Annotated in this window: 53 protein-coding genes (2 of these 53 cut by a window edge); 39 read left to right on the top strand and 14 right to left on the bottom strand. The window is 46.3% G+C overall.

The window, feature by feature from the left end:
* The 4 genes from nrdB to ubiG all read right to left on the bottom strand — a co-directional run.
* On the bottom strand, positions 1-1,038 hold the 5' portion of the coding sequence (gene nrdB, locus UM402_RS07105; RefSeq protein WP_053953809.1) for a class Ia ribonucleoside-diphosphate reductase subunit beta. The gene continues 96 nt to the left of window position 1, outside the view; 1,038 of the gene's 1,134 nt are visible here — the first part of the coding sequence; the start codon lies at positions 1,036-1,038; the stop codon falls past the left edge of the window.
* 17 nt (positions 1,039-1,055) lie between these two features.
* Positions 1,056-3,386, bottom strand: a complete 2,331-nt coding sequence (nrdA, locus tag UM402_RS07100) for a class 1a ribonucleoside-diphosphate reductase subunit alpha (RefSeq protein WP_053953808.1) — start codon at positions 3,384-3,386, stop codon at positions 1,056-1,058.
* Between the two features lie 270 nt (positions 3,387-3,656).
* Entirely contained in the window at positions 3,657-4,343 is a 687-nt protein-coding gene (locus tag UM402_RS07095) for an HAD family hydrolase (protein WP_058579128.1), read from the bottom strand.
* A 3-nt stretch (positions 4,344-4,346) separates the two neighbouring features.
* A complete protein-coding gene (gene ubiG / locus UM402_RS07090) occupies positions 4,347-5,078 on the bottom strand; it encodes a bifunctional 2-polyprenyl-6-hydroxyphenol methylase/3-demethylubiquinol 3-O-methyltransferase UbiG (RefSeq protein WP_058579129.1) in 732 nt (243 codons plus the stop codon).
* A gap of 149 nt (positions 5,079-5,227) precedes the next feature.
* Here ubiG and gyrA point away from each other — a divergent pair, with 149 nt between their 5' ends.
* The 11 genes from gyrA to UM402_RS07035 all read left to right on the top strand — a co-directional run bounded on the left by gyrA (position 5,228) and on the right by UM402_RS07035 (position 16,910).
* Complete coding sequence (gyrA, locus tag UM402_RS07085) at positions 5,228-7,855, top strand: DNA gyrase subunit A (RefSeq protein WP_058579130.1); 2,628 nt, start codon at positions 5,228-5,230, stop codon at positions 7,853-7,855.
* On the top strand, positions 7,855-8,940 hold the full coding sequence (gene serC / locus UM402_RS07080) for a 3-phosphoserine/phosphohydroxythreonine transaminase (protein ID WP_058579131.1): 1,086 nt from the start codon (positions 7,855-7,857) through the stop codon (positions 8,938-8,940). The genes gyrA and serC overlap by 1 nt, the downstream gene beginning before the upstream one ends.
* A 54-nt stretch (positions 8,941-8,994) precedes the next feature.
* Positions 8,995-10,098: a histidinol-phosphate transaminase gene (gene hisC / locus UM402_RS07075; protein ID WP_058579132.1), complete on the top strand. Its 1,104-nt coding sequence runs from the start codon at positions 8,995-8,997 to the stop codon at positions 10,096-10,098.
* Positions 10,091-11,380 carry a 3-phosphoshikimate 1-carboxyvinyltransferase gene (gene aroA / locus UM402_RS07070; protein WP_058579133.1) on the top strand — a complete coding sequence of 430 codons (1,290 nt, stop codon included), beginning with the start codon at positions 10,091-10,093 and terminating at the stop codon, positions 11,378-11,380. Before hisC ends, aroA begins: the two co-directional genes overlap by 8 nt.
* Positions 11,381-11,490: 110 nt before the next feature.
* Entirely contained in the window at positions 11,491-12,183 is a 693-nt protein-coding gene (cmk, locus tag UM402_RS07065) for a (d)CMP kinase (protein WP_058579134.1), read from the top strand.
* 110 nt (positions 12,184-12,293) lie between these two features.
* Positions 12,294-13,970, top strand: a complete 1,677-nt coding sequence (rpsA, locus tag UM402_RS07060; RefSeq protein WP_053953800.1) for a 30S ribosomal protein S1 — start codon at positions 12,294-12,296, stop codon at positions 13,968-13,970.
* Positions 13,971-14,014: 44 nt separating this feature from the next.
* Complete coding sequence (ihfB, locus tag UM402_RS07055; RefSeq protein ID WP_053953799.1) at positions 14,015-14,290, top strand: integration host factor subunit beta; 276 nt, start codon at positions 14,015-14,017, stop codon at positions 14,288-14,290.
* Positions 14,291-14,370: 80 nt separating this feature from the next.
* On the top strand, positions 14,371-14,628 hold the full coding sequence (locus tag UM402_RS07050; RefSeq protein WP_053953798.1) for a lipopolysaccharide assembly protein LapA domain-containing protein: 258 nt from the start codon (positions 14,371-14,373) through the stop codon (positions 14,626-14,628).
* 11 nt (positions 14,629-14,639) lie between these two features.
* Positions 14,640-15,797 (top strand): lipopolysaccharide assembly protein LapB, encoded by a 1,158-nt coding sequence (gene lapB, locus UM402_RS07045; protein ID WP_058579135.1) that lies wholly within the window; start codon positions 14,640-14,642, stop codon positions 15,795-15,797.
* Positions 15,798-15,801: 4 nt separating this feature from the next.
* Positions 15,802-16,494: an orotidine-5'-phosphate decarboxylase gene (gene pyrF, locus UM402_RS07040; protein ID WP_058579136.1), complete on the top strand. Its 693-nt coding sequence runs from the start codon at positions 15,802-15,804 to the stop codon at positions 16,492-16,494.
* A 110-nt stretch (positions 16,495-16,604) separates the two neighbouring features.
* Entirely contained in the window at positions 16,605-16,910 is a 306-nt protein-coding gene (locus tag UM402_RS07035) for a ComEA family DNA-binding protein (RefSeq protein ID WP_058579137.1), read from the top strand.
* Between the two features lie 58 nt (positions 16,911-16,968).
* Here the strand turns inward: UM402_RS07035 and rne are convergent, their stop codons facing one another.
* Positions 16,969-19,857 (bottom strand): ribonuclease E, encoded by a 2,889-nt coding sequence (gene rne / locus UM402_RS07030; protein ID WP_322295270.1) that lies wholly within the window; start codon positions 19,855-19,857, stop codon positions 16,969-16,971.
* 456 nt (positions 19,858-20,313) lie between these two features.
* Here rne and rluC point away from each other — a divergent pair, with 456 nt between their 5' ends.
* The 17 genes from rluC (at position 20,314) to UM402_RS06945 (ending at position 33,677) form a co-directional block, all read left to right on the top strand.
* The gene (rluC, locus tag UM402_RS07025) at positions 20,314-21,261 is read left to right on the top strand and encodes a 23S rRNA pseudouridine(955/2504/2580) synthase RluC (RefSeq protein ID WP_058579139.1); all 948 of its coding nucleotides are present in this window, start codon (positions 20,314-20,316) and stop codon (positions 21,259-21,261) included.
* 14 nt (positions 21,262-21,275) lie between these two features.
* Positions 21,276-21,935, top strand: a complete 660-nt coding sequence (locus tag UM402_RS07020; protein WP_058579140.1) for an HAD-IA family hydrolase — start codon at positions 21,276-21,278, stop codon at positions 21,933-21,935.
* The gene (locus UM402_RS07015) at positions 21,932-22,525 is read left to right on the top strand and encodes a Maf family protein (protein WP_058579141.1); all 594 of its coding nucleotides are present in this window, start codon (positions 21,932-21,934) and stop codon (positions 22,523-22,525) included. Before UM402_RS07020 ends, UM402_RS07015 begins: the two co-directional genes overlap by 4 nt.
* Before the next feature lie 76 nt (positions 22,526-22,601).
* Positions 22,602-23,129: a 23S rRNA accumulation protein YceD gene (gene yceD, locus UM402_RS07010; protein WP_058579142.1), complete on the top strand. Its 528-nt coding sequence runs from the start codon at positions 22,602-22,604 to the stop codon at positions 23,127-23,129.
* 16 nt (positions 23,130-23,145) lie between these two features.
* Entirely contained in the window at positions 23,146-23,316 is a 171-nt protein-coding gene (gene rpmF / locus UM402_RS07005) for a 50S ribosomal protein L32 (RefSeq protein ID WP_011234590.1), read from the top strand.
* Positions 23,317-23,324: 8 nt separating this feature from the next.
* Positions 23,325-24,350, top strand: a complete 1,026-nt coding sequence (plsX, locus tag UM402_RS07000) for a phosphate acyltransferase PlsX (RefSeq protein WP_058579143.1) — start codon at positions 23,325-23,327, stop codon at positions 24,348-24,350.
* A gap of 14 nt (positions 24,351-24,364) precedes the next feature.
* Positions 24,365-25,324: a beta-ketoacyl-ACP synthase III gene (locus tag UM402_RS06995; protein ID WP_058579144.1), complete on the top strand. Its 960-nt coding sequence runs from the start codon at positions 24,365-24,367 to the stop codon at positions 25,322-25,324.
* 10 nt (positions 25,325-25,334) lie between these two features.
* A complete protein-coding gene (gene fabD / locus UM402_RS06990; protein WP_058579145.1) occupies positions 25,335-26,252 on the top strand; it encodes an ACP S-malonyltransferase in 918 nt (305 codons plus the stop codon).
* Between the two features lie 14 nt (positions 26,253-26,266).
* Positions 26,267-27,001 carry a 3-oxoacyl-ACP reductase FabG gene (gene fabG, locus UM402_RS06985; protein ID WP_058579146.1) on the top strand — a complete coding sequence of 245 codons (735 nt, stop codon included), beginning with the start codon at positions 26,267-26,269 and terminating at the stop codon, positions 26,999-27,001.
* A gap of 117 nt (positions 27,002-27,118) precedes the next feature.
* Positions 27,119-27,358: an acyl carrier protein gene (acpP, locus tag UM402_RS06980; RefSeq protein WP_053953786.1), complete on the top strand. Its 240-nt coding sequence runs from the start codon at positions 27,119-27,121 to the stop codon at positions 27,356-27,358.
* 35 nt (positions 27,359-27,393) lie between these two features.
* The gene (pabC, locus tag UM402_RS06975) at positions 27,394-28,203 is read left to right on the top strand and encodes an aminodeoxychorismate lyase (protein ID WP_322295269.1); all 810 of its coding nucleotides are present in this window, start codon (positions 27,394-27,396) and stop codon (positions 28,201-28,203) included.
* Positions 28,200-29,219, top strand: a complete 1,020-nt coding sequence (mltG, locus tag UM402_RS06970; protein ID WP_058579147.1) for an endolytic transglycosylase MltG — start codon at positions 28,200-28,202, stop codon at positions 29,217-29,219. The genes pabC and mltG overlap by 4 nt, the downstream gene beginning before the upstream one ends.
* 2 nt (positions 29,220-29,221) lie before the next feature.
* Positions 29,222-29,839, top strand: coding sequence for a dTMP kinase (gene tmk / locus UM402_RS06965; protein WP_058579148.1), 618 nt, complete (start codon positions 29,222-29,224; stop codon positions 29,837-29,839).
* The gene (locus UM402_RS06960; RefSeq protein ID WP_058579149.1) at positions 29,839-30,705 is read left to right on the top strand and encodes a DNA polymerase III subunit delta'; all 867 of its coding nucleotides are present in this window, start codon (positions 29,839-29,841) and stop codon (positions 30,703-30,705) included. Before tmk ends, UM402_RS06960 begins: the two co-directional genes overlap by 1 nt.
* A 28-nt stretch (positions 30,706-30,733) precedes the next feature.
* Positions 30,734-31,075 carry a hypothetical protein gene (locus UM402_RS06955; RefSeq protein ID WP_053953782.1) on the top strand — a complete coding sequence of 114 codons (342 nt, stop codon included), beginning with the start codon at positions 30,734-30,736 and terminating at the stop codon, positions 31,073-31,075.
* 17 nt (positions 31,076-31,092) lie between these two features.
* Entirely contained in the window at positions 31,093-31,881 is a 789-nt protein-coding gene (locus tag UM402_RS06950) for a TatD family hydrolase (RefSeq protein WP_053953781.1), read from the top strand.
* A gap of 311 nt (positions 31,882-32,192) precedes the next feature.
* A complete protein-coding gene (locus UM402_RS06945; protein WP_058579150.1) occupies positions 32,193-33,677 on the top strand; it encodes a bifunctional 2-methylcitrate dehydratase/aconitate hydratase in 1,485 nt (494 codons plus the stop codon).
* Positions 33,678-33,735: 58 nt separating this feature from the next.
* On the opposite strand, the gene UM402_RS06940 is transcribed toward UM402_RS06945, so the two are convergent.
* From UM402_RS06940 to sppA, 3 genes are read right to left on the bottom strand one after another with little or no spacing between them, the layout of a single operon-like run.
* The gene (locus tag UM402_RS06940; protein ID WP_058579151.1) at positions 33,736-35,082 is read right to left on the bottom strand and encodes a sodium-dependent transporter; all 1,347 of its coding nucleotides are present in this window, start codon (positions 35,080-35,082) and stop codon (positions 33,736-33,738) included.
* A 40-nt stretch (positions 35,083-35,122) separates the two neighbouring features.
* Entirely contained in the window at positions 35,123-36,142 is a 1,020-nt protein-coding gene (gene ansA / locus UM402_RS06935; RefSeq protein ID WP_058579152.1) for an asparaginase, read from the bottom strand.
* 43 nt (positions 36,143-36,185) lie between these two features.
* Positions 36,186-38,048 carry a signal peptide peptidase SppA gene (gene sppA, locus UM402_RS06930; RefSeq protein ID WP_063744330.1) on the bottom strand — a complete coding sequence of 621 codons (1,863 nt, stop codon included), beginning with the start codon at positions 38,046-38,048 and terminating at the stop codon, positions 36,186-36,188.
* A 108-nt stretch (positions 38,049-38,156) separates the two neighbouring features.
* On the opposite strand from sppA, the gene UM402_RS06925 reads away from it, so the two are divergent.
* Positions 38,157-38,723: a nitroreductase family protein gene (locus UM402_RS06925; protein WP_058579153.1), complete on the top strand. Its 567-nt coding sequence runs from the start codon at positions 38,157-38,159 to the stop codon at positions 38,721-38,723.
* Here UM402_RS06925 and asnS read toward each other — a convergent pair.
* The gene (asnS, locus tag UM402_RS06920) at positions 38,720-40,120 is read right to left on the bottom strand and encodes an asparagine--tRNA ligase (protein WP_053953776.1); all 1,401 of its coding nucleotides are present in this window, start codon (positions 40,118-40,120) and stop codon (positions 38,720-38,722) included. The genes UM402_RS06925 and asnS overlap by 4 nt on opposite strands.
* A gap of 130 nt (positions 40,121-40,250) precedes the next feature.
* Between asnS and UM402_RS06915 the strand changes: the two genes are divergently transcribed.
* The gene (locus UM402_RS06915) at positions 40,251-40,586 is read left to right on the top strand and encodes a hypothetical protein (protein WP_273267425.1); all 336 of its coding nucleotides are present in this window, start codon (positions 40,251-40,253) and stop codon (positions 40,584-40,586) included.
* On the opposite strand, the gene bioA is transcribed toward UM402_RS06915, so the two are convergent.
* Positions 40,583-41,875 (bottom strand): adenosylmethionine--8-amino-7-oxononanoate transaminase, encoded by a 1,293-nt coding sequence (gene bioA, locus UM402_RS06910; protein ID WP_058579155.1) that lies wholly within the window; start codon positions 41,873-41,875, stop codon positions 40,583-40,585. The two genes, UM402_RS06915 and bioA, sit on opposite strands and share 4 nt — an antisense overlap.
* Before the next feature lie 102 nt (positions 41,876-41,977).
* On the opposite strand from bioA, the gene bioB reads away from it, so the two are divergent.
* The 7 genes from bioB (at position 41,978) to UM402_RS06875 (ending at position 48,816) form a co-directional block, all read left to right on the top strand.
* Positions 41,978-43,015 carry a biotin synthase BioB gene (gene bioB / locus UM402_RS06905; RefSeq protein ID WP_058579572.1) on the top strand — a complete coding sequence of 346 codons (1,038 nt, stop codon included), beginning with the start codon at positions 41,978-41,980 and terminating at the stop codon, positions 43,013-43,015.
* An 11-nt stretch (positions 43,016-43,026) separates the two neighbouring features.
* Complete coding sequence (locus UM402_RS06900) at positions 43,027-44,163, top strand: aminotransferase class I/II-fold pyridoxal phosphate-dependent enzyme (RefSeq protein WP_058579156.1); 1,137 nt, start codon at positions 43,027-43,029, stop codon at positions 44,161-44,163.
* Positions 44,160-44,945 carry a methyltransferase domain-containing protein gene (locus UM402_RS06895; RefSeq protein ID WP_058579157.1) on the top strand — a complete coding sequence of 262 codons (786 nt, stop codon included), beginning with the start codon at positions 44,160-44,162 and terminating at the stop codon, positions 44,943-44,945. Before UM402_RS06900 ends, UM402_RS06895 begins: the two co-directional genes overlap by 4 nt.
* A 12-nt stretch (positions 44,946-44,957) precedes the next feature.
* On the top strand, positions 44,958-45,632 hold the full coding sequence (bioD, locus tag UM402_RS06890; RefSeq protein WP_058579158.1) for a dethiobiotin synthase: 675 nt from the start codon (positions 44,958-44,960) through the stop codon (positions 45,630-45,632).
* A 57-nt stretch (positions 45,633-45,689) separates the two neighbouring features.
* A complete protein-coding gene (gene htpX, locus UM402_RS06885; protein WP_058579159.1) occupies positions 45,690-46,547 on the top strand; it encodes a protease HtpX in 858 nt (285 codons plus the stop codon).
* Between the two features lie 72 nt (positions 46,548-46,619).
* Positions 46,620-47,978 (top strand): class II 3-deoxy-7-phosphoheptulonate synthase, encoded by a 1,359-nt coding sequence (locus UM402_RS06880; protein WP_058579160.1) that lies wholly within the window; start codon positions 46,620-46,622, stop codon positions 47,976-47,978.
* A gap of 40 nt (positions 47,979-48,018) precedes the next feature.
* Entirely contained in the window at positions 48,019-48,816 is a 798-nt protein-coding gene (locus UM402_RS06875) for a DUF1338 domain-containing protein (RefSeq protein WP_058579161.1), read from the top strand.
* A 31-nt stretch (positions 48,817-48,847) separates the two neighbouring features.
* Here the strand turns inward: UM402_RS06875 and UM402_RS06870 are convergent, their stop codons facing one another.
* On the bottom strand, positions 48,848-49,657 hold the full coding sequence (locus tag UM402_RS06870; protein ID WP_058579162.1) for a pyruvate, water dikinase regulatory protein: 810 nt from the start codon (positions 49,655-49,657) through the stop codon (positions 48,848-48,850).
* Between the two features lie 108 nt (positions 49,658-49,765).
* On the opposite strand from UM402_RS06870, the gene ppsA reads away from it, so the two are divergent.
* Positions 49,766-52,132, top strand: coding sequence for a phosphoenolpyruvate synthase (gene ppsA / locus UM402_RS06865; protein WP_058579573.1), 2,367 nt, complete (start codon positions 49,766-49,768; stop codon positions 52,130-52,132).
* Between the two features lie 2 nt (positions 52,133-52,134).
* Positions 52,135-55,164, top strand: coding sequence for an FAD-binding and (Fe-S)-binding domain-containing protein (locus tag UM402_RS06860; protein WP_058579163.1), 3,030 nt, complete (start codon positions 52,135-52,137; stop codon positions 55,162-55,164).
* Between the two features lie 25 nt (positions 55,165-55,189).
* Here UM402_RS06860 and UM402_RS06855 read toward each other — a convergent pair whose 3' ends face one another.
* The 3 genes from UM402_RS06855 to purB form a co-directional block, all read right to left on the bottom strand.
* Positions 55,190-56,227, bottom strand: coding sequence for a Glu/Leu/Phe/Val dehydrogenase dimerization domain-containing protein (locus UM402_RS06855; protein ID WP_058579164.1), 1,038 nt, complete (start codon positions 56,225-56,227; stop codon positions 55,190-55,192).
* A 126-nt stretch (positions 56,228-56,353) separates the two neighbouring features.
* Positions 56,354-57,502, bottom strand: coding sequence for a cupin domain-containing protein (locus tag UM402_RS06850; protein WP_058579165.1), 1,149 nt, complete (start codon positions 57,500-57,502; stop codon positions 56,354-56,356).
* Positions 57,499-57,671: the 3' portion of an adenylosuccinate lyase gene (purB, locus tag UM402_RS06845; RefSeq protein WP_058579574.1), read on the bottom strand. Its footprint extends 1,198 nt past the window's final position; only the last 173 of its 1,371 coding nucleotides appear in the window; its start codon lies off the right edge, out of view — the gene reads right to left on this strand; the stop codon is at positions 57,499-57,501. Before purB ends, UM402_RS06850 begins: the two co-directional genes overlap by 4 nt.

The following is a 57,671-nucleotide window of genomic DNA, read 5'->3' as shown; positions in this document are numbered from 1 at the left end:
TACGTTGTCCGAAACTAAGTACTTGTTCATCCACGGTAATGGGTTAGAGCGCATATTTTCGAACGGGGCATCAAAGCCAATAGCCTGCATACGTAAGTTGGCTATGTACTCAACGTACTGGCATAACATACTCTCGTTTAGGCCAATCATTGAACCGTCTTTGAACAGGTAGTGAGCCCACTGCTTTTCCTGTTTCACTGCGGTCATGAAAATTTCATAAGCTTCGTCACGCAGCTCTTCGGCAATTTCTTTCATTTCCGGGTCATCTTCACCGTATTGCCAAAGGTTCAGAATATGCTGAGTTGAGGTTAAATGGACGTTTTCGTCACGCGCAATCAGCTTAATGATTTTGGCGTTACCTTCCATCAGCTCGCGCTCTGCAAAGGCAAATGTACAAGCGAAACTGACGTAGAAGCGAATGGCTTCCAGTGCGTTCACCGAGTTAATGCACAAGAACAGTTTCTTTTTAATTTCGCGCTGAGTCACATTGTATGTTTCACCGTCGACCGTTACTTCACCTTCGCCGTGGGTTTGCCACAGCTGGGTGTAGAAAATAAGGTCGTCGTAGTATTGTGAAATATCGTTCGCACGAATTTTAATTTGCTCGTTAATAACAATGTCTTCAAACACTTCGCTCGGGTCAGTAAACAAGTTACGCAGAATATGCGTGTACGAGCGTGAGTGAATGGTCTCAAAGAATGACCAGGTCTCAATCCAGGTTTCAAGCTCTGGAATGGATACAATGGGCAACAGCGCAATATTCGGTGAGCGGCCCTGAATAGAGTCCAGCAGTGTTTGGTACTTCAGGTTTGAAATAAACACGTGCTTTTCACTGTCAGTGAGTTTATTAAAGTCGACTCGGTCGCGGCTTACGTCAATTTCTTCAGGGCGCCAGAAAAAGCTAATTTGTTTTTCTATAAGCTTTTCAAAAATGCTGTGCTTTTGTTGATCGTATCGAGCCACGTTAACCGAGTTACCTAAAAACATAGGCTCGGTTAACGGATTCGTTTGTTCCTGGTTAAACGTTGAGTACGACATTTCGCAAAATCCTTCTTTTAAATTTTACAAGCGCCGCCGGCACAATCGTCATCTTCTTCGATGATGACTTCAGATGGCTGTGCACCAGGCTTTTCTGATTGTTGACGTGCCGCGATATCAGACTGGTTATCGGCTGCACCGTCGCGCGTGTTGTGATAATAAAGTGTCTTAACGCCCAGCTTGTATGACGTTAGCAGGTCTTGTAAGAGCTGCTTCATAGGCACTTTGCCAGCGTCAAATTTGCTTGGATCGTAGTTGGTGTTGGCAGAAATAGTTTGGTCGACAAACTTCTGCATAATGCCCACCAACTCTAGGTAGCCTTTGTTGCTCGGAATTTGCCACAGTAGCTCGTACTTATCCTTAAGCGTCTCGTAGTCAGGCACTACCTGCTTAGTAACGCCGTCTTTAGACGCTTTTACGCTGACAAAGCCACGCGGTGGCTCGATACCATTGGTCGCATTTGAAATTTGCGACGACGTTTCAGATGGCATTAACGCTGACAGGGTAGAGTTGCGCATACCGTGCTGTTTGATGTCGGCGCGCAGCTGATCCCAATCCAGGTGCAATGGTTCATTACAGACAGCGTCCAGGTCTTTCTTGTAAGTGTCTGTTGGCATAATACCTTGTGAATAGGTGGTCTCGTTAAACTTCGGACATGCACCTTTTTCTTTCGCCAGGTTCATTGAGGCTTTCATCAGGTAAAACTGGATAGCCTCAAAGGTCTTGTGAACCAGACTGTTTGCCGAGCCGTCAGAGTATTTAACACCGTGCTTAGCCAGGTAATAAGCGAAGTTAATGACACCAATACCCAGAGTACGACGATTCATAGTTGCGTTGTAAGCCGCAGGTACCGGATACTCCTGATAGTCGAGTAGGCTATCCAGAGCGCGAACGGCTAAGTCAGCCAGCTCTTCAAACTCGCCCAGGTCGTTAATTTTCCCCAGGTTGAATGCTGACAGGGTACATAGTGCAATTTCACCTTCTTCGTCGTTGACGTGCTGTAACGGCTTAGTTGGCAGAGCAATTTCCAGACACAGATTGCTTTGACGAATAGGCGCAACTTTCGAGTCAAACGGGCTATGCGTATTGCAGTGGTCAACGTTTTGTACGTAAATACGACCGGTGCTGGCACGCTCCTGCATAAACAGGCTGAATAGTTCAATGGCTTTAATGCGTTTTTTACGAATACTTTCGTCTTGCTCGTACTGAACGTACAGCTGCTCGAACTTCTCTTGATCTTCAAAGAAAGCGTCATACAGGCCAGGCACGTCAGACGGACTGAATAGGGTAATGTAGTCGTCTTTAACTAAGCGCTGATACATTAAGCGGTTAAATTGAACACCGTAGTCCAAATGACGAACACGGTTTTCTTCAACACCACGGTTGTTCTTAAGTACCAGCAAGCTTTCTACTTCTAAATGCCACAATGGATAGAAGAGGGTTGCCGCGCCACCACGAACACCGCCTTGCGAACAGCTTTTAACCGCAGTCTGGAAGTATTTGTAGAATGGAATACAACCGGTATGAAACGCTTCACCGTTTCGAATTGGGCTACCAAGCGCACGAATGCGACCGGCATTAATGCCAATACCAGCGCGTTGAGAAACGTATTTCACAATGGCGCTGGCGGTGGCGTTGATAGAGTCCAGGCTGTCGCCAGTTTCAATTAATACACATGAGCTGAACTGACGCGTTGGTGTACGAACGCCGGACATAATTGGCGTTGGTAGTGAAATTTTAAACTCAGACGTCGCATCATAGAAGCGCTTGATGTAATCCATGCGCGTTGCTTTTGGGTAGTTCGCGAACAAGCAGGCTGCAACTAAAATGTACAAGAACTGGGCGCTTTCATAAATATCGCCTGTCACACGGTTTTGAACCAGGTATTTATTCTCAAGCTGCTTGACCGCTGCGTATGAGAAGTTCATGTCGCGCCAGTGGTCGACAATCTCATCCATTTGGTCGAACTCAGCTTCGCTGAAGTCTTCCAGCAAGTGCTCGTCATAACGGTGCTCTGCCACCATTTTCTTGACGTGATCAAATAAACGAGGTGGCTCAAACTTTCCATAAGCGCGTTTGCGTAAATGGAAAATGGCCAAACGGGCTGCCATGTACTGATAGTCCGGAGCGTCTTCAGAGATTAAATCCGCCGCAGCTTTGATGATGGTCTCGTGGATATCTTCGGTTTTAATGCCATCATAAAACTGAATATGAGACTTAATTTCGACTTGAGAAGCGGAAACATTATGCAGACCTTCTGCTGCCCACATGATGACTCGATGGATTTTATCTAAGTTGAGCGGTTCACGTTCGCCGCTACGTTTGGTGACATACAGTTGCTCGTTCATTTTGCGCCGACTCTTAGCTTTTTGTTATAGAGATGTAGCCACAAGATATTGTGGTCATTAGTTATACAGAGTGAAATTCACACAATATCTAGTGTCTTTGGTTTTTCAGTATGCTAGGTCTTAGTCAGACTTTGATCAAGTTAAATTCTCTAGAAATACAAAAGAAAATTAGCGTTTAATTGTTGATTTTTTTCTAGCCTTTAATAGACGTGAGTTTGCGAGGACCTCGGCTTTTTATAACTTTTTTGTCTTTAAAAATGGGTTAATAGATCAAGGTTGCGGTAGCCCAATAATATTCAGCAACTCAAGCGGTGTGCTGATGCCGTAGTCGGCCTTCCAGTCAGCGGGTGAGTCGCTGTCGCTAATATACCCATAATGAGCCAGTACCGTTGTCATTGCAGCATTGCGGCCAGCCTGAATATCACGTTCAGCGTCACCCACGTAGATACAGCTTGTAGGGTTAACTCCCAGCTGTTCTGCTGCCAGCAGTAAAGGTGCAGGGTCGGGTTTTGATACACTCAAAGTGTCCCCGCAGACAACTGATTCAAAGACATCAAACTCGGGAAAGCTAGGCAGCAACTCTTGGGTCAACTGCTTAGGTTTGTTGGTAACAATGGCCACTTTTATTTGTGCTTGAATTAGAGCATTCAGTAGCGGTACAACACCTTCGTAAACATGGGTCTTAGCGGCAATGCTGTTCGAGTAGGCGTCTAAGAAAGCCTTTCTTAACTCATTTTCATGGGTTTCCAGTTCTTTTGAAAAAGCCAGTTTCAATAAGCCTCTGGAGCCATGTGAAGCAACAGGCGTATAGGTGTCTTCATGAACAGGTTCTTTCCCGTATAAAGCGCACACATTGTTGAGTGCGGCTCCAAGATCAGGGGCGGTGTTCAGCAAGGTGCCGTCAAGATCGAACAGCACGCCTTCGGGAAGCTTGGGGGTCTGTGCGAAATTCGTCATGAGCTACTTCAGAGGCTTTTGTAAAACAGTAATGTAATTCACATCGATATCGGTATTCGACAGAGTGAACCCTTTTAATGGATGGAAAATTAATCCATTAATATCAACCTCGTTAAGCCCGGCTTCATCGGTCATGCGGAAGAGCTCTGACGGCTTAATAAAACGCTGATGCTGGTGTGTGCCTTTGGGCACCCAACCAAGTATATGTTCAGCAGCCAAAATGCCCAGCAGCCAGGACTTAACGTTACGGTTTAGGGTTGAGAAAAACACCAAGCCGCCGGGTTTAACCGCTTCTGCGCATGCCTTAACTATAGAGGCAGGGTCGGGCACGTGTTCCAGCATTTCCAAACAGGTAACTGCGTCATACTGACCTTTATGGTCGGCTGCGTGATTTTCTACGGCGACACATTGGTAATCAACAGAGACTTCGCTTTCTAGTGCATGTAGGCGCGCTATTTTTAAAGACTCTTCGGCTAAGTCGATACCGGTAACTTTAGCGCCGCGCTCGGCCATGGCTTCACTTAGCAGACCACCACCACAACCGACATCAAGAATGTTTTTTCCAAATAATCCATTGGCGTGTTGCTCAATAAAAGACAGCCGAACCGGGTTAATTTGGTGCAACGGTTTGAATTCGCCTTCCGGGTCCCACCAACGCGAGGCGAGGGCAGAGAACTTAGCGATCTCTTCTAAATCGACGTTTTTTTGTTCAGTATTTTTGTTTTCTTGTGTCATGGAGTGCACTGTTGTGAGCGATAAATAACGCGGCTAGTCTACCCTAGCTAAAGAATAAGAAAAAGAGGGTGCGAGACTCGTTTCGGATGGGTACAATGACTGCATCAAAATAACAAAGATATGCGGATTTTTATTTTAGGGACTGAACTATGAGCGATCTAGCCAGAGAAGTGTCACCGGTTAATATCGAAGATGAATTAAAAAGCTCTTATCTCGATTATGCGATGAGCGTTATCGTCGGGCGTGCACTGCCTGACGTCAGGGACGGACTAAAACCGGTACACAGACGTGTCTTATTCGCAATGAACGAGTTGCGTAACGACTACAATAAACCCTATAAAAAGTCAGCGCGTGTGGTCGGTGATGTCATCGGTAAATATCACCCACACGGTGACAGCGCGGTTTACGACACTATTGTTCGTATGGCGCAGGACTTTTCATTACGCTACATGTTGGTTGACGGGCAGGGTAACTTTGGCTCGGTCGATGGTGACTCTGCAGCGGCGATGCGTTATACCGAAATTCGCATGGCCAAAATCTCTCACCAGTTACTGGCCGATTTAGACAAAGAAACGGTTGATTTTGTCGATAACTACGACGGTACTGAGCGCATTCCTGATGTACTGCCAACCCGTGTTCCTAACCTGTTAGTCAATGGTTCTTCCGGTATCGCGGTTGGTATGGCAACGAATATTCCGCCGCATAACCTCACCGAAGTCATCAACGGCTCACTGGCGATGATAGACAACCCGGACATCGATGTTGATGGGTTAATGGAATATATCCCGGGTCCGGACTTTCCAACGGCTGCAACAATTTCAGGCCGCAGCGGCATTGTTGAAGCGTACAAAACGGGTCGTGGTCGCATTCACTTACGTGCTAAAGCAGAAGTGGAAGTCGACGAGAAAACAGGCAAAGAGACGATCATTGTTACGGAAATTCCGTACCAGGTGAACAAAGCGCGCTTGATTGAAAAAATTGCTGAATTAGTCAAAGAGAAGCGCGTTGAAGGTATTAGTGCACTGCGCGATGAGTCTGACAAAGACGGTATGCGCATTGTCATTGAAATACGCCGTGGTGACGTTGGCGAGGTTGTACTTAACCACTTATACGCAAACACCCAATTACAAGTGGTGTTTGGTATTAACATGGTGGCACTGGATAAAAATCAGCCACGCCTATTTAATCTGCGTGACATGCTGGACTGCTTTATTCGTCACCGTCGCGAAGTAGTGACTCGCCGCTCGGTTTATGAATTACGTAAGGCGCGCGAGCGTGCTCATATTTTGGAAGGCCTGGCGATATCGCTGGCGAACATAGATGAAGTTATTGAATTAATTCGTCGCTCTCCAACACCTGCGGAAGCGAAAGCCGGTCTTATTTCCCGCGCTTGGAAGCTAGGTGATGTTGCAGCCATGCTGGAAACGGCTGGTGTTGACGCGGCACGCCCGGATCATTTGCCGGAAGAATACGGCATTAAAGGTGATAACTATCATCTGACCGAAGCACAAGCGCAAGCCATTCTTGATTTACGTTTACACAAGCTCACAGGGTTAGAGCACGAGAAAATTCTCGACGAATACAAAGGTCTGTTAGAGCAAATTGCTGAATTGCTACATATTTTGCGTAGCTCAGAGCGCCTAATGGAAGTTATTCGTGAAGAGTTAGTCGAAATTCGCGATAACTTTGGTGACGAGCGTAAGACGGATATTACTGCCGCAGCGCACGACATCAGCATGGAAGACCTTATTAACGAGGAAGATGTTGTACTAACACTGTCTCATGAAGGCTACGTGAAGTATCAACCACTGACTGAATACGAAGCTCAGCGCCGTGGTGGTAAAGGTAAAGCGGCAACGAAAATGAAGGACGAAGACTTCATTGAACGTCTGTGGGTTGCTAACACCCACGACACCATTTTGTGCTTCTCGACTCGTGGCCGTATCTACTGGATGAAAGTGTATCAGCTACCATTAGCCAGCCGTGCGTCACGAGGCAAGCCTATTGTTAATTTGCTGCCGCTTGAAGCGGATGAGCGCATTACCGCTATTCTGCCAACGCGTGACTACCCTGAAGACAAGTTCGTGGTTATGGCAACGAAGAAGGGTACGATTAAGAAAACGCCATTGCCTGAGTATTCCCGCCCACGTAACGGCGGTATTATTGCCCTGAACCTGGTGGAAGGTGACGAGCTTATCGGTGTTGATATTACTGATGGTAATGGTGACATCATGCTGTTCTCTGATGCCGGTAAAGTGGTTCGCTTTGCGGAAGAGCAGGTTCGCTCAATGGGCCGTACTGCAACGGGTGTTCGCGGTATTCGTCTGGAAGAAGATCAGCGTGTTGTATCACTCATAGTGCCGCGTGAGTACGAAGACCAGGAAGCGGCCGTTCTGACAGTTACAGAGAATGGTTATGGTAAACGTACGCCGCTGACTGAATACCCAGCGAAAAGTCGTGCAACCAAGGGTGTCGTTTCTATAAAAGTGAGTGAGCGTAATGGCTCTGTGGTCGGTGCTATGGAAGTTATCGACGGCAACGAAATTATGCTTATTAGCAATAAAGGCACACTGGTTAGAACTCGTGTTAACGAAGTGTCTACTGTTGGCCGTAACACTCAGGGTGTGCGTTTAATTCGCACCGGCGATGACGAAAAAGTCGTAGGCTTGCAGCGCATTGATGAAATTGATGAAGACGAAGAGCTGATTGAAGGTGAAGTTGTTGCCGATAATGGCGAAGAAGACGGAGCCAACGAAGAAGGAGCTTCTGAAGAATAATGAGTGACGTATTTAACTTTTCAGCAGGACCGGCAATGTTGCCGGTCGATGTGTTAAAGCAAGCTCAGGAAGAACTTCTTAACTGGAGTAATCAAGGCGTTTCCGTCATGGAAATGTCGCACCGTGACCCCGCGTATGTACGCATGGCGCGTGAAGCGGAGCAAGACTTACGCGACTTACTGGACGTTCCGGACGACTACGAAGTTTTGTTTTTGCAAGGTGGCGGGCGCGGCCAGTTCGCAGCCGTTCCGCAAAATATCGCAGCGCCTTACGCAACGGTCGACTACCTCGACACCGGGATTTGGTCTGGTTTTGCTATACGCGAAGCCGAGAAGTTCGTCGCTAAAGTAAATGTAGCCGGACAGGTAAAAGAGGGCGTTAAAGGCAAGGAGATTCAGTCTCCGGATGACTGGCAGTTGTCTGACAATGCCGCGTATTTTCATTACTGCCCCAATGAAACTGTGGATGGTATTGCACTTCACGATATTCCTAATGTCGGTGCGCCTATTGTGGCGGACATGTCGTCAAATATTTTGTCAGAACCACTGGATGTGTCTAAGTTCGGTGTTATCTACGCCGGTGCGCAAAAGAATATAGGTCCGTCAGGCTTTGCTATTGCCATCGTTAAGCGAGACTTGCTGGGGTCACCACAGAAGCAGGTTTCATCGATTATGGACTATCAGTTACAGGCTAAGGACGGGTCTATGTATAACACCCCCAATACCTTTGCCTGGTATTTAGCTGGGTTGGTGTTCAAATGGCTTAAGGTACAAGGTGGTTTGTCCGAAATGGGTCGAATTAACCATGAAAAAGCGCAGTTATTGTACGACTTTATCGACAAATCTGACTTTTACCGAAATACCGTTAACCCGCAGTATCGTTCTATTATGAATGTGCCTTTCCAGCTTGCCGATGACAAACTGGATGCTGAGTTTTTAGCTCAGGCTGAAGCCGCAGGCTTCAAAGGCTTGAAAGGTCATCGTTTTGTGGGTGGTATGCGAGCAAGTATATATAACGCGATGCCGGTAGCCGGTGTTAAAGCGTTACTCAGCTTTATGGCGGACTTTGAGAGAAGTCAAAGCTAGGCTCAAAATAGAGTTAAGTTCCAAAAATAATAAGACAAAAGGCTTACGAGAATTATGAGTAATTTTGATGCATTGTCATTAGTTAACCCCGGTGTAAAACAGCTCCGTCCTTATCAAGCGGGCAAGCCAGTGTCTGAATTGCAGCGCGAATTAGGTTTGCAGCACGTTGTTAAATTAGCGTCAAACGAAAACCCTCTCGGTTTGAGTGAGAAAGTAAAGACGGCGCTGGAAGCCGAGCTTAACGATCTGGTTCGTTATCCGGACGCAAACGGGTACTACCTGAAAAGTCGCCTAGCTGAGTTGAACTCAGTGACAACGCAACAAATTACTTTGGGTAATGGCTCTAACGATGTGTTGGAAATTTTGGCACGGACGTTCGTGTCAGACCAGGACGAAGTCATTTTCTCACAGCATGCGTTTGTGGTTTATCCGTTAGTCACTCAGGCTATTGGTGCAAAACCTGTTGCAGTACCAGCTATTGACTACGGTCACGATCTTGATGGCATGGCAGCAGCAATAACCGACACGACGAAGATGATTTTCATCGCAAACCCGAATAATCCAACCGGAACCTTTTTGACGACAGAGTCAATTAAAGCGTTCTTGGACAAAGTGCCTCAAAACGTCATTGTCGTATTAGACGAAGCCTATTACGAGTACGTACCTGAAGCGGAGCGAGCGCCATCGGTTGAATGGATTAAAGAGTATCCGAACCTTGTGGTCAGCCGCACGTTTTCAAAAGCCTACGGGTTGGCAGGATTACGCGCAGGTTATGCAGTAAGTCATGAAGGCATTGCCGATGTCCTAAACCGTATTCGTCAGCCATTTAATATGAATTCACTGTCTTTAAAAGCGGCAGAAGTGGTGTTGGATGACCATGCTTACTTGCAAAAAGCGGTTGAAATTAATGCGCATGGCATGAAACAGCTAACTGACTTTTGTGAAGGTGCAGGCTTTAACTACATTCCGTCTTACGGTAACTTTCTGACTATTGAAGTCGGCCCAGATGCAGAGAAGCTTTACGATGAGTTGCTGCACGAAGGGGTTATTGTGCGTCCGGTTACTGGCTATGAACTGCCGAACCACTTACGTGTCAGTATTGGCTTACCTGAAGAAAATGAAGCCTTTATTAAGGCAATGAAAAAACTGCGTGGCTGAATCGATTTTCCTTAAACCTCGGGCGCAGTGTCGAGGAACTATTGTTCTTCCGGGGTCTAAGAGCATTGCTAACCGAGCGCTGCTGATGTCAGCACTTTGCTCTGAGCCTGTTAGCTTGCATAACTTGCTCGACAGTGAAGATACAGAGCATATGCTGGACGCATTGGCGAGCTTAGGCGTCAGCTGTGAAAAGTCGGATAATGTGACACGCGTTACCGGTTGTTCGGGGCAGTGGCAACTGAATGACACCTCGCTGCATTTAGGCAATGCGGGTACCGCCATGCGACCGTTAATTGCGGTTTTGGCGGCAACGTTAAGTGTGGATCAGCAGGTTGAGCTCACCGGCGACTCTCGTATGCAGGAACGGCCTGTTCAGCATTTGGTCGAAGCTTTGCAAGCGCAAGGCGCTGAAATAACCTACGAAAAAACACCAGGGTATCCACCCGTATTAATTAAGTGCGGACTTAAAGCCGGCAATTTTTCAATAGACGGCTCGGTTTCCAGCCAGTTTATTTCGGCGTTGCTCATGGCGCTGCCACTGCTTAAAAGCGACTCTACCTTAACTTTAGTAGGGGACGTGGTTTCTAAGCCATACATCGAGTTAACGCTCAAAATGTTGGCTGACTTTGGAATTGTAATAGAGCGTGTGTCTGAAAGCCGTTTTCATGTAAAAGGCAGCCAGTCTTATGTATCTCCCGGTAATTATCATGTTGAAGGCGATGCTAGCGGCGCTTCGTATTGGATGGCAGCAGCATTGCTCGGTGGTGGGCCGGTAACTATTGAAGGTGTGGGTGCTTCTTCTATTCAAGGTGATAAAGCGTTTACAGAAGTCATTCAGGCAATGGGTGGCAACGTAGATATAGGTGAGCATCAAATGACAGTGACTGGTTCAGGGGTTATAAAAGGACTGGATAAAGATTTTAATGCTATCCCAGACGCAGCTATGACGGTTGCTCCTTTAGCGCTTTTTGCAGACAAGCCGACCATTATTCGTAATGTAGCTAACTGGCGGGTTAAAGAAACGGATCGGTTATCGGCGATGGCGACAGAACTGCGAAAACTGGGCGCCGACGTTGAAGAGGGCGCTGATTTCCTAAAAATATATCCTGTTCAGCGCTGGCAAAATGCTAAAATAGACACCTACAATGACCACCGTATGGCAATGTGCTTTTCCCTGGCCGCATTTTCGCCCGTAGGCGTAACTATTAATGATCCCGACTGTTGTCGTAAAACCTACCCCACTTATTTCCGAGAGTTTTCACGAATTTGTCAAAGTTACTGAGTAAACTCAGCTTTCCCGTTATTTCGTGCTCCTGATTAATGCAATTTTTTCACAAATGCGTATAATTGCGCCGCTAAAAGCTGCAATACGCAGAGCAAATTGAGGATTTTATGGCAACGCATATCCCCGTCATTACAATTGATGGTCCTAGTGGTGCAGGGAAAGGCACTATCAGTCGGTTACTCGCAGAAAAGCTGGGTTGGCACTTGCTTGATAGCGGTGCGATATATCGTGTACTGGCTTTGGCTGCGATTCATCATGACTTCACGCCGGAAGATGAGGAAAGCCTGGTGGCTTTAGCCGCTCATTTGGATGTTAAATTTGAAGCAGACGAAGAAAAGTCACTAACGCATATTATTTTAGAGGGCGAAGACGTCACCATGACGATACGCACTGAAGAAGTGGGTAATATGGCCTCTAAAATTGCGGCTTTACCGCGTGTACGCGAGGCGTTGTTGCGTCGCCAGCGCGGCTTTAAAGACTTACCAGGTCTGGTGGCGGACGGCCGGGATATGGGGACTGTAGTATTTACCGACGCAGACGCTAAAGTGTTTTTAACTGCATCGCCGCAAGAGCGTGCCCAAAGACGTTTTGATCAATTGAAGGAAAAGGGCTTTGATGCTAATATTGATCAATTAGTGAACGAAATTAAAGAACGCGATGATCGCGATATGAATCGCTCTGTGGCGCCATTGAAGCCCGCGGAGGATTCTTTGTATTTAGATTCTACCGACACGCCTATTGATGACGTGTTGGAACAAGTATTGACGTTTGCCCACAGCAAACTCTCAGAAACTAGCTAGGGCCTGGCCCTAATTAGGGGTTCACAGTAAGGATACAGGTGAACATTTTTAATAACCCCGCTGCATACGGAATTTCAGTGGACGTCATTTATTAAGCGAAGTTAATTATTATGTCAGAAAATTTTGCACAGCTGTTTGAAGAAAGCCTGAAAGAAGTCGAAACTCGTCCGGGCTCGATCGTAAAAGGCACAATCGTCTCTATCGCAAAAGACTTGGTATTAGTTGATGCCGGTCTTAAGTCTGAAAGTGCGATTCCTGCAGAACAATTCCGCAACGCTGAAGGTGAGCTGGAAATCAACGTCGGTGACGAAGTTGACGTAGCCCTTGACGCTGTTGAAGACGGCTTCGGTGAAACCGTGCTTTCTCGTGAAAAAGCGAAGCGCTATGAAGCTTGGCTGCAGCTGGAAAAAGCTCACGAAGAAAACGCAACTGTTACTGGTTATATCTCTGGTAAAGTTAAAGGTGGCTTCACAGTTGACCTTGGCGGCGTTCGTGCGTTCTTGCCTGGTTCACTGGTTGACGTACGTCCAGTACGTGAAACAACGCACCTTGAGAACAAAGACTTAGAATTCAAAGTTATCAAGCTTGATCAGAAGCGCAACAACGTTGTTGTTTCTCGCCGTGCTGTTATCGAGAAAGAAAACAGTGCAGAACGCGAAGAGTTGCTTGAGAACTTGCAAGAAGGTCAGGAAGTACAAGGTATCGTTAAGAACCTGACTGACTACGGCGCATTCGTAGATTTAGGCGGCGTAGACGGCCTGTTGCACATCACTGATATGGCTTGGAAACGTGTTAAGCACCCAAGCGAAATCGTGAACGTTGGCGATGAAATCACTGTTAAAGTATTGAAGTTTGACCGTGAGCGCACTCGTGTATCTCTTGGCCTGAAACAATTGGGCGAAGATCCTTGGGCAGATATCGCAAACCGTTACCCAGAAGGTCACCGTTTAACTGGTCGTGTTACGAACTTGACTGATTACGGCTGCTTCGTTGAAATCGAAGAGGGTGTTGAAGGTCTTGTTCACGTTTCAGAAATGGATTGGACTAACAAGAACGTTCATCCTTCTAAAGTGGTTAACCTTGACGATACTGTTGAAGTTATGGTTCTGGAAATTGACGAAGAACGTCGTCGTATTTCTCTTGGCCTTAAACAGTGCAAGCCTAACCCTTGGGAAGAGTTTGCTAAGAACCACAATAAAGGCGAGAAAGTTACTGGTAAGATCAAGTCAATCACTGACTTCGGTATCTTCATTGGCCTGGACGGTGGTATCGACGGTTTGGTTCACTTGTCTGACATCAGCTGGAACACTCCAGGTGAAGAAGCGGTTCGCGACTACAAGAAAGGCGAAGAAGTTACCGCTGTTGTTATGCAAGTTGACGCAGAACGTGAGCGTATCTCTCTAGGTATCAAGCAATTAGAAGAAGATCCGTTTAACAATTACCTGGCAGCTAACAAAAAAGGTGCTATTGTTGAAGGTACAGTAACTGAAGTTGACGCTAAAGGTGCTAAAGTTGAATTAGCAGAAAGCGTTGAAGGTTATGTACGTGCAGCAGACATCGCACGCGACCGCGTTGAAGATGCAAGCACTGAGTTAAGCGTTGGTGATAAAATTGAAGCGCGCTTCATGGGCGTTGACCGCAAAAACCGCACTCTGAGCCTGTCTATCAAAGCGAAAGACGAAGCTGAAGAGAAAGAAGCGGTAGAAAGCGTCAACAAACAGCAAGACAGCTCTGGTATCAACAGTGCTATGGCTGACGCGTTCAAAGCGGCGAAAACTGACGACTAAGGCAGTTTTTCGTCGTAATAAACGGCTTTATCAGGAGGTAAGTTATGACAAAATCAGAGCTAATTGAACGGTTAACTTTGAAACATGAGTTGCCTCCTAAGCAAGTTGAGGCTTCTGTTAAAGAAATTCTTGAACAAATGGTGCAGTCCCTGTCTCAGGGCAAGCGCGTTGAAATTCGAGGTTTTGGAAGCTTCTCTTTGCATTATCGTGCGCCACGTGTTGGTCGTAACCCGAAAACCGGTGACCCGGTTAATTTAGATGGGAAATACGTTCCTCATTTTAAAGCGGGTAAGGAACTGCGCGAGCGCGTCGATTTATAAAGTAGTTTTTTACGCTCGATTGATAAAAACGGCATGCTATACTGGCATGCCGTTTTTTTATAAATAACAGGTAAGCGAACATGCTCAGGAAGTTGCTTATTCTTATTCCCGTTTTGGCTATATTCCTTTTAGCCATGGCGTTTGGAGCCCAAAATACGCAAGTTATTAACGTCAATCTACTGGTTCTGAATGCTGATATGACCGTTGCGTCGCTGTTAGCAATTTTCTTTGGTGGCGGCGTTCTTGTGGGATTATTGGCCATGTTACTTTCTAACCTTTACTGGCGTTATCGCTGCCGAAAACTGTCGAAACTAGTCGCTAAGCAGTCGAACCAATGAGACAGAATTAAATGTTAGAGCTTCTTTTTTTACTTCTGCCAATTGCTGCCGCCTATGGTTGGTTCATGGGTCGCAACAGTGTGCGTTCAGAAGAGAGAAGAGAGCAAAAACGCTTTTCAAAACAGTACGCGACAGGTATTAATTTACTGCTCTCCGATCAGCCCGATAAGGCTGTCGATTTATTCGTAGAGTTGCTTGATGTTGATAGTGAGACTATTGAGACTCACTGGACGTTGGGCAAATTATTTCGCCGCCGAGGTGAAGTAGAGCGGGCAATAAAAATTCATAAGAATCTCACCTCACTCCCTAATTTATCTGAAAGTGATCGCCTAACCGCTATGTACGAGTTAGGCAAAGATTATTTAGCTGCCGGTATTTATGATCGCGCAGAGAAAATGTTTCAGGGTCTGCAAAGTAATAAGCTGTTTAAAGAGCGCAGTCAAAAGCACTTGCTTGAACTTTATGAAGCAACTCATGAATGGGATAAAGCCATTATTGTTGCTTTAAAACTGGTTAAACAGAACGTCTCTATAAAAGTGATTCTGGGACAATTGTATTGCGAAGTTGCTGACACGGCCGATCACTCGTCAGTAAGAGTGAAGTATTTTAATAAGGCATTAAAGCAGGATCCAAACTGCGTAAGGGCGTCTTTGTCCCTGGGACGTATTTATCTGGAGCAGGGCGATTATAACCAGGCAATAGAGTACCTCACGAAAGTAATAGACCAGGACAAAGCCTACGTTTGTGAAACAATTCCGTTACTAGAGCAAGCGTATGAAGCGAAGAGAAACAGTCATGGCTTTATCGACTTTTTACACACTTGTGTAGAACAAGAAGCGGGAATTACTGCGGTTATCAAGCTGTCTGAGAAAATGGCTGAGTCACAGAGCATTGAAGATGCTGAAAGCTTCATGGCAAACGCGTTGGAGAAGCATCCAACCATGCGCGGCTTTCATCACTTAATGGGTCTGCATATAAAAGCAGCCGACGTGGGCAGTGCTCGAGACAGTCTTAAGCGTCTGCAGCGCATGGTACATGAGCATATTGTGCAGAGACCCAATTATAAGTGTTATCACTGTGGTTTTTCAGGACATACCCTTTATTGGCAATGTCCGTCATGTAAGAGCTGGTCAACAACAAAACCGATATTTGGATTAGATGGTGAATAATCGAATGGAATTACCAAAAATTTATGTGGCGCTAGATTATCAAAGTGCTTCGGACGCAGATGCGTTAATTGAACAATTACCGTCAGGGAAAGTAGGTTTAAAGGTAGGAAAAGAATTATTCACCTCAGCCGGACCACAGTGGGTTGCGAGCCTGGTAGAAAAGGGCTTTTCTATTTTTCTGGATTTAAAGTTTCACGACATTCCTAATACCGTCGCTAAAGCCGTCACTGCGGCCGCAAAGCTTGGGGTCGATGTTGTTAACGTTCATGCCAGTGGTGGCAGCCGTATGATGAAAGCAGCTGCAGATGCGCTGAAAGAAACGGATAACCCGCCCTTGCTTATCGGTGTGACGGTGTTGACCAGTATGGATGAAAGCGACCTAAAAGAGCTGGGTATTTCTAAGAGCGTCAATGAGCAGGTTGAGTATTTAGCGAGACTGGCTAAGTCATCGGGCCTTAAAGGTGTTGTTTGTTCTGCTCAGGAAGCAAACATGCTAAAAGCAGCCTGTGGTAACGACTTTAAATTAATGACCCCCGGCATAAGGCCCGAAGGCAGCAGCAAAGATGATCAGCGTCGCACAATGACGCCTGCTGAAGCGGTAACGGTCGGCGTTGATTACATGGTGATAGGACGACCTATTACGCAGTCTCCTAATCCGGCACAAGCTGTCGAGAACATACTGGCAAGTATAGCTTAGTGGCGTATTGAGCTGTCTTATAAATCGTAATTTGAGAGAGCGCCGGCAAAAAGCGTTTATAGTATGGCCACTGCAGTGACGCAGTGGTTATCAAAAAGGATGAACATACTATGACATTTAAAATGCTACCTATTGTTTTGGCGTCATTTATTGGCTTTTCAGCTCATGCAATGCCAACAGCTTCCCCTTCGCCAATTGCATTACAAGCTGAAGCGCAGACGGGTGTAAATATCAATACGGCATCGGCTCAGGAAATAGCATCAGCGTTAGTGGGTATCGGTATTAAGAAAGCAGAAAAACTGATTGAAGTGCGCGAGCAGCTCGGCGGCTTTACTGAAGTAGAACAGTTACTTGATGTAAAAGGTATAGGCCTTAAAACACTTGAAAAAAACCGCTCGAATATTCGTTTGAATTAGCAGTAATGAAGATAAAAAGAAAGCCAGTAAACAGGGATTGTTTACTGGCTTTTTTGTGCTAGTCACACTTCGTCATTTCAGCAAATGAACGGGAACGGGCATTGGCATAGCCTGCCGTTTGTTCATCTCTGACGAACGTTAAACGACTTTCTCCTGACGCAACATTCAGCGCCTGGAAAGGCGTTTGTCTTTCAACTGCAGATGCCTTAGCCATTGGAGAAAAAGCTGAGCCACTGAGATCACGAGCTGGAATTATCGGAGTCTCGTTAGACTCTTTATTTTCCCGGTTTTGCTTACGTTGCTGTCCCGCTGCTCTTTGATGTCTTGGAGAACGGCGTGAACGGTTGCGCGCTTTTTTCTCAGAGACGTCTTCTTGAGCTTGTTCCGCAACTGGCTCCGAAGCTTCACTTTCCACTGAAGGAACTGACTCTGATTCAGTCTTCGTCACTTCAGCAGGTTCTGTCGTATCGCTAGCTTCTGTTGCTGCAACAGTTTCCGGTTGCTCAGGCTGTGATTCCTCGGCACTTGGCTCAGGAGTCTGAACCTGGTTTTCCGGAGCTTGCTCTTCCTGTTTCGGAGCTTCTGAGGCTTCAGGAGCAGGTTCCTCAGCAGACTTTTGCTCGTTAACCGGTAAGTGCTCTTTGTTTTCAACAAGTTCAGCAGCTGCCTGAATGCGAGGATCTAAAGTACGCTGTTGAGTTTGCTCATTGGTATTTTTCTCTACCGGTGCTGATGACTCAGCATTTTGCTCAACTGGCTTTTTCGCTTCAGCTTCTTTAGCGACAGAACTATCTTTCTGAGCCTGAGGAGCTGGCTGTTGTGATGCCTGGTTCTCAACTGAACCATCGCCTTTAACGCGAACGGATTTTTCCATTGGTTTACGTTGGCGGCGAGGCTTAACTTCTTTCGGTTTCTCAGGCGCTGCCTCAGTTTGCGGCGCTTGCTCAGCGCTTTGCTTCACCTGAGCATTAGCACCTTGAGCATTCTGTTGCTGGTTACGGTTACGTCCGCCGCGACGTCTACGATCGTTTCTACCGCGGTTCGGCTTGTTATTTGAACCTTTCGTTTCATCTGCGCTCTTATCCGATTTCGCAGAATCTGCAGCCGCTTTGTCCGCCGTATTATTACGACCTTGCTGCTGACGATTAGCAGGACGACGACCACGGCCACGGCGGTTATTGTTGTTTCGACGCGGGTTTGGTCTACGCTGATTAGAGCTTTGCTTGTTCTTATCGGTTTCTTCTTCACTCTCGAAAAGTTTACCCAGCCAAGTCGATAAGCGTTTTAATAAAGACGGTTTCTCAGGCTGTTTCGGTGTTGGCGCAGGAGCAGGGGTAGGTGCTGCACTTGGCGCTTGTAAACCTTTTAGTGCCGGTTCGTCAAACTTAGCAGACTCTTGAGTTAAGGTTATAGAAACCGATGACTCATGTTGTTCTGGCTTTTGTACCAACTCAAAGCTTGCTGCTTCTGGCACTTCATCATCACGGATACGCAGTACTTCGAAGTGTGGCGTTTCTAAGTGATGGTTTGGAATAATCACGATTTTAACATCATGACGCTTCTCAATATGATTTAGCGACTGACGTTTTTCGTTCAACAAGTACGTTGCTACGTCTACCGGTACTTGTGCATGAACCTGTATGGTGTTGTCTTTCAGCGCTTCTTCTTCAATGAGACGCAGAATAGACAAGGCTAACGAGTCACTAGAGCGAATAGTACCCTGACCATTACAGCGAGGACATACATTGTTTGCCGACTCACCAAGTGACGGACGCAGACGCTGACGAGACATTTCCATTAAGCCAAAACGCGAAATGCGAGCCACCTGAATACGGGCACGGTCTTGTGCAAGACTGTCACGTAGTCGATTTTCAACGTCGCGTTGGTGTCTGGCGGGTGTCATGTCAATAAAGTCGATAACGACTAAGCCACCAACATCACGAAGTCTCAGTTGACGCGCAATTTCTTCAGCCGCTTCCAGGTTTGTTTGCAGCGCTGTTTCTTCAATATCGCCGCCTTTAGTTGCGCGTGACGAGTTGATATCTATTGAAGTCAGAGCTTCGGTCGGATCAATAACAATTGAGCCACCTGAAGGTAGACGAACTTCACGTTGGAACGCTGACTCAATTTGGCTCTCAATTTGGTAATGGCTGAATAATGGAACATCGCCTTCATATTGCTTAACGCGCTGCAAGAAGTCAGGACGAATAATTTGAATATGATTACGTACCTGCTCGTAGACTTTCGGGCTATCGATAAGCACTTCGCCAATGTCACGACGTAAGTAGTCACGAAGGGCGCGGAAAATGACGTTACTTTCCTGGTGAATCAAGAATGGAGCAGGGCGCTCGGTAGCCGCTTTGCTAATAGCTTCCCAATGATGAATAAGAACGTTTAAGTCCCACTCTAATTCTTCTTTTGATTTGCCAACGCCTGCGGTACGGACAATAAGGCCCATTTCTTTCGGCACGTTGATTTCTGACAATGCTTCTTTTAAGGCAGAGCGCTCGTCGCCTTCAATACGGCGAGAAATACCGCCGGCACGAGGGTTATTTGGCATTAATACCAGGTAACTGCCTGCCAAAGAAATAAAGGTTGTTAGTGCCGCGCCTTTCTGACCACGCTCTTCTTTGTCGATTTGAACAATGACTTCCTGACCTTCAGAAACAACGTCTTTAATGTTTGGACGTCCCTGGAAGGTATATCCCTCTGGAAAGTAAGTCTTGGCAATTTCTTTTAAAGGAAGGAAACCATGACGCTCTGCGCCATAATCGACGAAAGCGGCTTCGAGGCTGGGCTCTATACGGGTTATTTTACCCTTGTAGATATTCGCTTTCTTTTGTTCATGTCCTGGACTTTCAATATCCAGATCGTAAAGGCGCTGGCCGTCGACCAACGCAACACGCAACTCTTCTAGCTGCGTGGCGTTTATTAGCATTCTTTTCATTACTGTGACTCAATGTTTCCGGGCCACAATATGACACACACACTCTGGTGCTCGTGCGATTATCGAATTCGTCTGTTGTACAGGCTTAGCGCCTGTGCCACCCGTCATTGAAACGTGTGGTTAAAATGATTTTGACTGTGCCGATAACACCATTACATCCGGTGTCATATTGTCGCTATATGTTACGTCTGCAATCGCTCTTTCTTTTGAGTGAGGTTTCTCTGTTCTTTTTCCGTGCCATCAACATCTCGGATTTTTGCTTATTCTCTTTGATTAAGACTTTTCAACCGTATGCTGATGTGGATAATGCGTCGCTCTGTTGACACGATTGCGCGAATTAGTTTCTTTGTCTGCCATCCACGATGGACTTTGACACTTAATTATTTCACGAAAAACGCCGAAAATACAAGCGCTAATTTCACTGAATATTGCTAGGAAGCGTGCTAAAATACCGCCATGAAGAGCATTCAACAAAAAGTCCGCTGGCATACCGTACTGACCGATGAATCGGGGCAGCGCCTGGACAATTTCCTTATTGCCCAATTAAACAAAGTGCCAAAGTCACTGGTTTATCGAATTATTCGTAAAGGCGAGGTGCGGGTTAATAAAAAACGGGCTAAGCCAGACTATAAAATAAATAGTGGCGACTTAATTCGTATTCCGCCGGTAAAAGTTGCTGAAAAGGCACCTTTACCTTCGGCTAAACTCGATAAAATAGCCCGCCTGGAAGAGCACATTCTATACGAAGATGCGTCTTTTATTGTCGTCAATAAACCTTCGGGTCTTGCCGTGCACGGCGGTTCGGGACTAAACTTCGGGCTAATTGAAGGACTTAGGGCACTAAGGCCTAATGACAAACACTTAGAGCTTGTGCACCGAATAGACAGGGATACCAGTGGCATTCTTTTGGTTGCGAAAAAGCGCTCAGTGCTGAAGTTACTGCATGAACAGTTGCGCAACAAAGAAATGAATAAGCAGTATTTGGCGTTAGTTAGAGGGCAGTGGCAAAAACGGGTGCGTTTGTTAGAAGCGCCGCTACAAAAGAACACGCTTCAATCTGGTGAACGGGTTGTTCGTGTCAGTGCAGAGGGTAAACCGTCGCAAACGCGTTTTCGTATTTATCAGCGCTATGCCGAGGGAACCCTTGTAGAAGCATCGCCGTTGACTGGCCGGACGCACCAAATTCGCGTGCATTGCCTGCATGCAGGACACCCCATCGCTAAAGATCCTAAATATGGTGACACTGACTTTGATGAATTAATGGCGTCTAAAGGACTGACACGACTATTCTTACACGCCTGGAAGCTTTCATTTAAGCACCCAGAAACGGAAAAAGATGTACAGTTCGAAGCGCCCTTAGATGAAAACCTCAGCGCGACCTTGTCGAAGCTAACGAAACAATGATGTAGGTTGCCGTAATGTCGAAATTTCAATTCGTTGTTTTTGACTGGGATGGAACCTTAATGGATTCCATTGGCCGTATCGTTTCGTCAATGCAGCGGACTGCCGAACACGTTGGTTTAGCAGTGCCCTCAGAGCAGGCTACAAAAGATATCATAGGGCTTAGTCTGGAGCCTGCTATTGAAAGGCTTTTTGGTGTTTTGGACTCCCAAAAAAAGCAGACCTTTTTAGAGCGTTACAAAGACGAATACGTCACACTGAACACAGTAGCATCGCCCATGTTTGACGATGCCGTTAACTCGCTTGAAGCGTTGCGCTCAAGCAATGTGCAACTCGGGGTTGCAACTGGCAAAGCTCGAAGAGGCCTGGACAGAGTGTGGCAGGAAACGAATATGACCCAGTTCTTTCCTTATTCCCGTTGCGCCAATGAATCAAAAGGCAAGCCGAACCCAGATATGCTCATAGAATTAATGCATGAGGCAGGCTACTCGCCTGACAATACAGTTATGGTGGGCGACTCAATACATGATATGAAAATGGCCAGTGCCGCTGGTGTTTTTCCTATTGGCGTGACTATGGGCGCGCACCGGGCCGACCAACTAAAAGCGGCAGGCGCTGAATATATTGCGTCATCTCTGACTGAACTTTCGAACTTTATTTTAAAGGAGAGGTTATGACACTCCCCCTTGTGCTTGGCTCTGGTTCAAAATACCGTCGGGCTATAATGGACAAACTGCACTTAATTTATAACGTCGTAAAACCAGACATTGATGAGTCTGCAATTAATGAAGAGCAGCCAGAGCAGCTGGTAGGGCGTTTAGCGGAAGAAAAAGCGCAAGCTGTGGCGAGAAAACTAAATGGTGAACCGTCTATTATTATTGGCTCCGATCAAGTCGCGGTATGCGACGGATTAATTCTTGGCAAGCCGGGTACCGAGGAAAAAGCCATTGAGCAGCTAAAAAGCTTTGTGGGCAAAACGGTGACCTTTTATACCGGGCTTGCTGTATTAAATTCCGAAACTTCTCAGTGCGAAGTACGAATTGAACCGTTCTTCGTAACCTTTCGGGATAATATAACGGCTGATGAAATAGCTCGATATGTTGAATTAGAGCAACCGCTTGATTGTGCCGGCAGTTTTAAAAGTGAAGGCCTGGGCGTCAGTTTGTTCAGTGAAATGAAAGGGAATGACCCTAATACTCTTATTGGACTTCCGACGATTGCGCTACTGGATATGCTAAGATCTCAGGGGATTAATCCGCTGAGTTAATTGATTGTAGATAATTGTCGGTAACGTCCGATTTATCTTGCCACTGAACACCAACTTAAGGTAACATTCGCGCGCTATGCAAAAGGTTCGTATTCCCGTAATGGTAGACCCCGTAAAATGTGCCAATAAAAAGGTCATTTATGAGGGCTTAGTACCAGCAAAAACGTTAACTCGGTTTCAGGAGTTGCTCGTAGAGTCATGTCCTGATCCTGACGTCAAAGTTGAGTTTGGTATTGATGAACAAGGCATAAGCTATTTTGCAGGTGACGCAAAGGTACATGTTCAAGTACGTTGCGAACGCTGCAATACGCCTTTAGCAGTTGATATTTTTGCGCAATTTGCGTATGCTCCTGTCACTAAGCGGCAGGTGGCTGATGACTTCCCTGAAAGCTATGAAGCTATCGAGGCGAATGAATTCGGTGAAATCAATCTGCATGGGCTTATCGAAGATGAATTAATTCTGGCAATGCCTTTAGTACCTAAGCACGACGCTAAGTCTTGTCAGGTAGACCGTGATGCGATGACATGGGGCGAAATCGACGAGTCTGATAAAGACGAATCTGATAACCCATTTGCCGTATTACAAGAATTAAAGCGTAAATAATCAGGAGATAGCGTAAATGGCTGTTCAAAAAAGTAAGAAAAGTCGTTCAAGACGCGACATGCGTCGTTCACACGATGCGATAGACGGCCCAACACTGTCGGTTGACTCAACTACGGGTGAGACGCATCGTCGTCACCACGTAACAGCCGACGGTTATTATAAAGGTCGCAAGGTCGTTAATAAGTAAGACAGGCTATGCCTGAACTTAATATAGCGATTGATGCAATGGGGGGCGATAATGGCCCCTCTATTGTTATTGAAGCTCTGGAACGAGCTGTTTCAACTTATCCCAATACCCACTTCACAGTGTTTGGTCACAAAGACCAAATAAATCCGCTATTAAAGCAATACAACCTCAATGAAAGCAATGCTGTCAGCCTTGTTCATGCTGAGCAGACTATTCTCATGGACGACAAACCTGGTCAGTCGTTACGTAGCAAACCTAATTCTTCTATGCGTCTTGCGCTGCAAGCCCTTGCCAATGAACAATGCCATGCAATGGTCTGCGGTGGTAATACCGGCGCCTTAATGACTAATGCGTATTTTACGGTAAAAACCTTACCCGGAGTTTTAAGGCCTGCGCTGATGACCGCTATTCCTAACCGTGTCGGTGGTAAGTCGTTTTTATTAGATTTAGGCGCAAACGCCAGCTGCGATTCCGATACCTTGTTCCAGTTTGGTGTAATGGGGTCGGTTGCTGCAGAGTACCTACTGGACATAGAAAAGCCGAAAATAAGTTTGCTCAACATGGGCGAAGAAGAAATTAAAGGCAGTGATGTGGTTCGTAATGCTGCAGTCAGACTCTCTCAGTGTGAAGGCTTAAATTACAACGGTTTTATTGAAGGCAACCATTTATTCAGTGGTCGCTCCGACGTTATCGTTTGCGATGGCTTTGTCGGTAACATTGCGTTAAAAAGCTGCGAAGGCTTGGCAACCTTTATTATTGAGCAAATGAGAGACACCCTAAACTCTCATTGGCTGTATCGATTTTTCTTCAAATTCTTACAACGACGTACGCATAAATCGTGGGACAGGCTGAAGCCCGACCACTACAACGGAGCAAGTTTGATAGGATTGCGCCAAGTGGTGATTAAAAGCCACGGAAGTGCCAATGCGGAAGCATTCTACAGCGCTATCCAGCAAGCTGTAGCAGAGGCGCACGAGCAGCTTCCTGACCGAATCAAGAACAGGGTCGAAGCGGTCTTATCTGAACAGCCTTAAAATGCAGAGTTGTTATGACATACTCGAGAATTGTTGGTACCGGTCATTATTTACCGGAGCAACGTCTTACAAATGATGATCTTGCCACCCGTGTTGACACATCAGACGAATGGATTACTGAACGTACCGGCATAAAAGAGCGACGCATTGCAGCCGCGAATGAGTCAGCCGCAACGCTTGGCTATGAAGCTGCGAAACAAGCCTTATTAAGTAGTCAGCTAAAAGCTCAGGATATCGACGTTATCGTTGTGGCGACAACCTCAGCTGAGCATGCGTTTCCAAGTGCTGCCTGCGAAATTCAGCGAATGCTCGATGTCACAAATATTCCCGCATTTGATATTGGTGCGGCTTGTTCAGGCTTTATTTTTGCGCTATCGGTCGCCGATAATTTCATTAAAACCGGTCAATATAAGCGTGCTTTAGTTATTGGCACCGATGTTCTGGCGCGACTGTGTAACCCCAACGACAGAAACACCTTGGTTCTGTTCGGTGACGGGGCCGGTGCGGTCATACTCGAGCAGAGTAAAGAGCCCGGTGTTGTTTCAACGCACTTGTACAGCGCGGGTGAATACAGTCATTTACTGGGGGCGAGACAGGCAAACCGCAAAGCTAGCCCGCAAGACGATGCCTGGATGTACATGAAAGGCAATGAAGTCTTCAAAGTTGCTGTGGCAAAACTGAGTAGCTTGGTTACCGATACATTGTCGGCGAATAAGATGTCACCGGAAGAATTGGATTGGTTGGTACCACACCAGGCGAACCTGCGCATTATTAAAGCGACGGCAAAAAAATTAAACATGTCGATGGAACAAGTGGTTATTACTTTGGACAAAACAGGTAATACATCTGCCGCATCGGTGCCAATTGCGTTAGACTGGGCGATTAAAGATGGTCGCGTTAAACGTGGGCAGAACCTATTATTAGAAGCCTTTGGTGGTGGATTCGCCTGGGGCTCAGCATTAATTCGATATTAAGAGGGTAGTTATGACGACAGCGTTATTTTTCCCGGGGCAAGGCTCGCAGAGCGTTGGTATGCTTGGTGAATTAGCCGACGAGTTTGGGATCATAAAAGAGACGTTCGCACAGGCAAGCGATGCCCTTGGTTATGATGTGTGGGAGCTTGTGCAGCAAGACCCCAATAACCAGCTCAATGAAACACAGTTCACTCAACCTGCGTTACTGACTGCCAGTGTTGCGCTATATCGTGTTGCTAAAGACAAAGGTCTAGGCGATGACCTGGTCATGGCAGGGCACAGCCTGGGAGAATATTCGGCGTTGGTTTGTGCAGGCGCTATCGACTTTAAAGATGCAGTTAAACTCGTTGAAGCACGCGGCAAGTTTATGCAGGAAGCTGTTGCTGATGGTGAAGGGGCAATGGCAGCCGTTATCGGTTTAGATGACGATGTTATTAAGCAAATTTGTGAAGAGCAGGCCCAGGGCGAAGTTGTCACTCCGGTAAATTATAACTCACCGGGGCAAGTCGTTATTGCCGGTCATGCCTCAGCAGTTTCCCGTGCCGGCGAAGCGTTGAAAGAAGCAGGCGCTAAACGTGTTTTACCTCTGCCTGTTAGCGTGCCTTCGCACTGTGCGTTAATGAAGCCAGCAGCCGAAAAATTAAAGCAGGAACTGGAAAGTATTACCGTGAAGTCACCGGTAATTGAGGTTATCAACAATGTTGATGTCATGGTTGAGACAGACCCGGCAGCGATAAAAGACGCATTGGTCCGACAGCTTTATTGTCCGGTGCGTTGGACAGAGTCTGTTGAGAAAGCCGCTAATATGAGCGTGGAAAAAGCATTCGAAGTCGGTCCGGGGAAAGTATTAACGGGCTTGAATAAACGTATAACTAAATCATTTAATTGTTCAGCGTTAAACACCGCTGAAGCATTGAATTCAATTTAAAAGGTGAATAAGTGATGAGCTTGGAGAATAAAGTTGCGTTAGTAACAGGAGCTAGTCGTGGCATTGGCAAAGCAATCGCGCAGCAGCTTGTTCAGCAAGGAGCAACAGTAATAGGCACCGCAACTTCAGAGAAAGGGGCTGCCGCTATTTCCGATTACCTTGGTGATAAAGGCAAAGGTATTGCTTTGAACGTAACTGACGCTGATAGCGTTCAGGAAACAGTAAAGTCGCTTGAAAAAGAGTTCGGTAGTATCGATATTCTGGTCAATAATGCCGGTATTACTCGCGACAACTTAATGATGCGTATGAAAGACGACGAATGGAACTCTGTTATCGACACCAATTTAACGGCTATTTTCCGTGTCTGTAAAGCAGTGGTTCGTGGCATGATGAAACGTCGTAATGGTCGCATTATTAATATCAGTTCAGTGGTTGGTACCACAGGGAACCCTGGGCAGGTTAACTATTGCGCCGCGAAAGCGGGGCTGGTTGGCTTCAGTAAGTCTTTGGCCAAAGAAGTGGCAGCACGAGGTATTACCGTGAACTGCGTGGCACCAGGATTTATTGATACGGATATGACAAAAGCATTAACGGAAGAGCAAAAAGAAAGTATTTTTGCTAATATTCCTGCTGCACGATTAGGCAAGCCAGATGAAATTGCGTCTGCGGTGACATTCTTGGCGTCAGATGGAGCAGCTTATATTACCGGTGAAACCATTCACGTTAATGGCGGAATGGCGATGGTTTAAGCGGTCAGCGGTACGACCTCTTAACTTTATCGGAATTTTTACTTTATTAATGGGGCTGGTTTCACTAAACTACGGCCAACTTTCACTCTCGCGACGACTATTTGAGGGATATTATAAATGAGTACTATCGAAGAACGTGTAAAGAAAATCATTATTGAACAACTGGGTGTTAAAGAAGAAGAAGTTAAGCCTGAAGCGTCATTTGAAAATGACCTGGGTGCTGACTCTTTAGACACAGTTGAATTGGTTATGGCTTTGGAAGAAGAATTCGAAACTGAAATTCCTGATGAAGAAGCTGAAAAAATCAAAACTGTTCAAGCAGCAATTGATTACGTAAATAATCACTCTGACGATTAATTTTTCAGAGAATTATTGAGACAATAGGCGGAACCTTGGTTCCGCCTATTTTCGTTATGACACTGATAAAACAGTTTTTTAATACTCACCCAATTGACCCCGATGCTCTTGACCGAGGGCTTCAGTTTGGCGATGGCCATTTCACCACTCTTCGTATTGTTAATGGTGTTCCAGAGCACTTAGACGCACATATTGCCCGACTGGCTCATGCCAACGACGCTTTACGCATCCATTACCCGGCAATAAGCACTTTACAGGTTCGGTTGAAGACATTGGCAGCAGAGGTTGAGGAAGGGGTGTGTAAGGTGATTATAACTCGGGGAAGTAGTGCCCAGGGTTATGGCTTTGATAGCCGCGCAGAAGCCAATGAATACATTCAGGTAAGCTCATTACCGACACCCCAAAAACCTCTAGATATTGAGTTGGCTGACTTTGTTTTGGCGCAACAGCCTATGCTTGCGGGACTAAAAACATTAAATCGCTTAGAACAAGTGTTGCTCAGTGCTGAAAAGTCGGAAAAAGGCGTTGATGACCTAATTGTTTGTACCAGTGACGGCACTGTTATAGAGGCTATTCAAGGTAATGTATTTTGGCGGATGGGTGACCAGTGGTTTACACCGTCACTGACAACGGCAGGGGTTAATGGCGTTATGCGGCAATACATCATAGAAAGCAATGCGCTCGCTAACCTTAGCGTAAAAGATTGTACAGCGACTGAACTGGCGTGCGCAGAGCAAATTTTCATTTGCAACAGCGTCCGAGGCGCTGTTCCTGTTCACTCATTTAATGGTAAAGTATTCGAAAAGAATCCGTTACCCAAGAAGATACAACGCCTGGCTTTATGACTTTACTTAAACGTTTGTTTTTAATCGCTCTTTTTTTTATTGTCATTGGCGCAGGAGTGCTTGGCTACGGTTACTATTATTTATCTCAGCCTTTTGGAAATGCCAATCAAAGTGAACCACTTGTGCTTGAGTTTCCTAAAGGAAAGCATGCCCGCTACGTTGTTGCACAAGTTACTCAGCATTACTCACTTGATAAATCCGTGCTAAATAATACACAGCTGAGTTATGGTTTTAGCCGCTTACTTGGCGGGGTAAGTCATTTAAGAGCAGGTGTTTACGAGATTAAGCCAACGCATAATTGGTTTGATGTATGGAGAAAACTCGCAAACGGCGACGAACTTCAGTTTTCGGTTACTCTGGTGGAAGGTCACACACTGGAACAGTGGCTATTGAAGTTGAACGAGGCAACTTATTTAACGGGTGACGCGCAAACGGCTGCTGACAGGTTAAGAACTGAGTTAGGAGCTTCTTATGATTCGTTAGAAGGTCTTCTATTGCCCGAAACTTATACTTATCGAGCGTATTCGTCAGCTGAGAGCATTTTAAGAGACGCATACGAGTCAATGCAGCGCACATTAGCTGACGTATGGAATGAACGCTCAGATGATTGTCCGGTTGACTCGCCTTATGAATTATTAGTTTTAGCGTCAATTATTGAGAAAGAGACGGGCATAGCGGGTGAGAGAAGTTTGGTTGCCAGCGTGTTCGCAAACCGACTTGCTATTGGCATGCGCTTGCAGTCCGATCCGACAACAATATACGGTGTTGAAAACTTCGACGGTAATCTAACACGCGCACATTTACGTGAGAAAACGGCTTATAACACCTATAGAATTAATGGGTTACCGCCGACACCTATCGCTATGCCAAGTCGGGCTTCGTTAGAAGCAGCCGCAAACCCTGATGAGTCGCCGTATTATTATTTTGTTGCTGATGACACGGGTGGTCATGTGTTTTCAAAAACGCTGGAAGAACATAATAAAGCTGTACGCCGTTACCAACTAAATAAAGAGTAAATATGAAAGGGAAGTTTGTTGTTATTGAAGGTCTGGAGGGAGCAGGTAAAAGTTCTGCTATCGCCAATGTGATCACGCATTTGCAAGCTAAAGGTATTGAAACTGAAGCCGTGCGCGAACCCGGTGGAACGCCGTTGGCTGAGTCGTTACGCGACTTGGTCAAGAAAAAGTGGGATGAAACCTTAGTCCCGACAACCGAGCTGCTGCTCATGTACGCTAGCCGTGTACAGCTAGTCGAAAATGTCATTAAGCCACACTTAATGAATGGCACTTGGGTTATTGGTGATCGTCATGATTTATCATCGCGGGCGTATCAGGGCGGTGGCAGACAGCTTGGCGATGAACTGTTACAAAAGCTGCGTGAATTAACACTGGACAGCTTTTATCCGGATTTGACCATCTTACTGGATGTTGATGAGGAAGTGGGCCTTGAGCGAGCCAGGGAGCGAGGCGAGCTGGATAGAATAGAAGAAGAGGACTTGGCGTTTTTTAAACGAACACGGCAGGCCTACCTGAACATTGCGGCGAAAGACCCGTCGATTTTTGTGATAGATGCAAATCAACCTATGTTAAAAGTGCATAAAGCCATTCTAAGAACCCTTGAGGAGAATTTGTTTTAATGGCCGCTCCCTGGTTACGCGATGCATGGTTACGTTTAGTGACTGCTTTTGAAAGCAATCGGTTAGCCCATGCGTATTACTTAAAACACTACCCGGACAAAGGCAGTAACAGCTTCATTGAGCAGTTCACCAAGTATTTGCTTTGCCAGTCGAAAGGGAAGAGTGCTTGTAACCAATGTAAATCGTGCTTGCTGTACGCCGCGGGAAACCATCCGGATACCTGGACACTCGATGGCACAGAAGCCAGTCGCATTGGGGTTGATGAGGTTCGAGACCTACAAAAAAACATTGTGAATAAGGCAAACCAGGGCGGTTTTAAAGTTGCCGTTATTTTGCAAGCTGAAAAAATGACTGAGCAGGCGTCTAATGCTTTACTGAAAGTACTTGAAGAGCCGCCTGCTGATACCTGTTGGCTAATATCAACGAAAGAGCCTGAACAATTATTGCCAACATTGCGAAGCCGCATGCAGTGGCTCAGCATTCCTTACCCTGAAGCCGAACAAACTGATGAACAAACTGCGCAAGCTGCGGAGCTATTCGACGCTTTGCATAAGCTGACCCCACTACCTGAGCTAAAAGACAAAGCAGTTGCGGCAGAGTGGTTGAATACGTCTGAGCGCTTAGCATCCGATATGCTCGCTCAGTTAAACCGGCTTCCCGCTGAGCGTTTTTACTTTCCTGGCGTGCGAGAGCGGTATGAACGATTAACGCAATGCTCTTGGTTGACTGCGTCGCATCTCAGTCAATGGGTATCGGAATGCCGACAGTTACGTCAGACATATCAGGGCTCCCCCGGCGTTAATTTGCCGTTATTATTAACCCTTATCTGGAGCCGCTGGTCACACTTTCTGCTGGGTGAAGAATAAGGCTCCTGTTGCAATAAACGGAGCCTTTATGTCCCACGTTATATCTGTTGAGCTTGAGTCTGCTCACGAGTTGGCAACGCGAATGGTGCCACTCTTTAAATACACATCATTTTTAATGCCTGAAACCAGTGAACATTACTATAAGTTGGGAGAAAGACTTGATGTGTCGCTGACATTGCATGATCGGCCGTGTCCTTTTTACTTCAGCACACAAGTGACCTGGCTGTTTGAAAACAGGCAGTTGCCCTGCGTTTTAACCTTGCTCCCCAAAGACCTGGCGACAGGGCATCGATTAAACTATCTGACTCACAAGCATAAGTCTGAATATGGTAAACTGTTCCGTTCATTATTAAATTCTTGCGCAACTTAATTGCAACGGAGCACTGGATGTTTGTTGATTCGCATTGTCATTTAGATCGTATTGACCCAGAGAAAGTCGGTACAGACCTGGCTGGATTAGTAGAGAATGCCCGCAAAAATAACGTGGAGCATATGCTGTGTGTTTGTGTCACGCTCGATGAGTACCCGCAAATGCGCGATACCGTTTCTGCGTATGACAATGTTTCTATATCCTGCGGTGTGCATCCCCTTTACGTCAATGAAGAGAGCATGGGCGCTGATGAAATGGCGGCAAAGTTAACAGAGCTAGCCAGCGAACCAAGGGTTGTTGCCATTGGTGAAACAGGGTTGGATTACTTTTATGATCCGGACTCGAAAGTGAAACAACAAAACAACTTCGAGCAGCACATTGCTGTAGCAGGGCAGTTGAATAAACCTCTTATTATTCATACCCGGGAAGCCCGTGAAGATACCCTGGCTATGTTAAAACAAGGCCACGCGGATAAACCTGGCGGTGTTTTACATTGCTTTACCGAGTCTTACGAAATGGCAAAAGAAGCCATCGACTCATTAGACTTTTATATTTCCATTTCTGGTATTGCGTCTTTTCGAAATGCATCGGAATTAAGAGACACAGTTAAAGCATTGCCTTTAGACAAACTACTTATTGAAACTGACAGCCCCTGGTTAGCACCGGTGCCTCATCGTGGCAAAGTGAATCAGCCGGCCTACGTTACTGATGTCGCAAAATGCGTAGCAGACGTTAAAGGTATTACGCTGGAAGAGGTTGCACGCGTGACCACTGAGAACTTTTATAAGCTGTTTAAAGCATCTTAATGAGCTGTGTATAACTTGTCGATAAAACATTTTTAATTGTTCAAAAACATAAAGTTAAAAGAAACTGTAAAAAAATTAGACATCCTTCGATTATTGTCTAAACTAAAAATTGTTGGATGAATTTTAAGCAGGATAAATGAGACTGTTTTATCATGAGTTAGCGCACGGCTCATCCCATGAGCCATTCCCCTATACCCGGAACAATCTGGATTGGTTCCGGGTTTTTTTTATCCAAAATAAACGAAAAGAGCGATCAATCAACCGATTAGCTCCGTAGCTATTTGAGTCACCCTTTGAATTAAGGAGTCATAATGCCTACGACTGTCGAACAAAATAAACGTCCCGATTACGACGACGTCATTGTCGATATCGCCGACTATGTAATGAATTATAACGTCACAAGCGAAGAAGCCTGGAGTACGGCGAAGTACTGCCTTATGGATACGCTGGGCTGCGGTATGTTGGCATTAGGTTATCCGGAATGTGCCAAACATTTGGGACCACTGGTACAAGGGACACAGGTTCCCAATGGCGCTCGTGTTCCTGGTACACAGTTTTCTTTAGACCCCGTTAAAGCTGCGTGGGATATAGGCTGCATTGTTCGTTGGCTGGATTTCAATGATACCTGGCTGGCGGCAGAATGGGGACACCCGTCTGATAATTTAGGTGGCATTTTAGCGACCGCCGACTTCATTTCTCAGCAGCGACGCAGCCGTGGGCTTAAACCTCTTGTTATTAAAGACGTGCTGGAAGGCATGATAAAAGCCCATGAAATACAGGGTAATCTGGCCATAGAAAACAGCTTTAACCGAGTTGGGCTTGACCATGTTGTACTGGTAAAAGTGGCGTCAACAGCTGTTGTTAGTTGGCTAATGGGTGCCAGCAAAGAGCAAATTATGGCAGCGCTGTCTCAGGCTTGGGTCGATGGTCAGTCATTGAGGACTTATCGCCATGCACCCAATGCGGGCTCCCGTAAATCGTGGGCAGCGGGGGATGCCACCTCTCGGGCAGTGCGTCTGTCAGATATAACGATGCGTGGTGAAATGGGAATCCCCGGCGCTTTGACTGCGCCACAATGGGGTTTTTATGATGTTCTCTTTAGTAAGACAAATAAAGATCAGAAGCTGAAAGACGAAGAAGATCGAAAATTTAAGTTTCAGCGCGATTACAGCAGTTACGTTATGGAAAACATTCTGTTTAAACTGTCTTTCCCGGCAGAGTTTCATGCTCAAACAGCGTGTGAAGCTGCAGTAACGCTTCATTCCGATGTAAAAGGTAAGGTAGACGACATAGAGAAAGTCGTTATTACGACACATGAATCTGCGATTCGTATTATCTCCAAAGAAGGGGAGCTGGCTAACCCCGCAGATAGGGATCATTGCTTACAGTATATGACCGCAGTGCCCTTAATTTGGGGGGAACTGAATGCTGATCACTATGAGGACGGATTTCATCAGGCGCATCCGGAAATCGATGCTCTTCGAGAAAAAATGGTCGTCGAAGAAGACCGTCAGTACAGTGAAGATTATCTGAATCCGGATAAGCGCTCCATTGCCAACGCGGTACAAGTCTTCTTCAAAGATGGCACTAAAACAGAAACGGTGGCAGTGGAGTACCCAATAGGGCATCGCAACCGCCGTGACGAGGGTATTCCTGTACTCAAAGAAAAATTTAAAGCGAGCTTAAGTAAGCGGTTCCCGGCAAGTCAGGCGAATGAGATATTTAAGCTGTGTACTGAAAACGACTCGTTTGACCAAATGCCGGTCGATAGTTTTATGGATAAATGGGTTATTTAATGGCAATAAAGGCTGTCGTCACTTGCGACAGCCTTTATTTCTTTATCCTTAAGTTGATTCAGCCTTTCCAAATAATCAAAAGAATAAGCACCGGGCAAACAAATTTGACGTACCAGGGCCATATTTTCCAGAACCAGCTTTTATCGATATCCGGTGAACCTTGCTTTAAAGCTTTCAGCAGGTGATTCTGGCGTAAGACCCAAGTCAGCATAATAGCGAACACCAGAGCCATTATTGGCTGCATATAAACGGTGCTGAATGTGACTACCGCCCCAAATAAGACCTCAAAATTATAAATAATTGTAGTCGAAATAGCGGTGACAATAAGAGTGACTATCCACACCCCTGAGCTTCTGTCGCAGCGAGCTTCTTCGCGCAATGCGTTTACCGGTGCTTCCAGCATAGAAATAGAGGATGTAATGGCTGCTATAACCATCAATAAAAAGAAGCCGAACGAGACGAATAAGCCTGCCGTTCCAAGTGTGTCAAACATTGAGGGTAATACGGTAAATACCAGTGTATCGGCGGAGAGCAGGGTACCGTCATCTGCGTATATTTGAACGCCATTGGACTGAGCAACGAACATAGCGGGTAAAATTAAAAGCCCGGCTAAAAAGGCCACGCTGGTATCTATACCAGCAACCCAGGCGGCTGTTTTAGGAATATTCTCTTTATTCGATAGATAGGCGCCGTAAGTCATCATTACGCAAACACCTAGCGATAATGAGAAAAAGGCCTGACCCATGGCTCGTATGATAAGTTGCGGGTCGCTAATTTGGGAAAAGTCAGGGACTAAATACATTTTAAGGCCTTCAAGAGCGCCTTCCTGAGTCAGAATGTATGCTGACATACCAATTAAGAGGACAAACAGCATTGGCATGAGCCGTCGTGACCAGCGTTCTATGCCGTTATTGACACCTGAACGCACCACGTAGACGGTTAACAGCATAAAGAAGACCATGGTCGCCATATTTCTGGCTTCTGAAAATTCGACAAACCATGCGGCAGTGTCCGGCAGGCCAACGAAGATAAGTAGCGGCGATATCATATACGAAATAAGCCAGCCGGATACGATGGCATAAAAACTTAAAATCAAACTAAGGACGATAAGCCCGACGACCCCGGCTATAGCTCCGGTTCCTCTGAAGAAGGCTTTATCGGATAAATTTCTTAACGCTTCAATTGGGTTGTTTTGACGAATTCGGCCGATGGTGACTTCTGCCACAAGCATAGGGTAGGCGAGAATGGCAATCATAATGAGGTAAACCAGTAAAAAGGCGCCTCCGCCGTTACTGGCTGCCTGAGTTGGAAAGCCCCATATATTGCCAACCCCAACGGCGGAGCCGGCAGCTGCGAGAATAAAGCCTAATCGTGAGGCGAAAGCCGGAGACGTATTTTTAGCCATAGTAATATTGTTATTATTATTGATTTGAGTCAGTGCTCGATTATGGCGGAGTTAATTCGCCGCGTAAATTCTTCTGTAATAGTTTTTGAATTTCATTGTGAGAAATGTCTTGCGACAGTAGGTAATGTAACTTGGTTAGCGCGGCTTCAATGGTCATATCGGAGCCGGACACTAAGCCAAGCTTTGCCAGTGCATTGCCGGTAGCATAACCATCCATATCAACGCGCCCACGGAAACACTGTGTGCAATTTAAAATTGTAATTCCGTTATCGATACCGCGCTTTAAAACAGAAAGCAGAGCATCGTTTTGCGGCGCATTGCCGACGCCATAACTTTGCAGAATAAGTGCCTTCACCGGCTGCTTTAACTGGTTGTCGATTATGTCAGGTGAAATGCCCGGATAAAGCATGACCACGCCGATAGGCTGTGGCGTCATTTCAACCACGTTGAGCTCACTCGGTTTGGCATCTGTTTCGGAAAGTTGACCGGCATTTAAGCGAATTTGTATGCCAGCTTCCAGCAACGAAGGGAAATTGGGTGATGAAAACGCATTAAAGCCATTAGCATCCGACTTCGTTGAACGATTTCCGCGAAATAAGGTGTTATTAAAAAACAGGCCGACTTCCGGAATCGGATAGTTAGCAGCAACGTAAAGGGCATTCAGCAAGTTCGTTTGACCATCGGAACGCAGTGCTGCTAAAGGAATTTGTGAACCGGTAACGATGACTGGCTTATTGAGATTCTGTAGCATGAACGATAGCGCTGATGCTGTATAGGCCATGGTATCGGTACCATGGAGGATGACGAATCCGTCATAGTCCGAGTAATTGTTCTCAATATCCCGGGCTATTGTGACCCAGTCAGCCGGTGTCATGTTTGAGGAGTCCATCAAAGGACAGTATTCATGAATAACAAACTCCGGCATTTCTTCCCTGAAAAACTCCGGCATTTTTTGTACGCAATCACTTAAGTGCCCCGCAACCGGAACGTATCCTTGTTCCGATTTTTTCATACCTATGGTTCCACCGGTATAAGCAACATATATCTTTTTACGAGGCACTTGCGTCTCCTGTCGACATTCTTAGTAACGAATGTCGATTATTCTAACGCGGTTGCGGACACAGTGCACAGTATGAGTAAATGTTTTTCGGGTCGTTGAAATTTCTCAGTACCGCTGTTTCAGACTGAACGTCACTGAATAGCTTCAATAACCAATCACTACTATTGTCACGACTCACCTTAGGTAACAAGTTGCTAGCCGCACTATTGTTAAACAGTTCAGCAAAGAACTGCTCTTGTGGTGACAATTTCTGCTGAACAATATTCACATCATACTTTTCAATAGAGGCTAGCTCTGCTGCTAGTTTAATAGCGTCGTCGTAGTCACCTAAGGTATCAACCAGACCACGTTTCATTGCTTGACGACCTGTCCAGATACGGCCCTGAGCTATTTCATGTACGTCATTTTTGCTCATATTACGGGCGTTAGCGACAAGGCTTAAGAAGTTGTCGTAGGTATTTTCCACCGACTTTTGAATCATCGTTTGCTGGTAGTCTGTCATTTCTTCCATAGGGTTTATGGATTCAATTTCAGTGGTGCTGATAGAGTCACTGTGAATACCAATAGCCGCAAGGCTGTCTTCCAGGTTCATCAGTAATCCAAACACACCGATAGAGCCGGTAATGGTAGTAGGGGAAGCAATGATTTTATCAGCATCTGCGGCAATCCAGTAACCGCCTGAGGCCGCGACTGAGCTCATTGATGCTACAACCGGAATACCATCTTCTTTTGCTTGCAATAACTCCTGACGAATAATTTCTGATGCGAAAGCGCTGCCACCCGGGCTGTCAATGCGAAGCACAATGGCTTTGGTGTTTTCGTCATTACGGGCATCGCGAATAAGTTTAGCGGTACTGTCGCCACCAATCATACCGGCTTTTTGAGAACCGTCGACAATTTGGCCTCGCGCAACAACAACACTGATCTTCGGTTTGTCTTTTGCTTTTGGTGCCGGCATTGGTGGTTTTTGCGCGGTCAGGTAGTTATCAAAAGTAATGTGCTTGAACGTTTCTTTCTCTTCGTCAAGCCCCGCCAAATTAATAAGCTCATTACGAACCTCAGTGCGTGTTTTCAGTGCATCGACTAAGTTGTTGTCTAATGCCATGCGTGCCATGTCGCCGTTTGCTTCGTCAAACGCGGCCATGTAATCATCAATTTTGCCACTGGTTAAGCGAGGGTTGATATTACGAGTGGTAGTAACGCTATTACGAAACTCGGCCCATAACTCGCTATATAACGTTTCATTGGCTTCCCGGGCTTCGTCTGACATGTCGTTACGAATAAAGGGTTCAACCGCAGCCTTGAATTTACCGACTTTAAAAACGTGCGGCTTAACTTTTAGCTTCTCAAGCAACTCTTTAAAGTAAACCTGGTTGTAATCAAGGCCTTCAAAAACGACACCACCCATTGGGTTTAAATAAAGCTGATCAGCGTGGGCTGCAATATAATACTGATGTTGCGCATAGTAATCGGCGTTACTAATAATGGGCTTACCTGAGGTTCTGAACTCTTCTAATGCCTCAGTAACAGCGCTCAGTTTATTAATGCCACTTGGGTAGAGACCCTGAAGATCTAAGTAAAGCGCGCCAATACGATCATCGTTCTGAGCCATCTCAATACTTTCTACAACATCGGCCACTAATACTTCGGGAATATCATCACCGCCGCCAAGTGCTTCAGAAAAGAATTTATCAATAGGAGAGACCCAGGTTTCTTCTTCAACGAGAATACCTTGTGGGTTAAGTACCAGTATGCCGTTTTCAGGCACTTCAATAGGGTCTTCGCCACTTATCATGCTGGCCAGGAAAATAGCCAACACAATAAAGAAGACTAAATTTATAATGACCTTTCGGGTACCGTTGATTATTCGCCAAATATATTTAAAGATTGAGCTCACTGAACGCATAGCTATCACTCATTGTTATTTAAGAAATGTCTTAAGCATATCGAAAGTGGTCTATGCAAGCTAGCCGGAGAATGTAACGAACCGTTACATAATGATAAAGGTTGATATATGGATGCAGTAGAGTTATTAACAACGCGCTCTTCAATGCCACGGCTGATAGAGCCTGGGCCCAGCGTCGAACAATTGGAGCTAATAAAAAAGTCAGCGGTGAGAGCACCCGATCATATGTCGTTAGCGCCGTACGAGTTTATACAATTTCAGGGAAAGGATCGTGGAATTCTGGCTGACATCTATCAGCAGGCGGCGCGTATTAATGACTTTTCTGAAACCATTGTTGAGCAAGCGGGGCAGTTACCGTTCCGTGCTCCTTTAGTGATAGCGGCCTGTCTAAGGTATCAAGAGCATCCGAAAGTACCGCGTGAAGAGCAGCTATGTACCGTTGCTTGTGCTGTTCATGGCATGCAGCAAGCGGCTTTTGCGCAGGGACTCGGGGCAATTTGGCGTACCGGTTGGACCGCGGAAGATGATTACGTCAAAGAGCAGCTGGGTTTAGCTGAAGACGACGCTATTGTTGGCTTTTTGTACGTAGGCACGCCTGCTGTACCTACGCCAATAAAACCTGAAAAAGATGCTGAACCGTATTTTGTTTCAGCAAAAGATAAAGTGCTGAGTTAAAACTCAGCACTTTTAGGAGCACGTGGGAAAGGAATGACATCGCGAATGTTTTGTACGCCGGTGACGTAAGCAACTAAGCGTTCAAAACCAAGCCCAAAGCCTGCATGCGGGACGGTACCGTAGCGGCGAAGGTCACGATAAAACTCATACTCTTCCATTGGTAGGTTCATTTCTTCAATACGCTTATCAAGAATATCTAAACGCTCTTCGCGAGCAGAACCACCAATAATTTCACCAATGCCCGGAGCTAATACGTCCATTGCAGCAACGGTTTTTCCGTCTTCGTTTTGGCGCATATAGAACGCTTTAATATCACGCGGATAGTTTTTCAAAATAATCGGCGCGCCAACGTGCTCTTCGGCTAAGTAACGCTCGTGTTCAGATTGCAAATCGACGCCCCATTCAACCGGGTATTCAAATTTCTTGCCGCAGTTTTTCAGAATCTCAATAGCGTCTGTGTAATCCATGTGAACGAAGTTGCTGTTCACAATGGCTTCTAAACGACTGACGGCTTCTGAGTTAATGCGTTTAGCGAAAAACTCCATGTCGTCAGGGCGCTCTTGAAGGACTGCTTTGAAAACATACTTAAGCATGTCTTCAGCTAAGTCAGCGACATCATCAAGTGATGCGAAAGCAAGCTCTGGCTCGACCATCCAAAACTCGGACAAGTGGCGGCTGGTATTCGAGTTTTCAGCGCGGAACGTTGGCCCAAAGGTATAGACCTTAGACAACGAGCACGCATAAGACTCAACGTTTAGCTGACCCGATACGGTCAAAAAGGCTTCTTTACCAAAGAAGTCTTCAGAAAAATCGACTTCACCCTTTTCTGTTTTCGGTACATTGAGTAAATCTAACGTTGATACACGGAACATTTCACCAGCGCCTTCACAATCTGACGTGGTGATAATAGGGGTGCTAACCCATAAATAGCCGTTTTCGTGAAAGAAGCGGTGAATAGCTTGCGACAAAGAGTTACGAACACGCATCACTGCGCCGGTAATGTTGGTTCTTGGGCGCAAATGGGCGTATTCACGCAAGTATTCCATGCTGTGACGTTTCGGCGCCATCGGATAGGTGTCTGGATCTTCGACCCAACCATAAACGTGGACTTTCGTCGCTTGCAGCTCGAACGACTGACCTTGCCCCTGAGAAGGAACGACCACACCGGTAATAGCAACAGAACAACCCGTAGTCAGCTTTTGCACTTCATTACTGTAGTTAGGAAGCTCAGCAGGAACAACGGCTTGAACGGCTTCGAAACAGGAGCCATCATGCACATTAATAAACGAAATACCCGCTTTTGAGTCACGGCGCGTACGCACCCAACCGCGAACCGTTACCGTTTCATCGACGGGGATTTTGCCTTCCAGAATATCCACTACAGAAGCATACGACATGGGTTTCTATTCTCCGAAATTTACACTATTTTGCGAATCAAAGGTTGCTATGTTACCTCGGATTGGCGCAGACTCAAGTATAACCCCGTTAACAGAGAGAAAAATTATGAAAAGGGGCTCTATAAACGACTTGAAAAAAGTACCTTTTTGGTCACGAGTACTTGGTTTGCTGTGCATTGTTGGCTGGATAGTGTTTGTCATCGCTACAGTCGTCTTTAATTACGCAAAGCCCGAGCGTAATACCATACTGACACAAATCTTTGGTATTCCGGTTCGGGATTACTGGCATATAACACTAGGCGACTTATTTGTTATCACACTTTGCATTGGCTTAGTGATTAGCCTTATAAGCCTGGCGCTCAACTTTGTGCTCTTTAGGCAGCATAAACAGCATATTTGGGTGAACCTGGTGATACTTATTTTAAGCTGCCTGGGTGGCTTATCACTTTATTTCTTCAGCTTTTAAACGCTTTTTGCGTAGTCAGCCATTGCCGAGCATAACGTTGATAACTCCTGCTCGCTAATAATATAAGGCGGCATAATATAAAGCAGCCGACCAAAAGGGCGTATCCAAACGCCGTGTTTAATGAATAAACGCTGCGCTTCAGCGACGTCGATTGTCTGTTCCATCTCCAACACACCAATAGCACCAAAAACTCGTGCTTCGCGCACGGAGCTTAGCTCATTTAAAGGCAGTAACTTCTCTTTGAGGTGTTTCTCTATGGTACTCACTTGCTGCTGCCAATTGCCTTCACTAACTATGGCTAATGACTCGGATGCGACAGCGCAAGCTAGGGGGTTCCCCATAAAAGTAGGTCCGTGCATGAGCGCGCCACCAGCAGGGCCTTGCCCGATAGTTTCAGCGACCTTTGCGGTCGTGACGGTTGCTGCTAACGTCATATAGCCACCCGTTAACGCTTTACCAAGACAAATGATATCGGGCGTTACTTCGGCGTGTTCGCAGGCAAATAATTTTCCGGTTCGACCAAAGCCAGTGGCAATTTCATCGGCAATGAGCAGCACCTCGAATTTATCACAAAGCGCTCGTATAAGTTTCAGGTAGTTAGGGTGGTAAAAACGCATGCCGCCGGCACCCTGAACAATAGGTTCAAGAATAACGGCGGCTAATTCTTTATGGAACTGTTCGAACCATAGTGTCAACTGCTGGCCAGAAGTTTCATCCCATTCATCGTCGGGTGTTAACTCAGGGGCATCAGCAAAAATTTGCGTAGCAATGGCTTTATTAAAAAAGCTGTGCATGCCATTTTCCGGGTCACACACCGACATAGCTTTGAAGGTGTCACCGTGATAACCGCCTTTTATGGTTAACAGCTTAGACTTCTCAGGGCGTGACTGCGCCAACCAGTACTGCAGGGCCATTTTTATGGCCACTTCGACACTGACAGAGCCTGAATCTGCAATAAACACTTTCTCTAACGGAGCGGGCAGCATATCAACCAGTTGTCGCCCCAGTTTAATTGCCGGCTCGTGAGTCAGCCCCCCAAACATCACATGGCTGACGGTATCTATTTGTTGATGGGCAACCTTATCCAACCGTGGGTTACGATAGCCGTGAATGACCGCCCACCAGGAGGACATTCCGTCAATAAGCTGCTCGCCGCTTTTAAGGGTAATAGTGGCACCTTTTGCTGAGCTCACTTCATAGGACGGTAGTGGGTGACTCATTGAGGTATAAGGGTGCCATAAATGTTGGCGGTCGAAGGCTTCATTACTTAAACGGCTTGATGAGGTCATAAATTACCCAGTTGTAAAGTTTATATGCTTGTGTAAATTGACAGGGGAATGATAACGCATATTCTATGCGACATTAACTGTTCAAATGACGAGATTATTAATATGTCTGCCATTCGCAATGACTGGACCATTGAAGAAGTCCAGAATTTACTACAGCTTCCGTTTAACGACTTAATGTTCAAAGCCCAGAGTGTTCACAGAGAGCACTTTAACCCGAATGAAGTACAGGTCAGTACGCTGCTTTCTATTAAAACCGGAGCGTGTCCTGAAGACTGCAAATATTGTCCACAGAGCGCGCATTACCATACCGGACTTGACCGGGAGCGATTGATGGCTGTTGAAAGTGTCTTGCAGGAAGCGCAAGCGGCGAAAGACAAAGGAGCCAGTCGTTTTTGTATGGGGGCTGCATGGCGTAACCCGAAAGACAGAGATATGCCTTACATTATGGAAATGATTAAAGGCGTTAAAGAGCTGGGTTTAGAAAGTTGCATGACACTGGGCATGCTGAGTGCAGAGCAAGCGAAGCTGCTGCAACAGGCCGGGCTTGATTACTATAACCATAACCTGGACACCTCGCCGGAGTTTTATGGCGACATTATTACCACACGAACTTATCAGGACCGCATTGACACCCTGACCAATGTTCGTGACGCTGGTATGAAAGTTTGTGCAGGCGGCATCGTTGGTATGGGAGAAAGTGTGAAAGATCGCGCTTCATTGTTGGTGCAGCTCGCTAACTTACCTAAGCACCCTGAAAGTGTACCCATTAATATGTTGGTGAAAGTTGAAGGAACGCCTTTCGCTAAGCTCGAAGACTTAGATAATTTTGAGTTCGTACGTACTGTTGCTGTTGCCCGTATTCTAATGCCGCAGTCGCATGTTCGTTTGTCGGCTGGCCGTGAAGATATGAATGACGAAATGCAGGCGCTATGTTTCTTAGCTGGTGCTAACTCGATATTTTATGGTGAGAAACTACTGACCACAGCCAACCCCGAAGCAGATGCTGACCTTCGTTTGTTCGAGCGCTTAGGCATTACACCAGAGCAGACCGATGGCTATGATGACGAGGTACATACGGCTGTAATTGAAGATGCCATTGCTGAACAAGAGCAGCCGGTTCGTTTCTACGACGCATCTTAAATTAACAGCCAATGCACGAGTCGCTACGCCAGAAACTTAAGCAACGAATGTCGTCGCCGCAAATGCGTCGGCGGCGCTGCCGAGCAGCAAGGGAAAGCAGTGTTGTACTCGACTTTTCTAAAAATGATTATCTGGGGTTAAGTCAGCACCCAGAAGTTAAGAAACAGTTCGTTGATGCGGCTAATGAATGGGGCGTCGGAAGCACGGGTTCTCCGTTATTAAGTGGTTATAGCTTGGCGCACCAACGGCTCGAAGCAGAGCTTTCAGAGTGGCTGGAGAAGCCGGCTGGATTACTCTTTTCTTCTGGCTTCGGAGCAAATGTCGGGGTTCTGAACACTTTGGTTAGTGACACCAGCAAAATATACGCGGATAAACTGGTTCATGCGTCTTTGATTGACGGTATAACGCAAAGTCGTCAGCGGTTTAAGCGCTATGCCCACAGTCAACCACTGACCATTGCTGAGGCATTGAAGCCCGGCGACTGGCTGGTGACAGAAGGTGTCTTCAGCATGGACGGCGATGACGCCGGCATTAAACAATTAATCGAACTGAAAAAACGTAAGCCAAGCACCACGGTTATGGTGGACGATGCGCATGGCATTGGTGTCCTTGGTGATAGCGGCAAAGGCGCATTATCGAATGATTTGGGCGTGGCTGACATCATGACAGGGACTTTCGGCAAAGCTTTTGGCGTTGGCGGGGCGTTTGTTTGTGCAGACCAAGACACCATTGAAGCGCTGATTCAGTTCTGCAGAGAATATATCTATTCAACGGCAATGCCACCGGCGCAAGCTGCCGCAGCAAGTGCCGCCTTAATGATTATAAAGGACCAGGAAGGGCGCGAGAAGCGAGAGCACTTGGCACAATTGGCGCAGCAGTTTCAATTAGAGATGTCTCGTCGCGGGTTAGTCTATATTGAGTCTTCAACTCCAATTCAAAGCTGGCTGTTTGAAAGCGAAGAGTCCGCCAAGCGAATGGCTGGCGAGTTAAGCAGCTTGGGCTATTTATGTCGCGCTATTGTTCACCCCACGGTACCTAAGCATTCACCCCGAATTCGCTTTAGTTTAAACAGCAATATGCAGCCTGCTCATATCAGTCAGTTTTGGCATGTGGTGGATGGGTTACTGGAGCGTGACAACGCATTATGAAGCCGCTTAATTTTGATAAAGCCGTTGCACAGCATTTTGATCGTGCGGCGACGAGCTATGCTCAGCATGACGAAATTCAAAGAAAAGCCGCTCTCGACTTATTGGGCTACGCCAACGCAGTCAAGCCTATCAGTCCGGAAACCATTGTTGATATTGGCTGTGGTCCCGCCGCTGAAACAATGCGGCTTGAACGTTACAGCCAGCAATACCTTGGTATTGATATTTCAAGAGAGATGCTGGCACAGGCTCAGACGTTAAACCCTCACTTGAGCTGGTTACAAGGCCATTGGACTGCGCTGCCTTTAGCCAATGAGAGTGTCGACTGGGTATTTGCGAATTTATCATTGCAATGGGTGGATGATTTAAACACGGCGTTTGCGGAAGTTTACCGTGCGCTTAAACCTGGTGGTATTGCCACGGTGAACACATTGCTTCCGGGTACCTTTTCTTCTTTACAAAACAGTTGGGCTGAGGTCGACAGCAAACCTCATATCAATAATTTTTCAACACTAGCGGATATTACCCAAGCGACAGAAGCTTTCCCGTGGTTGCATAAAACCTTTTATACGCAGGATCACGTTCAGCATTTTTCCAATTTACGTGCTTTGCTAACCAGTATAAAAGGGGTGGGGGCCAGTTTGGTAAAACGAGATAACAGTTCAGGTTTGATGACAAAATCTAAGTTCCAAACTTTAGAAAATGCTTATGAGACCTACAGAACAAGTGATGGATTACCATTGGAATGGCATATTATCAATATAGTTTTAGTTAAGCATGGTTGATTAATAGTTAACATGGATATTTATTTTATAACTGGTACTGACACAGATGCAGGTAAAACAGTCGCAGCGTGCGGCTTTGTTCAGTATTTAGTGGAATGCGGACAAAAAGTCGCTGTTATAAAACCGGTTGCCTCCGGTTGCGAGATGACCGACGGGCAACTAAAAAACTCAGACGCCTTAGCGTTAATGAAGGTTGCAAACGTTACTCAGCCCTATAAGCAGGTTAACCCTTATACCTTTAAACCTGCAATTGCGCCTCATATTGCCGCTGCAGATGAGAATGTAGAAATATCTTTGGATAAGCTTCAACAGACCGTTGACGAAATTCGTCAAAGTAACGTGGATGCTTTAGTCATAGAGGGTGCAGGGGGCTGGCAGTTGCCTTTATCTAATTCTCACTTTATGCCAGAGCTGGTTAAGCGCTTGTCTGCAAAAGTTATTTTAACGGTGGGCTTAAAGTTAGGGTGCTTGAATCACGCGTTACTTAGCGCACAGTCCATTAAAGCGTCTGGGTGTGATTTAGCGGGCTGGGCTGCTGTACAAACTTCTGAGGTGCCCATGCCCAGACAAACCGAAAACTTGGAAACATTAATCGCTGTATTGAGGTCAAAACCGATAGCAGTGCTGCCTTATATTCCCGATTGGCAGGCACAAAATTTAGCCAGTAAATTTTCACTGGTGTATTGAACTTAATACTAAGCGCCTACATATCGGTAACTGTGACTATTTTTAACGGAGACTAGGATGAAAAGAATCCTGCTGTTTTTAGCAACCAACTTAGCTATTTTATTGGTTGTTAGCGTTGTTTTTAATATTGTCATTGCGGCGACCGGAATCGATGCTCGTGGCTCTGTTGGTTTATTGATTTTTTGTGCTTTATTTGGCTTTGGTGGTGCGTTTGTTTCGCTTTGGATATCTCGCTGGATGGCCATTCGGTCAACCAGAGCGCGGGTAATTGAGCAGCCTCAGAACCAGTCAGAAGAATGGCTGATAAGAACAGTTCAGCAGCAAGCACAAAAAGCAGGCATACCGATGCCTCAGGTTGCTGTATATCAGTCACCGTCGCCAAATGCTTTTGCGACGGGGCGCAGCAAGAACCATTCATTGGTTGCGGTAAGCACCGGTCTTTTACAAAGCATGAACGCAGACGAAGTGGAAGCTGTGCTGGCGCACGAAGTCAGTCACATTGCTAACGGCGACATGGTCACACTGACCTTAATTCAAGGTGTGGTGAATACCTTTGTGATGTTTTTTGCGCGGATCATCGCCAGCGCCATTGCACGCGGTGATAACCAACGTGGTGGTCTGGCTTATTATGGCTTAGTCATGTTGCTGGAAGTTGTTTTTGGTATTCTGGCCAGCGTGATTGTGATGTGGTTCTCGCGTCAGCGTGAGTTCAGAGCCGACGCAGGCTCCGCAGACTTAGCGGGTAAGCAGAAAATGATCGCCGCATTACGCCGTTTGCAGCAAGGTCGCGAGTCTGAGCTGGATGGCACCATGTTGGCTTTTGGCATTAAAGGTAAACGATCAACCATTGGCAAATTATTTATGAGCCATCCGCCTTTGGAAGAGCGTATTCATGCACTTGAGCAACGGCGTTAGTCGTTGCTTTTCAATGGCGGACACCGTACATTCGTACATCTTATACAGTGAAAAAAGTCGGAAGTTAATTTTATGGCACAGTGGAGTGCGCGCAGCTGGCGCGATAAGCCAATTCAACAACAACCCAGCTACCAAAACGAACAACAGCTGCATGATGTCGAAAGGCAACTAAGCCAGTTCCCGCCGTTAGTGTTCGCGGAAGAAATTCGTGCGCTGAGAAATCAACTAAGCGATGTCTGCCAGGGAAATGGTTTTCTGCTCCAGGGCGGTGACTGCGCTGAGTCGTTTAGCGACTTTAATGCCCCAAAAATAAGAGACACTTTTAAAGTTATTCTGCAAATGGCCATTGTAATGACCTTCGCGGGTTCGTGTCCGGTAACCAAAGTCGCACGAATGGCGGGGCAATATGCTAAGCCGCGCTCCAGTGACTTTGAGTCTGTTGATGGTGTTAACCTGCCAAGTTATCGCGGCGATATTATTAATGGCTCTGATTTTAACCAAGCCTCCCGTGAACCAGACCCTGAGCGCATGCTTAAGGCGTATCATCACTCGGCGGCAACCTTAAACCTACTGCGAGCCTTTGCGCAGGGCGGTTTGGCAAACCTGCATAAGGTTCACAAGTGGAACTTAAGCTTCATAGCTTCAAATCCGCTGAAAGAACGTTATCAGCAAATTGCGGAAGAAATACAATCAGCACTGCGCTTTATGGAAGTGCTTGGTATTAATGCCGATAACAATGCAACCATTCATGAAACGTCGCTGTTTACGTCGCACGAAGCCTTATTACTGCCATACGAGCAAGCCTTAACACGTACCGACACTCTTACAGGTTTACCTTACGACTGTTCGGCACACATGGTTTGGATAGGGGAACGTACGCGCCAATTGGACCATGCTCATGTCGAGTTTATGCGCGGCATTAATAACCCAATTGGTGTGAAGGTAGGTCCGAAAATGCCGGAGGACGAGCTTATTCGCCTTATCGATGCGCTTAATCCGGATAATGAAGCAGGGCGCTTAACACTCATTACCCGCATGGGCGCAGACAATCTGGCGGATAACATGCCACGCCTGGTGCGTCGCGTAAAAGAAGAGGGTCGCAATGTTATCTGGTCGAGTGATCCAATGCATGGCAACACTATAAAAGCTGACAATGGCTTGAAAACGCGATCGTTCGACGCCATTCATAAAGAATTGAGACAGTTTTTTGCTATTCACCAGTCAGAAGGCACGTATCCCGGCGGTATTCATTTAGAGATGACCGGGGAAGACGTGACTGAGTGCACTGGCGGGGCCTATAAAATCAGCGAAGAAGACTTATCGAGCCGCTACCGCACGCAGTGCGATCCACGACTTAATGCCGATCAAGTGTTAGAATTGGCATTCTTAGTGGCCGAATCGCTGAAAGCAGCCCGCAATGGCGAAGGCTAAATTTTCTATTTCATTGAATCTATAAGAGGACAACCGTTGTATGTCACAGCAGGTAGAGCAGTTATTTGAGAATTTGTGGCAAGATTACTTATCTCGCACGCCATCGGCAGAAAAAGTACACAAAATTCTGGGTGAAGGACACCCGATCATTAACGATCACGTCGCCTTCAGAACATTCGATATTGCTCCGGTTGGCTTAGAAGTTCTGGCACAGCACTTTCTCGATTTAGGCTACAAGGAAGGCGGCGATTATCACTTTGAAGCGAAAAAGCTTCGCGCTAAACACTTCGAGCATGACGACCCTGAGCTGCCAAAAGTCTTTATTAGTGAGTTAATGACCAGCGAGTTTTCTGACGAGTTGCAAGCTAAAGTGAAGGATATTGTTGCGCAAGTCTCTGAAGAAGACACTAAGAAACCTGACTTTTTGTACTCAGGAACCCACTGGAAAGTCAGCCATGAAGACTATCAGGCGCTGTTAGAAGAAAGTGAATACGCTGCTTGGATGTCGGCGTTCGGCTATTGCGCAAACCACTTTACTGTCAGCGTTAACCAACTTCCGGGCTACGAGTCACTGGAACAGGTTAATCAGAAGCTAAAAGACAACGGCTTTACCCTGAACACCTCTGGTGGTGAAATCAAAGGTTCGCCTGAGGTCTACCTTGAGCAGTCATCGACTATGGCTGACCGCCATGATGTTGAGTTCTCTGATAAAACGGTCAGCATTCCCAGCTGTTTCTATGAGTTTGCGAAACGCTATGAAATAGAACCTGGTAAGCTCTACACCGGTTTTGTTGCGGCGTCTGCAGACAAAATCTTTGAAAGTACTAACGCAAAATAAGCGCAAAATAAGCGTTAATAACGGAACGGCACTAATAGCGGTGCCGTTCTAAGTTGGTCTTCGCAAGAATCTTCGCAGCAATTTCTTCGACCGAATAATGCGTTGAATTGATAAAAGGTATTGCTTCCCGGCGGTACAATTTTTCGACTTCAGCCAACTCAAACCGACACTGTGCTAACGATGCATAACGGCTGCCTTCCCTACGCTGACTGCGTATTTCATGCAGGCGCTGAGAGCTGAGCGTTAGACCAAAAATTTTATGCCTGTGCATTTTCAGCTCTTTGGGTAACTGCAAACGTTCAAAGTCATCGTCGTCGGTAAGCGGATAGTTGGCGACCTTAATACCGTATTGCATGGCCAAGTAAAGGCTTGTCGGCGTTTTACCCGTTCTTGAAACGCCTACCAGAATAAGATCCGCCTTATCAAGCTGGTTGAGACGTTTACCGTCGTCGTTATCAAGGGCGTAGTTAATGGCATCTATTCGGAAATTATAATTCTTATGGACACCATGAGTGCGGTGGGTCTTCGGTTCGGCTTTAACGTTAAGCTCTTTCTCAACCGGTGTCACAAAGTGATCCAGGAAGTCATAGCAAACGCCCCCGCAATTCGTGATTTTTGACTTTAGCGTTTCATTAACGAAGGTATGGAATATCAGCGGCGGCTCGCCGCTCTCTTCTTTTGCCTTTTGAATAGTTTTACAGACATTTTCTGCTTTTTTTTGTGTATCAATAAAGGGCAGCGTTTTATGCTCGAATATTACCGGAAACATTGAGAGCAGGGCATGACCAAAGGCCTCAGCGGTCAGTGCCGTGCCGTCAGAAATATAAAAGGCGTAGCGCACGTTAAGTCTCTTTTACAAAGGATTAATACAGCGATATTAACTTGTTGAGCTATAAAGTGTAAAATACCCGACACTTCCATGCCTAAAAAATTAATTGAGGACTGTGACGTGCAAGAATACGTAGTGTGGTACCAAGATCTGGGAATGCAGGACGTTAATCGAGTGGGAGGCAAAAACGCCTCTCTGGGTGAAATGATCAGCAACTTATCCGGTGCTGGAGTAGAAGTTCCCGGAGGTTTTGCGACCACAGCCGAAGCTTATAATCAGTTTTTGGAGCAAAGTGGTCTTAACGACCGCATTCACGATTTGCTCGACAGCCTCGATGTCGATGATGTTCAAGCACTGACGCAAGCCGGTCAAAAAATTCGTCAGTGGATAATTGACACGCCATTCCAGTCTGAGTTCGAACAGGCCATTAAATCAGCATTTGAAACGCTGAGCGAAAACAACGACGAATTCAGTTTCGCAGTACGTAGCTCAGCCACGGCTGAAGACATGCCTGATGCATCATTTGCGGGACAGCAAGAAACATTCCTGAACGTTCGTGGCTTAGACAATGTGATGGAAGCCATAAAACATGTCTTCGCGTCATTATTTAACGACCGGGCAATTTCTTATCGAGTTCACCAAGGTTATGACCACCGGGGTGTTGCGCTTTCGGCGGGTATTCAACGTATGGTGCGTAGCGATATTTCGTCCTCGGGCGTTATGTTCAGTATCGATACCGAGTCAGGTTTCGAAGATGTTGTCTTCATTACCTCGTCTTTTGGACTGGGCGAAATGGTCGTGCAAGGCGCTGTAAACCCTGATGAATTCTACGTTCATAAACCAACGTTAGAAGCAGGGCGCCCGTCGGTATTGCGACGCACATTAGGTAGCAAGAAAATTCAGATGATTTTCTCAGAAGATCGTGCGCACGGTAAGCAGACATTAATTGAAGACATCGACACAGAGAAAAGCCGCACGTTCTCAATTACTGACGACGAAGTTGAAGCTCTGGCCAAACAGGCGCTTATCATTGAAAAGCACTATGGTCGTCCAATGGATATAGAATGGGCGAAGGATGGTGTTGATGGCAAGCTGTATATCGTTCAGGCACGTCCTGAAACGGTGCAGTCTAATCAGAAAGGCCAGGCTATTGAGCGTTTTGCTCTGAAAAGCAAGAGTGACGTAGTTTGCCAGGGCCGTGCTATCGGTCAGCGCATTGGTCGTGGTGTTGCACGAGTTCTGAATGACATTAGTGAAATGGACAAGGTTCAGCCGGGTGATGTGTTAGTGACTGACATGACTGACCCTGACTGGGAACCGATTATGAAACGCGCCGCTGCCATTGTTACTAACCGCGGTGGTCGTACTTGTCACGCGGCTATCATTGCCCGTGAGTTAGGCATTCCGGCGGTCGTAGGTTGTGGCGATGCAACCGACCATATTGCGAATGGGCAGGAAGTAACCGTTTCTTGTGCAGAAGGTGATACCGGTTATATCTATCAGGGACAGCTTGATTTTGACGTCACCGAGTCACGGATTGATGCTATGCCTCCGTTGCCGCTAAAAATTATGATGAACGTTGGCAACCCCGACCGCGCGTTTGATTTTGCCAGTTTGCCTCATGCGGGTATTGGCTTAGCGCGCTTAGAGTTCATTATTAACCGCATGATAGGTGTGCACCCGAAAGCGCTGTTGAACTATGACGCACAAAGTGATGACCTGAAAGCGACTATCGACCAAATGATGGCGGGCTACAGCAGTCCACGCGAATACTATGTTGCGCGTTTGGCAGAAGGTATTGCCACCTTAGGTGCTGCTTTCTCACCCGAACGTGTCATTGTTCGTATGTCTGACTTTAAGTCTAACGAATACGCCAACCTTATTGGTGGTAGTCAGTACGAGCCGGGCGAAGAAAACCCTATGCTTGGATTCCGCGGTGCTTCCCGATATATCTCTGAAGAATTCCGTGACTGCTTTGCATTAGAGTGCGAAGCTATTAAACGGGTTCGTAACGACATGGGACTGACGAACGTCGAAATTATGATCCCATTTGTACGAACTCTTGAAGAAGGCCGGAAAGTTATTGAGCTTCTGGAAGAGCAAGGTTTAAAACAGGGCGAAAACGGCCTGCGCGTCATTATGATGTGTGAGTTGCCGTCGAATGCACTGCTTGCTGACGAATTCCTCGATATATTCGATGGTTTCTCTATTGGCTCTAACGACTTAACTCAGTTAACCCTGGGGCTTGATCGTGACTCGGGTGTGATTGCGCATTTATTTGATGAACGCAATGAAGCCGTTAAAAAACTTCTTGCTATGGCCATTCAAACGGCTAAGAAACGTGGTAAATACGTTGGAATTTGTGGGCAGGGGCCGTCGGATCATCCCGATTTTGCCGCTTGGTTGGTTGAGCAGGGCATTGACTCTGTGTCACTGAACCCTGACACCGTTATTGAAACCTGGATGTATTTGTCGGAACACCTATAAGTATGACCGCATTACCGAAAGTTTCAGCGGAAAGTGCGTTACCGGAAAACTACCAGAGCTTTTTAAAGTCATTAAAAGGCTCTGGATTCTCCGGCGAAATAGATGTGAGTTATTCGGGGCGGCTTATTGCCGCTACCGATAACAGCGTTTATCAACAGTTACCTCAGGCAGTTTTATACCCTCAAAAGCAATCTGATCTTGTTCTGGTGATGAAGTTAGCCGGTCAGGATGAGTTTTCTGATATTCAATTCTCTCCTCGAGGCGGTGGTACTGGCACCAATGGTCAGTCATTAACCTCCGGCATTGTGGTCGACATGAGTCGACACATGAATAAAGTACTGGAAGTGAATGCCGAAGAAGGCTGGGTTCGCGTGCAGTCCGGAGTGGTAAAAGACCAGTTAAACGATGCGTTGCGCCCGCATGGCTATTTCTTCTCGCCTGACTTATCAACCAGTAATAGGGCAACACTGGGGGGCATGATTAACACCGATGCTTCCGGGCAGGGCTCTTTGGTTTACGGAAAAACCAGCGACCATATTCTCGAGCTTAAAACCGTATTGCTTGACGGAAAGGTTCTTGACAGTGGCCCGGTGTCTCTTGAACAGGCTGAAACCATTGCTCAAGGTAGCGACAGGGTAGCAAAAATTTACCGTCAGGTTATAGACACCTGCGTTGGTGAAGAGCACTTAATTGCTGATAAATTCCCGCCATTGAATCGTTTTTTAACAGGCTATGACCTGAAGCACGCTTATGACCCCCAAGAGCAGGTTGTTGATGTTTCGAGAATTATTGCCGGTTCAGAAGGGACGTTAGGCTTCGTCAGCGAAGCCCGGCTGAACATTACGCCAATTCCCAAACACCGCGTGCTGGTTAACGTAAAATACTCAAACTTTCAGGCTGCCTTAGAGAATGCACCATTCCTGGTAAAGGCAAATGCGACGTCGGTCGAAACTGTTGACAGTAAAGTGCTGAACCTTGCGCGGGAAGATATCATCTGGAAGTCTGTGTCACACTTGCTTGAAGACGTTGAAGGCAAGCGCATGGACGGCATTAATATGGTCGAGTTTACTGGACTTGACCAAGATGACATAGATACTAAGGTTAATACGCTTTGTCAGCGCTTGGACAAACTCATTAAGAGTAAAGATAACCAGGGCGTTATTGGCTATCAAATTTGTGATGACTTGCCGAGCATACAACTGATTTACGCAATGCGCAAAAAGTCAGTCGGCTTGTTGGGAGCAACAAAAGGGCGACGCAAACCCGTTGCTTTTGCCGAAGACACAGCCGTACCACCTGAAAAACTGGCACCATTTATTAATGAATTCAGGGCTTTGCTAGACAGCAAGGGCTTAGATTACGGCATGTTCGGTCACGCCGACGCTGGTGTGCTGCATGTACGGCCTGCGCTTGATTTAACCGAACCCGCAGATGAAAGCTTGCTGCGAGAAGTGAGCGATGAAGTGGCTGCACTGACGCAAAAGTACGGCGGCTTAATGTGGGGCGAGCACGGTAAAGGGTATCGCTCCGAATATGCGCCTAAATTCTTTGGTAACGAGTTATACAAAGAGCTGCAAAAAATAAAAGCCAGTTTTGATGCCAATAATCAGCTGAATCCAGGCAAGATTTGTACGCCAATTAGCACAGAAGCTCAATTGGTTTCAGTGGATGCCATAAAGCGTGGTTACTATGATCGGCAAATACCTGTAGCTACGCGCGAGAGCTACCAAAACGCGATGGACTGTAACGGTAACGGTCTTTGTTTTAATTACGACACTGCATCGGCTATGTGCCCGTCTTATAAAGTGACACGCGACAGGCGTTATTCACCGAAAGGCCGAGCAGGACTAGTGCGTGAGTGGCTGCGGTTGACACAAAAAGAAGGGTACGACGCGACACAGGTGCCTGAACAAAGCGGCATTTTTGAAAAGTTATCGCGTAAGTTCAAACTATCGGAGGACTTTAGCCATGAAGTAAAAGACTCCATGGATAAGTGTTTAGCCTGTAAGGCGTGTACCAATCAGTGCCCGGTAAAAGTCGATGTGCCGACGTTTCGTGCTCGGTTTTATGAGCATTACTACAGCCGGTATTTCCGTCCATTAAAGGACTACCTGGTTAAGAATGTGGAAAAAACCGGACGACTGGCGAGTCGTTTTCCAACCGCTAGTAATATGTTGATTAATAACCCGGCATCTCGCTGGGCGCTTAAACATATTGTGGGTTATGTAGATACGCCAAGCTTTTCAACGCCAGATTTACTGAGCGGTTGGAGGCAGAGTGGGTTTGATATTTTGGATACCCGGGAGATTCTCCAGTTATCTGAAAGGGAAAAAAGCAGAGCCGTTGTTATTGTTCAGGACCCATTCACCAGCTTTTATGAAGCTGAGTTTGTTCTGGCGCTAGGGCATTTGGTGTCGAAACTCGGTTATACACCTATATTGTTACCTTTTACAGGACACGGTAAAGCGCAACACGTAAAAGGCTTTCTGAGCGATTTTGACGAAACTGCGCGTAAAGTGACCGAGCAGTTACAGCCGCTGTCCGATGCTGATATTCGTCTTGTTGGTCCAGACTCTTCGACGGCACTTATTTTTAGGGATGAATATCGAAAAGCCTGTAATGGCGAGCTACCTCCGGTCAATGTAAGTACGGTTATTGAGTGGCTTATGTCTGTGGACTTTGAGTCGCACGATCAAAAGCGATCAAGTCATTATGGGCTGCTGCTGCACTGTACTGAACAAAGCTTTGTTCCTGAGTCAGCGAAACAATGGCAAACGCTGTTCGCTAAGCTGGGCCTCACCCTAGATATTGTTAATGTCGGTTGTTGTGGTATGGCAGGTACTTTTGGTCATGAGGTTCAAAACCAAGAAGACAGTATGGGGCTGTATCATATGGGCTGGCATGACGCGGTTCAGCGTTATGGGGCTTCAGGTGTTCTGGTTACCGGATTTTCCTGCCGCTCTCAAGTAAAGCGGGTAGAAAAAAAGCGGGTGAAACACCCGCTCGAAGTTATTCTGCAAAGCCTGGTTTAATCACCAGGCTTTTTTATCAGCGTACTTACTGCTTGCCTTTGGCTATGATTTCTCTTGCCATCTCATCGGCAATAACACCCGTTGGGCGATCTTCCTCTTTAGCACGCGCAAACAGCTTGTCCAGAGTGTCGTAAATAGCGCGAACACGCTTATCCGTTTCTTCCAGACTCATGTTGGCCGCTTCAGAGCAGACATGAATAACACCGCCGGCATTAATGACGTAGTCGGGCGCGTACAAAATGCCCATGTCTTTAACAGCCTGGTCATGCTTAGGGTTTGCCAGCTGGTTGTTTGCGCTACCGGAAATGATTTTCACCTTAAGTTGTTTCAGTGTTTCATCGTTAATGGTTGCACCTAATGCACAAGGTGCGTAAATGTCAGCATCAACGCCGTATATTTCATCCAAACCAACCGCTTTTGCGCCTAATTCATTAACCGCTCGCTCAACCGATTCTTCGTTAATATCGGTAACGATAAGTTCAGCGCCGTCTTCTGCACAGTACTTAGCAAAGTCATAACCGACCGAGCCTAAACCTTGCACAGCAATTTTTACGCCTTTTAAGTCTTCGCTGCCTAAACGGTGTTTTGCTGCCGCTTTTAAGCCCAGGTAAGTGCCCAAAGCTGTGTGTGGAGAAGGGTCGCCGGCCTTGTCAGCAGTACCTGCTACGTGGCTGGTTTCTTTTGCAACGATGTCTATGTCTTCAGTACGGATGTTGACGTCTTCTGCGGTAATGTAACGACCACTTAACGACTCGATGAAGCGTCCATAAGCACGGAATAGCTCTTCGCTTTTAATTTTTTTTGCGTCGCCAATGATAACCGCTTTACCGCCACCTAAAGGCAGGCCTGCCATTGCACTTTTATAGGTCATGCCACGAGACAGACGTAGTACGTCAGTTAAAGCTTCACCTGACGAGCTGTAATTCCAAAGGCGTGTACCACCAAGGCTTGGGCCTAAGGTTGTATCATGAATGGCAATAATAGCTTTCAAGCCAGATTCTTGGTCGTGACAGAATACAACTTGCTCGTGATTATCAAATTCAGGGTGCTCGAATAGAGACATGAATTTCAATTCCTTATTGCTTAAAAAATTGCGCGAACATTACCACGTAGGGCAACCGTTCGCTACTGAATAAAATCAATAAATACGGGTATTCAAACAGCTGTTTATCAACTTCTCTTTACAGAATTATTCAGGTGCTTCATCAATGAAGAAATAGTAACCACCCAGGTTAATGACCTCGGCCAGAAAAGCGTGACTTTCCGGCGTTGAGAAGGTGGCTTTCAGCTCTGTAACATGAGCGCTGCCGTGCATTTTAGCCAGTTGCGTAGCGGCTTGCTGTGCCGCTTCAGGCACCTCGAATTTTTCACCGTTTAAATAAAAAGTGTCATTATTTAAGCGCAGTAATCGGGCACCGGGAGCGCGTTCAATAAAGGCGGCGCCTTGCTCGAGCATTGCAGGTATTTGCTCTGCTGTTACGGGTAGCTCAGGTTCCACCAAAGGACGCTTCGATTGCGATAGTAACCGGGCAATCAAGTCACTGGACTCGTCCGATGATATTGCTTCTATTAATAATGACTTAACAGCGTCTACCTGTTGTTCGGTAACCTCATAGCCAGACGATGGGGCTTGGCTATCTGGATCTGTGTAGCGCTTGGTTAGCACGTCATTAGCCATAGCGCTGTCACCCAGTTGCCACAGCAACTCAGCTTGAGAAGGGGCTCTAAAGCCAACGGAGTAATTCAGCGACGGCTCAAGTGCTATGCCGTCGTGTGGGCAGCCTGCCGGAATATACAACACGTCACCGCTTTCGAGTTCTTCGTCAATAACGACGTTAAAATCATTATTGACTAAGCAAAGATCCTCAGTGGGTTGCAACTCCTGTAACGGTTGACGGTTGCCCACGCGCCAGCGTCGCTTACCTGCGCCCTGAATAATAAAAACATCGTATTGATCGACATGTGGACCAACACCACCGTTTTCACAGGAAAAGCTAACCATGACATCGTCCAGGCGCCAGTCCGGCAGAAAGCGAAAGGGTTGCAGGAGTTCGCCAACTTCTGGCACCCACTCATTAACGGACTGAACTAATAGCGTCCAGTCCGACTCACCAAATGATTCATATTCTTCGAAGGGACCATGAATGACCTGCCAGCCTGAATCGGTATTGGCATTTGTCTGCACAATACGGGAATCCGCACCTTCTTCCATGGCTAAGCCCGCCAGTATTTCAGGGCTAATAAGATCTGAAAATGCAGCAAAGCCTTGCTTAATTAAACAAGGCTTTTTCTGCCAGCTATTCGCCAGGAAGTCTGCTATATCGAGGTTTAATGTCATACTAAATCATCAACAAACTGAACCGCACGGCCAATGTAGTTTGCCGGACTTAGCGCTTTCATTTCTTCTTTTGCTGCGTCAGGAATATCTAACGCATCAATAAAGTCGCTTAAGTCAGCTGGGGTAATGCGCTTACCACGTGTTAAAGCTTTGAGTTTTTCATAAGGTT

It is taken from the genome of Idiomarina sp. OXR-189 (genome assembly GCF_034373425.1).
Classification (GTDB): domain Bacteria; phylum Pseudomonadota; class Gammaproteobacteria; order Enterobacterales; family Alteromonadaceae; genus Idiomarina; species Idiomarina zobellii.
The sequence above is the reverse complement of the archived record's forward strand: the minus strand, read 5'-3'. Positions and strand labels throughout refer to the sequence as shown.

What these genes read in the sequence shown, in the direction of transcription:
- nrdA (WP_053953808.1), bottom strand. Translation starts at nt 3,386, where the DNA reads ATGAACGAGCAACTGTATGTCACCAAACGTAGCGGCGAACGTGAACCG.
- UM402_RS07095 (WP_058579128.1), bottom strand. Translation starts at nt 4,343, where the DNA reads ATGACGAATTTCGCACAGACCCCCAAGCTTCCCGAAGGCGTGCTGTTC.
- ubiG (WP_058579129.1), bottom strand. Translation starts at nt 5,078, where the DNA reads ATGACACAAGAAAACAAAAATACTGAACAAAAAAACGTCGATTTAGAA.
- gyrA (WP_058579130.1), top strand. Translation starts at nt 5,228, where the DNA reads ATGAGCGATCTAGCCAGAGAAGTGTCACCGGTTAATATCGAAGATGAA.
- serC (WP_058579131.1), top strand. Translation starts at nt 7,855, where the DNA reads ATGAGTGACGTATTTAACTTTTCAGCAGGACCGGCAATGTTGCCGGTC.
- hisC (WP_058579132.1), top strand. Translation starts at nt 8,995, where the DNA reads ATGAGTAATTTTGATGCATTGTCATTAGTTAACCCCGGTGTAAAACAG.
- cmk (WP_058579134.1), top strand. Translation starts at nt 11,491, where the DNA reads ATGGCAACGCATATCCCCGTCATTACAATTGATGGTCCTAGTGGTGCA.
- rpsA (WP_053953800.1), top strand. Translation starts at nt 12,294, where the DNA reads ATGTCAGAAAATTTTGCACAGCTGTTTGAAGAAAGCCTGAAAGAAGTC.
- ihfB (WP_053953799.1), top strand. Translation starts at nt 14,015, where the DNA reads ATGACAAAATCAGAGCTAATTGAACGGTTAACTTTGAAACATGAGTTG.
- UM402_RS07050 (WP_053953798.1), top strand. Translation starts at nt 14,371, where the DNA reads ATGCTCAGGAAGTTGCTTATTCTTATTCCCGTTTTGGCTATATTCCTT.
- lapB (WP_058579135.1), top strand. Translation starts at nt 14,640, where the DNA reads ATGTTAGAGCTTCTTTTTTTACTTCTGCCAATTGCTGCCGCCTATGGT.
- pyrF (WP_058579136.1), top strand. Translation starts at nt 15,802, where the DNA reads ATGGAATTACCAAAAATTTATGTGGCGCTAGATTATCAAAGTGCTTCG.
- UM402_RS07035 (WP_058579137.1), top strand. Translation starts at nt 16,605, where the DNA reads ATGACATTTAAAATGCTACCTATTGTTTTGGCGTCATTTATTGGCTTT.
- rne (WP_322295270.1), bottom strand. Translation starts at nt 19,857, where the DNA reads ATGAAAAGAATGCTAATAAACGCCACGCAGCTAGAAGAGTTGCGTGTT.
- rluC (WP_058579139.1), top strand. Translation starts at nt 20,314, where the DNA reads ATGAAGAGCATTCAACAAAAAGTCCGCTGGCATACCGTACTGACCGAT.
- UM402_RS07020 (WP_058579140.1), top strand. Translation starts at nt 21,276, where the DNA reads ATGTCGAAATTTCAATTCGTTGTTTTTGACTGGGATGGAACCTTAATG.
- UM402_RS07015 (WP_058579141.1), top strand. Translation starts at nt 21,932, where the DNA reads ATGACACTCCCCCTTGTGCTTGGCTCTGGTTCAAAATACCGTCGGGCT.
- yceD (WP_058579142.1), top strand. Translation starts at nt 22,602, where the DNA reads ATGCAAAAGGTTCGTATTCCCGTAATGGTAGACCCCGTAAAATGTGCC.
- rpmF (WP_011234590.1), top strand. Translation starts at nt 23,146, where the DNA reads ATGGCTGTTCAAAAAAGTAAGAAAAGTCGTTCAAGACGCGACATGCGT.
- plsX (WP_058579143.1), top strand. Translation starts at nt 23,325, where the DNA reads ATGCCTGAACTTAATATAGCGATTGATGCAATGGGGGGCGATAATGGC.
- UM402_RS06995 (WP_058579144.1), top strand. Translation starts at nt 24,365, where the DNA reads ATGACATACTCGAGAATTGTTGGTACCGGTCATTATTTACCGGAGCAA.
- fabD (WP_058579145.1), top strand. Translation starts at nt 25,335, where the DNA reads ATGACGACAGCGTTATTTTTCCCGGGGCAAGGCTCGCAGAGCGTTGGT.
- fabG (WP_058579146.1), top strand. Translation starts at nt 26,267, where the DNA reads ATGAGCTTGGAGAATAAAGTTGCGTTAGTAACAGGAGCTAGTCGTGGC.
- acpP (WP_053953786.1), top strand. Translation starts at nt 27,119, where the DNA reads ATGAGTACTATCGAAGAACGTGTAAAGAAAATCATTATTGAACAACTG.
- mltG (WP_058579147.1), top strand. Translation starts at nt 28,200, where the DNA reads ATGACTTTACTTAAACGTTTGTTTTTAATCGCTCTTTTTTTTATTGTC.
- tmk (WP_058579148.1), top strand. Translation starts at nt 29,222, where the DNA reads ATGAAAGGGAAGTTTGTTGTTATTGAAGGTCTGGAGGGAGCAGGTAAA.
- UM402_RS06960 (WP_058579149.1), top strand. Translation starts at nt 29,839, where the DNA reads ATGGCCGCTCCCTGGTTACGCGATGCATGGTTACGTTTAGTGACTGCT.
- UM402_RS06955 (WP_053953782.1), top strand. Translation starts at nt 30,734, where the DNA reads ATGTCCCACGTTATATCTGTTGAGCTTGAGTCTGCTCACGAGTTGGCA.
- UM402_RS06950 (WP_053953781.1), top strand. Translation starts at nt 31,093, where the DNA reads ATGTTTGTTGATTCGCATTGTCATTTAGATCGTATTGACCCAGAGAAA.
- UM402_RS06945 (WP_058579150.1), top strand. Translation starts at nt 32,193, where the DNA reads ATGCCTACGACTGTCGAACAAAATAAACGTCCCGATTACGACGACGTC.
- UM402_RS06940 (WP_058579151.1), bottom strand. Translation starts at nt 35,082, where the DNA reads ATGGCTAAAAATACGTCTCCGGCTTTCGCCTCACGATTAGGCTTTATT.
- sppA (WP_063744330.1), bottom strand. Translation starts at nt 38,048, where the DNA reads ATGCGTTCAGTGAGCTCAATCTTTAAATATATTTGGCGAATAATCAAC.
- UM402_RS06925 (WP_058579153.1), top strand. Translation starts at nt 38,157, where the DNA reads ATGGATGCAGTAGAGTTATTAACAACGCGCTCTTCAATGCCACGGCTG.
- asnS (WP_053953776.1), bottom strand. Translation starts at nt 40,120, where the DNA reads ATGTCGTATGCTTCTGTAGTGGATATTCTGGAAGGCAAAATCCCCGTC.
- bioA (WP_058579155.1), bottom strand. Translation starts at nt 41,875, where the DNA reads ATGACCTCATCAAGCCGTTTAAGTAATGAAGCCTTCGACCGCCAACAT.
- bioB (WP_058579572.1), top strand. Translation starts at nt 41,978, where the DNA reads ATGTCTGCCATTCGCAATGACTGGACCATTGAAGAAGTCCAGAATTTA.
- UM402_RS06900 (WP_058579156.1), top strand. Translation starts at nt 43,027, where the DNA reads ATGCACGAGTCGCTACGCCAGAAACTTAAGCAACGAATGTCGTCGCCG.
- UM402_RS06895 (WP_058579157.1), top strand. Translation starts at nt 44,160, where the DNA reads ATGAAGCCGCTTAATTTTGATAAAGCCGTTGCACAGCATTTTGATCGT.
- bioD (WP_058579158.1), top strand. Translation starts at nt 44,958, where the DNA reads ATGGATATTTATTTTATAACTGGTACTGACACAGATGCAGGTAAAACA.
- htpX (WP_058579159.1), top strand. Translation starts at nt 45,690, where the DNA reads ATGAAAAGAATCCTGCTGTTTTTAGCAACCAACTTAGCTATTTTATTG.
- UM402_RS06880 (WP_058579160.1), top strand. Translation starts at nt 46,620, where the DNA reads ATGGCACAGTGGAGTGCGCGCAGCTGGCGCGATAAGCCAATTCAACAA.
- UM402_RS06875 (WP_058579161.1), top strand. Translation starts at nt 48,019, where the DNA reads ATGTCACAGCAGGTAGAGCAGTTATTTGAGAATTTGTGGCAAGATTAC.
- UM402_RS06860 (WP_058579163.1), top strand. Translation starts at nt 52,135, where the DNA reads ATGACCGCATTACCGAAAGTTTCAGCGGAAAGTGCGTTACCGGAAAAC.
- UM402_RS06855 (WP_058579164.1), bottom strand. Translation starts at nt 56,227, where the DNA reads ATGTCTCTATTCGAGCACCCTGAATTTGATAATCACGAGCAAGTTGTA.
- UM402_RS06850 (WP_058579165.1), bottom strand. Translation starts at nt 57,502, where the DNA reads ATGACATTAAACCTCGATATAGCAGACTTCCTGGCGAATAGCTGGCAG.